The 55943-nt window shown below is 60.2% G+C and carries 54 protein-coding genes, 2 tRNA genes and 2 pseudogenes (1 of these 58 cut by a window edge); 29 read left to right on the top strand and 29 right to left on the bottom strand.

Annotated elements, in window-relative coordinates; genetic code table 11:
* The 7 genes from ACK59L_RS00620 to ACK59L_RS00590 all read right to left on the bottom strand — a co-directional run.
* A protein-coding gene (locus tag ACK59L_RS00620) for a glycosyl transferase family protein (protein WP_409271197.1) crosses the window boundary here: on the bottom strand, window positions 1-183 show its beginning. It extends 819 nt beyond the left edge of the window; the window shows 183 of its 1002 coding nt (coding positions 1-183); the start codon lies at window positions 181-183; its stop codon lies off the left edge, out of view.
* Window positions 180-515: a TusE/DsrC/DsvC family sulfur relay protein gene (locus ACK59L_RS00615; RefSeq protein WP_409271195.1), complete on the bottom strand. Its 336-nt coding sequence runs from the start codon at window positions 513-515 to the stop codon at window positions 180-182. Before ACK59L_RS00615 ends, ACK59L_RS00620 begins: the two co-directional genes overlap by 4 nt.
* Window positions 512-808 carry a sulfurtransferase complex subunit TusB gene (gene tusB / locus ACK59L_RS00610; protein WP_409271193.1) on the bottom strand — a complete coding sequence of 99 codons (297 nt, stop codon included), beginning with the start codon at window positions 806-808 and terminating at the stop codon, window positions 512-514. Before tusB ends, ACK59L_RS00615 begins: the two co-directional genes overlap by 4 nt.
* Window positions 808-1167, bottom strand: a complete 360-nt coding sequence (gene tusC / locus ACK59L_RS00605; protein WP_409271191.1) for a sulfurtransferase complex subunit TusC — start codon at window positions 1165-1167, stop codon at window positions 808-810. Before tusC ends, tusB begins: the two co-directional genes overlap by 1 nt.
* Window positions 1168-1560 carry a sulfurtransferase complex subunit TusD gene (gene tusD, locus ACK59L_RS00600; RefSeq protein ID WP_058637907.1) on the bottom strand — a complete coding sequence of 131 codons (393 nt, stop codon included), beginning with the start codon at window positions 1558-1560 and terminating at the stop codon, window positions 1168-1170. It abuts the gene before it with no gap.
* Between the two features lie 68 nt (window positions 1561-1628).
* Window positions 1629-3008, bottom strand: a complete 1380-nt coding sequence (locus ACK59L_RS00595; RefSeq protein WP_058603443.1) for a nucleobase:cation symporter-2 family protein — start codon at window positions 3006-3008, stop codon at window positions 1629-1631.
* A 227-nt stretch (window positions 3009-3235) separates the two neighbouring features.
* Entirely contained in the window at window positions 3236-3907 is a 672-nt protein-coding gene (locus ACK59L_RS00590) for a Bax inhibitor-1/YccA family protein (protein ID WP_023534840.1), read from the bottom strand.
* A 133-nt stretch (window positions 3908-4040) separates the two neighbouring features.
* On the opposite strand from ACK59L_RS00590, the gene ACK59L_RS00585 reads away from it, so the two are divergent.
* From ACK59L_RS00585 to ACK59L_RS00550, 8 genes are all read left to right on the top strand, one after another.
* Window positions 4041-4128: transfer RNA gene (locus ACK59L_RS00585), tRNA-Ser, on the top strand.
* Between the two features lie 161 nt (window positions 4129-4289).
* Window positions 4290-5198: a LysR substrate-binding domain-containing protein gene (locus ACK59L_RS00580; protein ID WP_409271188.1), complete on the top strand. Its 909-nt coding sequence runs from the start codon at window positions 4290-4292 to the stop codon at window positions 5196-5198.
* A gap of 107 nt (window positions 5199-5305) precedes the next feature.
* On the top strand, window positions 5306-6496 hold the full coding sequence (locus tag ACK59L_RS00575) for a CaiB/BaiF CoA transferase family protein (protein WP_409271186.1): 1191 nt from the start codon (window positions 5306-5308) through the stop codon (window positions 6494-6496).
* On the top strand, window positions 6493-7428 hold the full coding sequence (locus ACK59L_RS00570; protein WP_409271184.1) for a hydroxymethylglutaryl-CoA lyase: 936 nt from the start codon (window positions 6493-6495) through the stop codon (window positions 7426-7428). The genes ACK59L_RS00575 and ACK59L_RS00570 overlap by 4 nt, the downstream gene beginning before the upstream one ends.
* Before the next feature lie 86 nt (window positions 7429-7514).
* The gene (locus tag ACK59L_RS00565) at window positions 7515-8846 is read left to right on the top strand and encodes an MFS transporter (RefSeq protein ID WP_409271183.1); all 1332 of its coding nucleotides are present in this window, start codon (window positions 7515-7517) and stop codon (window positions 8844-8846) included.
* Window positions 8847-9037: 191 nt separating this feature from the next.
* Complete coding sequence (gene leuC, locus ACK59L_RS00560; RefSeq protein ID WP_409271181.1) at window positions 9038-10441, top strand: 3-isopropylmalate dehydratase large subunit; 1404 nt, start codon at window positions 9038-9040, stop codon at window positions 10439-10441.
* 6 nt (window positions 10442-10447) lie between these two features.
* Entirely contained in the window at window positions 10448-11092 is a 645-nt protein-coding gene (gene leuD / locus ACK59L_RS00555) for a 3-isopropylmalate dehydratase small subunit (RefSeq protein WP_409271179.1), read from the top strand.
* A 356-nt stretch (window positions 11093-11448) separates the two neighbouring features.
* The gene (locus ACK59L_RS00550) at window positions 11449-12087 is read left to right on the top strand and encodes a TetR/AcrR family transcriptional regulator (protein WP_409271177.1); all 639 of its coding nucleotides are present in this window, start codon (window positions 11449-11451) and stop codon (window positions 12085-12087) included.
* A 2-nt stretch (window positions 12088-12089) separates the two neighbouring features.
* Here ACK59L_RS00550 and ACK59L_RS00545 read toward each other — a convergent pair whose 3' ends face one another.
* The 4 genes from ACK59L_RS00545 to ACK59L_RS00530 form a co-directional block, all read right to left on the bottom strand.
* Entirely contained in the window at window positions 12090-15653 is a 3564-nt protein-coding gene (locus ACK59L_RS00545) for a molybdopterin cofactor-binding domain-containing protein (protein ID WP_409271175.1), read from the bottom strand.
* Entirely contained in the window at window positions 15650-16123 is a 474-nt protein-coding gene (locus tag ACK59L_RS00540) for a (2Fe-2S)-binding protein (protein WP_058637903.1), read from the bottom strand. The genes ACK59L_RS00545 and ACK59L_RS00540 overlap by 4 nt, the downstream gene beginning before the upstream one ends.
* 199 nt (window positions 16124-16322) lie before the next feature.
* Entirely contained in the window at window positions 16323-16799 is a 477-nt protein-coding gene (locus ACK59L_RS00535; RefSeq protein WP_058603435.1) for a MarR family winged helix-turn-helix transcriptional regulator, read from the bottom strand.
* A gap of 69 nt (window positions 16800-16868) precedes the next feature.
* Window positions 16869-17921 carry a 2,5-dihydroxypyridine 5,6-dioxygenase gene (locus ACK59L_RS00530; protein WP_058603434.1) on the bottom strand — a complete coding sequence of 351 codons (1053 nt, stop codon included), beginning with the start codon at window positions 17919-17921 and terminating at the stop codon, window positions 16869-16871.
* A gap of 326 nt (window positions 17922-18247) precedes the next feature.
* Here ACK59L_RS00530 and nicC point away from each other — a divergent pair, with 326 nt between their 5' ends.
* The 7 genes from nicC (at window position 18248) to ACK59L_RS00495 (ending at window position 26992) form a co-directional block, all read left to right on the top strand.
* Window positions 18248-19396, top strand: a complete 1149-nt coding sequence (gene nicC / locus ACK59L_RS00525) for a 6-hydroxynicotinate 3-monooxygenase (RefSeq protein ID WP_392474923.1) — start codon at window positions 18248-18250, stop codon at window positions 19394-19396.
* Window positions 19393-20199 carry an N-formylmaleamate deformylase gene (nicD, locus tag ACK59L_RS00520; RefSeq protein ID WP_409271172.1) on the top strand — a complete coding sequence of 269 codons (807 nt, stop codon included), beginning with the start codon at window positions 19393-19395 and terminating at the stop codon, window positions 20197-20199. The genes nicC and nicD overlap by 4 nt, the downstream gene beginning before the upstream one ends.
* A gap of 13 nt (window positions 20200-20212) precedes the next feature.
* Entirely contained in the window at window positions 20213-20965 is a 753-nt protein-coding gene (locus ACK59L_RS00515) for an Asp/Glu racemase (RefSeq protein ID WP_409271170.1), read from the top strand.
* A gap of 15 nt (window positions 20966-20980) precedes the next feature.
* A complete protein-coding gene (locus ACK59L_RS00510) occupies window positions 20981-21622 on the top strand; it encodes an N-carbamoylsarcosine amidohydrolase (RefSeq protein ID WP_409271168.1) in 642 nt (213 codons plus the stop codon).
* A 211-nt stretch (window positions 21623-21833) separates the two neighbouring features.
* A complete protein-coding gene (locus ACK59L_RS00505; protein WP_058637896.1) occupies window positions 21834-23147 on the top strand; it encodes an MFS transporter in 1314 nt (437 codons plus the stop codon).
* 137 nt (window positions 23148-23284) lie between these two features.
* Entirely contained in the window at window positions 23285-24577 is a 1293-nt protein-coding gene (locus ACK59L_RS00500; RefSeq protein ID WP_409271165.1) for an OprD family porin, read from the top strand.
* Between the two features lie 198 nt (window positions 24578-24775).
* Window positions 24776-26992, top strand: a complete 2217-nt coding sequence (locus ACK59L_RS00495; protein WP_409271163.1) for a TonB-dependent siderophore receptor — start codon at window positions 24776-24778, stop codon at window positions 26990-26992.
* Window positions 26993-27068: 76 nt separating this feature from the next.
* Here the strand turns inward: ACK59L_RS00495 and ACK59L_RS00490 are convergent, their stop codons facing one another.
* The 4 genes and pseudogenes from ACK59L_RS00490 to ACK59L_RS00475 all read right to left on the bottom strand — a co-directional run bounded on the left by ACK59L_RS00490 (window position 27069) and on the right by ACK59L_RS00475 (window position 30036).
* Window positions 27069-27596, bottom strand: a complete 528-nt coding sequence (locus ACK59L_RS00490) for a ProQ/FINO family protein (protein WP_078478373.1) — start codon at window positions 27594-27596, stop codon at window positions 27069-27071.
* Between the two features lie 220 nt (window positions 27597-27816).
* Window positions 27817-28824: pseudogene (locus tag ACK59L_RS00485) on the bottom strand (methyl-accepting chemotaxis protein); the annotation flags it as partial.
* A gap of 84 nt (window positions 28825-28908) precedes the next feature.
* A pseudogene (locus ACK59L_RS00480) lies at window positions 28909-29442 on the bottom strand (MCP four helix bundle domain-containing protein); the annotation flags it as partial.
* A 408-nt stretch (window positions 29443-29850) separates the two neighbouring features.
* Window positions 29851-30036: a hypothetical protein gene (locus ACK59L_RS00475; protein WP_409271161.1), complete on the bottom strand. Its 186-nt coding sequence runs from the start codon at window positions 30034-30036 to the stop codon at window positions 29851-29853.
* Between the two features lie 212 nt (window positions 30037-30248).
* On the opposite strand from ACK59L_RS00475, the gene ACK59L_RS00470 reads away from it, so the two are divergent.
* Window positions 30249-30602 carry an SH3 domain-containing protein gene (locus tag ACK59L_RS00470; protein ID WP_144964510.1) on the top strand — a complete coding sequence of 118 codons (354 nt, stop codon included), beginning with the start codon at window positions 30249-30251 and terminating at the stop codon, window positions 30600-30602.
* A 658-nt stretch (window positions 30603-31260) separates the two neighbouring features.
* Here the strand turns inward: ACK59L_RS00470 and ACK59L_RS00465 are convergent.
* The 3 genes from ACK59L_RS00465 to ACK59L_RS00455 form a co-directional block, all read right to left on the bottom strand.
* On the bottom strand, window positions 31261-32682 hold the full coding sequence (locus ACK59L_RS00465; RefSeq protein ID WP_409271158.1) for a diguanylate cyclase: 1422 nt from the start codon (window positions 32680-32682) through the stop codon (window positions 31261-31263).
* Between the two features lie 119 nt (window positions 32683-32801).
* Entirely contained in the window at window positions 32802-34631 is a 1830-nt protein-coding gene (locus ACK59L_RS00460) for an SLC13 family permease (RefSeq protein WP_409271156.1), read from the bottom strand.
* Between the two features lie 153 nt (window positions 34632-34784).
* On the bottom strand, window positions 34785-35075 hold the full coding sequence (locus tag ACK59L_RS00455; protein WP_058603420.1) for an RcnB family protein: 291 nt from the start codon (window positions 35073-35075) through the stop codon (window positions 34785-34787).
* Between the two features lie 116 nt (window positions 35076-35191).
* On the opposite strand from ACK59L_RS00455, the gene ACK59L_RS00450 reads away from it, so the two are divergent.
* Both ACK59L_RS00450 and ACK59L_RS00445 read left to right on the top strand, forming a co-directional pair.
* Window positions 35192-35542: a hypothetical protein gene (locus tag ACK59L_RS00450; RefSeq protein WP_058603419.1), complete on the top strand. Its 351-nt coding sequence runs from the start codon at window positions 35192-35194 to the stop codon at window positions 35540-35542.
* A gap of 104 nt (window positions 35543-35646) precedes the next feature.
* Window positions 35647-36468: a bifunctional 2-polyprenyl-6-hydroxyphenol methylase/3-demethylubiquinol 3-O-methyltransferase UbiG gene (locus ACK59L_RS00445; RefSeq protein WP_196135728.1), complete on the top strand. Its 822-nt coding sequence runs from the start codon at window positions 35647-35649 to the stop codon at window positions 36466-36468.
* Here ACK59L_RS00445 and ACK59L_RS00440 read toward each other — a convergent pair whose 3' ends face one another.
* The 4 genes from ACK59L_RS00440 to ACK59L_RS00425 all read right to left on the bottom strand — a co-directional run bounded on the left by ACK59L_RS00440 (window position 36469) and on the right by ACK59L_RS00425 (window position 39625).
* Entirely contained in the window at window positions 36469-37236 is a 768-nt protein-coding gene (locus ACK59L_RS00440; RefSeq protein ID WP_409271153.1) for an SDR family oxidoreductase, read from the bottom strand.
* Between the two features lie 37 nt (window positions 37237-37273).
* Window positions 37274-38341 carry a phosphotransferase family protein gene (locus tag ACK59L_RS00435; protein WP_167339632.1) on the bottom strand — a complete coding sequence of 356 codons (1068 nt, stop codon included), beginning with the start codon at window positions 38339-38341 and terminating at the stop codon, window positions 37274-37276.
* Between the two features lie 199 nt (window positions 38342-38540).
* Window positions 38541-38858 carry an SCP2 sterol-binding domain-containing protein gene (locus tag ACK59L_RS00430; RefSeq protein WP_058637884.1) on the bottom strand — a complete coding sequence of 106 codons (318 nt, stop codon included), beginning with the start codon at window positions 38856-38858 and terminating at the stop codon, window positions 38541-38543.
* A 56-nt stretch (window positions 38859-38914) separates the two neighbouring features.
* Entirely contained in the window at window positions 38915-39625 is a 711-nt protein-coding gene (locus tag ACK59L_RS00425) for a histidine phosphatase family protein (RefSeq protein ID WP_058603485.1), read from the bottom strand.
* Window positions 39626-39820: 195 nt separating this feature from the next.
* Between ACK59L_RS00425 and sohB the strand changes: the two genes are divergently transcribed.
* The 3 genes from sohB (at window position 39821) to ACK59L_RS00410 (ending at window position 41758) form a co-directional block, all read left to right on the top strand.
* On the top strand, window positions 39821-40840 hold the full coding sequence (sohB, locus tag ACK59L_RS00420; protein ID WP_078478378.1) for a protease SohB: 1020 nt from the start codon (window positions 39821-39823) through the stop codon (window positions 40838-40840).
* Window positions 40841-40991: 151 nt separating this feature from the next.
* Window positions 40992-41065: transfer RNA gene (locus ACK59L_RS00415), tRNA-Cys, on the top strand.
* Window positions 41066-41557: 492 nt separating this feature from the next.
* Window positions 41558-41758, top strand: coding sequence for a hypothetical protein (locus tag ACK59L_RS00410; protein ID WP_196135732.1), 201 nt, complete (start codon window positions 41558-41560; stop codon window positions 41756-41758).
* 75 nt (window positions 41759-41833) lie between these two features.
* Here the strand turns inward: ACK59L_RS00410 and ACK59L_RS00405 are convergent, their stop codons facing one another.
* Together ACK59L_RS00405 and ACK59L_RS00400 are read right to left on the bottom strand one after the other, a co-directional pair.
* A complete protein-coding gene (locus ACK59L_RS00405; protein WP_196135733.1) occupies window positions 41834-42721 on the bottom strand; it encodes a LysR family transcriptional regulator in 888 nt (295 codons plus the stop codon).
* Window positions 42722-42802: 81 nt separating this feature from the next.
* Entirely contained in the window at window positions 42803-44185 is a 1383-nt protein-coding gene (locus ACK59L_RS00400) for a VOC family protein (RefSeq protein ID WP_409271150.1), read from the bottom strand.
* A gap of 349 nt (window positions 44186-44534) precedes the next feature.
* On the opposite strand from ACK59L_RS00400, the gene ACK59L_RS00395 reads away from it, so the two are divergent.
* Window positions 44535-45794 carry an MFS transporter gene (locus ACK59L_RS00395; RefSeq protein ID WP_409271148.1) on the top strand — a complete coding sequence of 420 codons (1260 nt, stop codon included), beginning with the start codon at window positions 44535-44537 and terminating at the stop codon, window positions 45792-45794.
* A gap of 398 nt (window positions 45795-46192) precedes the next feature.
* Entirely contained in the window at window positions 46193-46363 is a 171-nt protein-coding gene (locus tag ACK59L_RS00390; protein ID WP_196135736.1) for a hypothetical protein, read from the top strand.
* 158 nt (window positions 46364-46521) lie between these two features.
* Here ACK59L_RS00390 and trbK read toward each other — a convergent pair whose 3' ends face one another.
* A complete protein-coding gene (gene trbK, locus ACK59L_RS00385; RefSeq protein WP_409271146.1) occupies window positions 46522-46728 on the bottom strand; it encodes an entry exclusion lipoprotein TrbK in 207 nt (68 codons plus the stop codon).
* Window positions 46729-46890: 162 nt separating this feature from the next.
* On the bottom strand, window positions 46891-47610 hold the full coding sequence (locus ACK59L_RS00380; RefSeq protein WP_409271144.1) for an SOS response-associated peptidase family protein: 720 nt from the start codon (window positions 47608-47610) through the stop codon (window positions 46891-46893).
* Between the two features lie 103 nt (window positions 47611-47713).
* Between ACK59L_RS00380 and ACK59L_RS00375 the strand changes: the two genes are divergently transcribed.
* The 6 genes from ACK59L_RS00375 to hcnC all read left to right on the top strand — a co-directional run bounded on the left by ACK59L_RS00375 (window position 47714) and on the right by hcnC (window position 53458).
* On the top strand, window positions 47714-48142 hold the full coding sequence (locus tag ACK59L_RS00375; protein WP_058603391.1) for a LexA family transcriptional regulator: 429 nt from the start codon (window positions 47714-47716) through the stop codon (window positions 48140-48142).
* The gene (gene umuC / locus ACK59L_RS00370; protein WP_409271142.1) at window positions 48132-49406 is read left to right on the top strand and encodes a translesion error-prone DNA polymerase V subunit UmuC; all 1275 of its coding nucleotides are present in this window, start codon (window positions 48132-48134) and stop codon (window positions 49404-49406) included. Before ACK59L_RS00375 ends, umuC begins: the two co-directional genes overlap by 11 nt.
* A 206-nt stretch (window positions 49407-49612) precedes the next feature.
* Window positions 49613-50308, top strand: a complete 696-nt coding sequence (locus tag ACK59L_RS00365; protein WP_196135738.1) for a lipopolysaccharide kinase InaA family protein — start codon at window positions 49613-49615, stop codon at window positions 50306-50308.
* A 213-nt stretch (window positions 50309-50521) separates the two neighbouring features.
* Window positions 50522-50827, top strand: coding sequence for a (2Fe-2S)-binding protein (locus ACK59L_RS00360; RefSeq protein WP_409271140.1), 306 nt, complete (start codon window positions 50522-50524; stop codon window positions 50825-50827).
* Window positions 50824-52218 (top strand): cyanide-forming glycine dehydrogenase subunit HcnB, encoded by a 1395-nt coding sequence (gene hcnB / locus ACK59L_RS00355; RefSeq protein WP_409271138.1) that lies wholly within the window; start codon window positions 50824-50826, stop codon window positions 52216-52218. The genes ACK59L_RS00360 and hcnB overlap by 4 nt, the downstream gene beginning before the upstream one ends.
* Before the next feature lies 1 nt (window position 52219).
* Window positions 52220-53458 (top strand): cyanide-forming glycine dehydrogenase subunit HcnC, encoded by a 1239-nt coding sequence (hcnC, locus tag ACK59L_RS00350; RefSeq protein ID WP_409271137.1) that lies wholly within the window; start codon window positions 52220-52222, stop codon window positions 53456-53458.
* A 56-nt stretch (window positions 53459-53514) separates the two neighbouring features.
* Here the strand turns inward: hcnC and ACK59L_RS00345 are convergent, their stop codons facing one another.
* From ACK59L_RS00345 to ACK59L_RS00335, 3 genes are all read right to left on the bottom strand, one after another.
* On the bottom strand, window positions 53515-53694 hold the full coding sequence (locus ACK59L_RS00345) for a hypothetical protein (RefSeq protein WP_409271135.1): 180 nt from the start codon (window positions 53692-53694) through the stop codon (window positions 53515-53517).
* A gap of 69 nt (window positions 53695-53763) precedes the next feature.
* The gene (locus ACK59L_RS00340) at window positions 53764-54804 is read right to left on the bottom strand and encodes a methionine synthase (protein ID WP_409271133.1); all 1041 of its coding nucleotides are present in this window, start codon (window positions 54802-54804) and stop codon (window positions 53764-53766) included.
* 28 nt (window positions 54805-54832) lie between these two features.
* Window positions 54833-55819, bottom strand: coding sequence for a DUF1852 domain-containing protein (locus tag ACK59L_RS00335; RefSeq protein WP_409271131.1), 987 nt, complete (start codon window positions 55817-55819; stop codon window positions 54833-54835).
* Between the last annotated feature and the right edge of the window lie 124 nt (window positions 55820-55943).

The raw sequence follows: 55943 nt of genomic DNA, 5'->3' as shown, positions 1-55943 counted from the left end.
CATGAGAAAGGCGCCCAGCTGCGCGTCTTCGACTTTACCCTCAAGCACCAAGGCCATGGCGGCGCGGGCTTCTTCGCGTGTCAGGCCGCGCGCGCCACGCTTGCCTTTGCCGAGGATGCGCACGTACTCGGCGAAGGGGTGTTCAGCGGGGGTTTCCAGGGTAAGCGGGCGTGGGCTGGTCATATGCAATTGGTCGGCTTGGGCAGGCCCGCCAGCTTGGCGGCAAGTTTGGCGGGAGTGCCATTGAACAGGCGATTGAGATGGGCGCTATTGCCCTTTTCCGGGCCCAGGTTGAGCGCTGCGTATTTGATCAGGGGGCGCGTGGCGGGCGAGAGCTGATACTCCTGGTAGAACGCGCGCAGCAATGACAGGATTTCCCAGTGGGCAGGCGTCAGGTCAATGCCTTCGCGGGTGGCCAAGCCTTGCGCGGTGGCCGGTGACCAATCCTCAAGGTTGACCAGAAAGCCGTCCTTGTCCAGGGCAATGGCCTTGCCTTCGATATCGAGCGTGTTCATAACCAGCTGTTGACCTTGTCATGGTGCAGGGACAGCGCGACGAAGCCTGGGTAGTCGACCGTAATTGCCAGCGAGGGCGCAATGGCCCTGGCCTGAATGTCTTCTTCCAGCGCATAAAGGCGACCGATTAACTGGGCCTGCTCCAGCAAACGCAACGGCTCGCTGCCTGGGAGCAGGGCGTAGACCGCATCGCCACACAGCAGCACGGCGTCTTCGCTGCCGAGCAAGCGCAGGCAGCTGTGAAGGCGTTCGTCACCAAACGGGGAGTGGGCTATTACATGCAAGGTTGTCATCAGAGCGTCACCACTTCGTCGAACTGTGCGATCAAAGCCGCAAGCTGCGCATCGTCAAGTACCTCTACCGGCAGGCCAAGGCTTGCGTGCGTCATGCCGCGCCGAGCCAGGCTATGGCCACAGACGTACAACGCGTCTACGCCGAACATGGGCAGTGCCTGCAGGTTGGCAGCCAGGTTTTTTTGCTCGAGGGCGGCAGGGTGCTGGTCGCAGGCCAGCTGGAACACGCCATCGTCCAGGAACAGCACGCCCAGCGGCAGATCGAAGGCGCCGCCGGCCAGGACGATATCCAGCGCTTCGCGGGCAGACAGCCCGCTCCAGGGCGCCTGGCGACTGATGATCAACATGGACCTGGCCATTCAGTCGCCTCCAAAGCAGATCAGCCGGTCGGCCGTTTGCGCCGCTTCATGCAACTGACCAAGCCCGGACAGTTCCCAGGGTTGCTGCAGATTCACGGCAGGCCGTTGATAGCGGCTGGCTTCGCGTTCGTCCAGTACGCCACGACGCAGGGCGGCGGCGATGCACACCACTGCATCGAGCTGATTGGCCTGAACGAACGTGCGCCATTGCTGCGCAATGTCCTGTTCGTCCTGGGGGGCTACCACGTTGGACGATGCACTGTGCACCCCGTCCTGGTAGAAGAACAAGCGGGTGATGCCGTGCCCGGCAGCCAGCGCTGCCTCGGCAAAGCGCAGCGCCCGGCGGGAAGCGGGTGCCTGTGCGGGGGAAAACACCGCGATAGCAAATTTCATGGCGAACTCGTGCTATGGAATCGCGCCATGATAAACAAAAAGGCCTGGCTGCTGCAGGCCTGTGGTAGTCAGGCCTTTTCCTTGCCCTCGGGCAGGAACCAGTTGAGTACCAAGGCACAGATGCCTCCGGTAGCAACTCCTGACTCCATCACGTTGCGAATCGCCGCTGGCATATGGGCAAGGAATTCGGGTACCTGCGCCACGCCCAGGCCCAAGGCCAGCGATACGGCGATGATCAACAAGGCGCGGCGATCGAGCCGGGTGCTGGCCAGGATATTGATACCCGAGGCTGCCACTGCGCCGAACATGACCATGGCCGCGCCGCCCAGCACAGGCTCTGGAACCGCCTGAATCACCCCGGCAACGCTTGGGAACAAGCCCAGCAGTATCAGCATTCCTGCAATCCATACGCCGATGTGACGGCTGGCGATACCGGTCAGCTGAATGACGCCGTTGTTCTGGGCGAAGATCGAGCTTGGGAACGTATTGAACACGCCAGCCAGCAGTGAGTTGGCGCCGTTGACCAGCACGCCACCCTTGATGCGCTGCATCCACACCGGGCCTTCCACGGGCTGGCGCGAGACCTTGCTGGTGGCGGTTACATCACCGATGGCCTCCAGAGAGGTCACCAGGTAGATCACCAGCATCGGGATGAACAGTGCCCAGGAAAAACCGAGGCCAAAGTGCAAGGGTGTCGGCACTTGGAACAGCGCGGCCTCGTGCATGCCGGTGAAGTCCAGGCGGCCCAGATAGCCGGCCAGGGCATAGCCCGCCGCCAGCGCGATGACGATGGCGCAACTGCGCAGCCAGACCACCGGTATGCGGTTGAGGATGACGATGATCGCCAGCACCACGCCTGACAGCAGCAGGTTTTCGCCGTTGGCAAAGGTCCCGTTGGCCATGGCGCCAAAACCACCGCCCATGCTGATCAGGCCCACCTTGATCAGGGTCAGGCCAATCATCAGCACCACGATGCCGGTCACCAGCGGGGTGATCAGTCGTTTGACGAAGGGCAGGATGCGAGACACGCCCATCTCGACGAAAGAGCCTGCGATGACCACGCCGAAAATGGCGGCCATGACGCCTTCCACAGGCGTGCCTTGCTTGACCATCAAGGCCCCGCCAGCAATCAGCGGGCCGACGAAGTTGAAGCTGGTGCCTTGCACGATCAGCAAGCCGGCACCGAAAGGGCCGAAGCGTTTGCACTGGATGAAGGTGGCGATGCCGGAGATGACCAAAGACATGGACACGATCAGGTTGGTATCCCGGGCAGAAACGCCCAGCGCCTGGCAGATCAGCAGGCCAGGGGTGACGATCGGCACAATGATCGCCAACAGGTGTTGCAGCGCTGCCAGCAAGCCGATGAGCAGCCGTGGCTTGTCTTCCAGACCCAGTACCAGTTCGTTGTCAGGCGCTGTTGCACCTGGGCTGTGTTCCTGTGAGCTCATTGCGCAGCGCTGCCCGTCTATAAAAAAGGAGCGCATTCTACGGGCAGAATAGGGAATGCGGTAGGGGAATACTGGTTAGCCGCCTGTTCGACGATCATCGCCTTTGTTACCTGACTTTTAGGTCAATAAGTATGGGCGCTGTACTGCTTTGAGACCGTGCATGTTCGGTAAAAACCATAGGCACAAAAAAGCCCGCGTAAGCGGGCTTCTTTGGACACAACGTTGGATCAGTCGTCACGACCCATGATGCCGAACAGCTGCAGCAGGCTGATGAACAGGTTGTAGATCGAAACGTACAAGCTGATGGTCGCCATGATGTAGTTGCGTTCACCACCGTGGATGATGGCGCTGGTCTGGAACAGGATGCATACCGACGAGAACAGCACGAAGCCGGCGCTGATGGCCAGTTGCAGGCCGCTGATCTGGAAGAAGAAGCTGGCCACGACCGCACCCAGCAGGACGAAGAAGCCTGCGGTGATGAAGCCGCTGAGGAAGCTCATGTCCTTGCGGGTGATCAGCACGTAGGCCGACAGGCCACCGAACACCAGCGCCGTCATGGCAAAGGCCGAACTGACCACTTCGGCGCCGCCGCTCATACCCAGGTAGCGATTGAGGATAGGGCCGAGAATGAAGCCCATGAAACCGGTGAGGGCGAAGGTGGAAACCAGGCCCCACACCGAGTCGCGCAGCTTGGCGGTGAGGAAGAACAAGCCATAGAAGCCGATCAGCACGACGAACACGTTCGGGTAGGCGAACCGCATCTGTTGTGAGATGAAGGCCATCAGGCCGCTGAATGCGAGGGTAAGTGCCAGCAGGCTGTACGTGTTGCGCAGGACCTTGCTGATCTCCTGCTGCTCGACCTGCTGGCCGTGATGTACGGCATAATCCTGTTCGCGCATGGCGACACTCCTTGGTGAACCTGTGATATGAAACGTCGAAGATGGTAGGAGTCTACCAGAGCTCCTGCAAGCCGCGACACAGAGAGTTTGACAGCGTGTTTCATTCCGGTATTATGGCGGCCGCAAAGCAGCTGGAAGCGTGGCCGAGTGGTTTAAGGCAACGGTCTTGAAAACCGTCGATGGGCAACTATCCTAGAGTTCGAATCTCTACGCTTCCGCCACTATTCTTCATCAAAGCCCTGATTTATCAGGGCTTTTTTGTGCCCGTCTATTTTGCATCCCCTTTCATCAGGTCGGCTTCGACGGATTTATCTCCGCTCGTAACTGGATGCGCTGAACGTCGGGCCTGATCTTGTCGCAGCCGATGAGCAGGGTGAACCTAATGCTTCACAAGCAACTGATCCGACGTTTGGACCTGATCACTCTGCAGCTCTTCGTCGCTGTTCATGAAGAAGGAACGCTGACGCGCGCAGCCGCAAGGGAGGCCATTGCGGTATCGGCCGCCAGCAAGCGCCTGATGGAGTTGGAGGAGGCGCTGGGTGTCCCGCTTTACTCCCGCACAGCCAAAGGCATGGATCTGACTGCCGCGGGTGAGACATTGTTGCACCACGCGCGACGCATCCTCACGGAAGTCGAGAAAGTCGGTATCGAGGTGGGTGAACACCTGCAGGGGCTCAGGGGCTATGTGCGGATGCTCGCGAACCTGTCTGCGATCATTCAGTTCCTGCCCGAAGATCTGCATGATTTTGTCCTGCGCCACTCGCAGGTAAAGGTGGATTTGGAGGAGCGCCCGAGCGATGGCGTTGTACAGGGGATCATCGACGGCGTCGCGGACCTGGGTATCTGTTCGATGGACAGCGACAGCCAGGGCCTGTACACGGTCCCCTATCGGCATGATCGACTGGTGGTGGTAACCCGCAGTGACCACCCGCTGGCAGAGCATGATCAGGTCGATTTCGTTGAAACGCTGATGTTTGACCACATAGGGCTGCATTCGGCCAGTTCCATCAATAATCGAATCCATGTGGCAGCAAAAGCTTTGGGGCAACCCCTTCGTCTACGCATTCATGTGCCTGGTTTTGACGCCATGTGCCGTATGGTGCAAGCCGACATGGGCATCGGCATCTTGCCACTGAAGGCCTTCGAGCTTTTTGGGCGAGGACTGGGCCTGACGGCTGTGCAACTGAGCGACGAGTGGGCCGACCGAACCTTGGTATTGCTGGTGCGTGAGCGAGAAGCCTTGTCACCCGTCAGCCAACTGCTGTTCGACCATCTGCAACAGCCACGCTAGGACCAGCCGTTCGCGAAACGCGAACGATACTTTCCCATATACCGTTGGCGTTCGCTCAGCGTGAACCCCTAGTCTTGGTACAAATTCCAAGAAACAGAGGTTGCACCATGACTGCTCTCAACGGACTTCGGGTGATCGAAATCGGTACGCTTATCGCTGCCCCGTTCGCTGCCCGGATGTTGGCCGAGTTCGGCGCCGAGGTAATCAAGATCGAGTCGCTGGGGCAGGGAGACCCTCTTCGTAAATGGCGAAAACTGCACGAGGGTACGTCGCTGTGGTGGTACCTGCAATCGAGGAACAAGAAGTCCATCGCCCTGAACCTGAAGTCAGACGCTGGCATCGACATCGTTAAGCAGTTGGTCGAAACCGCTGACGTACTGATCGAGAACCTGCGGCCTGGGGCGCTGGAAAAACTCGGCCTTGGGTGGGACGTGCTCCATGCGCTCAATCCAAAGCTGACCCTGGTGCGTATTTCGGGCTATGGACAGTCGGGGCCCTACAAAGATCGGCCCGGCTTTGGTGCCATCGGTGAGGCCATGGGTGGTATCCGCTACACCACGGGTACGCCTGGCGTTCCACCGGCACGTGTAGGGGTAAGCCTGGGGGACTCGCTGGCCTCGATGCACGCGGTCATCGGTGCGTTGATGTCCGTATTGCGCGTCAAGACCGGTCAAGGTGATGGACAGGTCGTGGATGTGTCTCTTGCAGAAAGCGTATTCAACGTCATGGAAAGCCTGATACCGGAGTACGACATGCTTGGGCATGTTCGCGAACGTAGCGGAGGCGCCTTGCCGGGCATTGCGCCTTCCAACACCTACCCGACGGCGGACCAGGGCTATGTTGTGATCGCCGGCAACAGCGATCCGATCTACAAGCGCCTGATGACTGCAATTGGCCGGCCAGATCTGGCAAGCGACCCAAGGTTCGAACACAACGATGGTCGAGCTGCCCACTGTGAGCTGCTGGATGAGGCGATCACCCAGTGGAGTTCCAAGCTGCCGATCGAGGCTGTCCTTCAAGCCTTGGAAAAAGCAGAAGTGCCTGCGGGGCGAATCTATAGCGCAGCAGACATCGTAGCCGACCCACACTATCAGGCACGCGACATGATTCTGAATGCGCAGCTGCCCGATGGAACGATGGTCAAAATGCCTGGGATCGTGCCAAAGCTGTCGGACACCCCAGGGGGTGTCAAGTGGCAGGGCCCTGGCCTTGGGCAACATACCCAGTCTGTTCTTGGGGGCTTGGGATTGCCTGATGAGGCCATTCAACGCCTGAAGGACGAGGGGGTGGTGCAATGATCACAGACTACTCCGAGCGACTTGTCGTCCAAGAAGTCTCGCCCCGTGATGGTCTGCAGATCGAACCAACCTGGGTCGAGACGGCAGACAAGATCAAGCTGATTGACGAGCTCTCCGTCTGTGGTTTCACTCGCATTGAAGCCGGCTCGTTCGTATCTCCCAAGGCCATTCCTGCGCTGCGTGATGGGGAAGCGGTATTCCAGGGGATAGCGCGTCGAGCGGGTGTGATTTATGTGGCGCTTGTTCCCAACCTGAAAGGGGCCCAGCGAGCCATCGCGTCCAATGCTGACGAGTTGAACTTGGTATTGTCAGCCAGCCAAAGCCACAACATGGCCAACATGCGCATGACGCCAGCGCAGTCACTGGTTGCTTTCAACGAGGTGGTTTCGCTCGTGCAAGGCAGCTCAATCAGCTTGAACGGCACAGTGGCGACAACATTCGGTTGTCCCTTCGAAGGCCGCATCGATGAAGATGTCGTGATGCGCCTGATTGATGCTTACCAAGCCCTCGGCATGCAAGGCATTACCCTGGCGGACACAACGGGCATGGCCAACCCCCGCCAGGTCCACCGGCTCGTGAGCAGGGTGCTGACTCAGGTGCCTGCATCACAGCTGACCCTGCACTTTCACAACACACGAGGCCTTGGCCTGAGCAATGTGTTGGCAGCCTATGAGGCCGGCGCGCGCCGCTTCGATGCTTCGTTGGGCGGGCTTGGCGGCTGTCCTTTCGCACCCGGTGCTTCAGGAAACATATGCACCGAAGATTTGGTCAACCTTTGTGATGAAGTCGGAATCGACACAGGTATTGACCTTGCGCACCTGCTCACGTTGTCCCGCTCGTTGCCTGCCCTGCTGGGCCACGAGATGCCGGGACAAGTGGCGAAGGCAGGCCGAAATTGTGACCTTCACCCCTTGCCTCCACGTTTCGGCTGATCCCTGACCAAGCGACTACCGTCGCTCGCCAGATAACAAAAACAATCAGAGCTTACTGTTCGCGAAGCTCGCCTGGAGAAATTCAAATGCCTATTTCCGTTTCTGTGCCGGATGACGGCACTACGAGCGCCGTCATCGACGAAAAGAAGTTGATATCGAAAGTTGCATGGCGCCTGATGCCGCTGATCATGATTTGTTATCTGTTTGCATTCTTTGATCGTATCAACATCAGTTTTGCGAAGTTTCAGCTCCAAGCGGATCTTAGCTTGAGCGACACTGCCTATGGGCTTGGGGCGGGCCTTTTTGTTGTAGGCTATGTCTTGTTCGAAGTTCCAAGCAACATGATGTTATACAAGGTCGGCGCGCGGCGCTGGATTGCCAGGATCATGATGTCCTGGGGATTGGCAACTGCGCTGATGATCTTCGTGACGGCAGAATGGCAATTTTACCTACTGCGTTTCTTGATCGGCGCCATGGAAGCAGGCTTCGCGCCTGGGGTCCTTTATTACCTTACGCTTTGGTTTCCGCAGCACTATCGAGGCCGTATTACCTCCATGCTGTTCTTGGCATCGGCTTTTGCAGGACTGATTGGCGCTCCTGTTTCCGGCTTGGTGCTTGGGCACATGGATGGGCTGTTCGATATGCGTGGTTGGCACTGGCTGTTCCTGTTGGGCGGCCTTCCCTGCATTGCCCTGGGGTTGGTGGTGTTGGTCACAATGAAAGACCGCATCAGTGACGCCAGTTGGTTGAGTGCGCAGGAGAAGTCTTATCTTGCCAGCCGAATCGCGAGCCATGCAGTGAACACCCATGAAGGGTCTCTGCTGACGGCGCTGCGCCTTCCAGGGTTCCTGATGCTGGCATTCATCTACTTCCTGATCCAGGTCGCTTCATACGGTCTGAACTTCTGGGCTCCGCAGCTCATCCGCAGCGCTGGTATCGAAAGTGCGACAACCATCGGCTTGCTGACGGCGGTGCCGTACGTGTGCGGCGCGATCAGCATGGTGTTGGTAGGGCGGTTGTCCGATGCCACCGGTGAGCGAAGAAAATTTGTGTGCGCCTTGGTCGTGATCGGCTCGGTTGGCTTCTTCAGCGCGGGTTTCTTCGAAGCACATGTCCTGTACCTCACCATCTCGCTGGCGTTGTTGGGTGCAGGCATCATTGCCGCCATTCCCACGTTCTGGTCGCTTCCACCCAAATTGCTGGCCGGGGCAGGGGCCGGCGCTGCCGCAGGGATTGCGCTGATCAACACAATGGGACAGGTGGGTGGCATCGTCAGCCCGGTGATGGTCGGTTTCATAAAAGACATGACCGGCAGCACCACCCCGGCGCTTTATCTGATCGGTACTACCTGCTTGATTGCTGCCGCGCTGCTTATCTGGGCACTGCCGCAGAGCCTGAGGACGTCGGATAAAAAGTGAAGGTTTTTAGCGCCAACCCGCAATGACTTGGTAGCTCAGTACCCGATGCTATTTCAGTACGAAAAGGTCGGTTTCTCCGTAGAGGCACCCTTACGTACTTCCCGCGTCTGCGTGTCCGGTTTCGTTTCACCTATCCCCCCGCAGGGCCGAGGACGGAACCGGGTTCGCTGACTCCATGTGAGAGATGTAGAATGACCCCGATTACACTTTTTGAGAAACTGTGGCGTCGTCACGCAGTGCTTGATACGGGTGATGGACGCACATTGCTCTATATTGATCTTCAATTGATCAATGAAGTTACCAGCCCGCAGGCATTCGACGCACTGCGAATGAATGGGCTTCGGCCGTGGCGTGAAAGTTCTGTCCTGGCCACGGCGGATCATAATGTTCCCACCGTCGATCGCCATAAAGGCATTACCGATGCTATTGCACGGCGCCAGGTCGATGCACTGGAGCGAAACTGTTCAGAATTCAACATCACGCTCTTTGGCATGGACGATCATCGCCAAGGCATCCTTCATGTCGTTGGCCCTGAACAAGGCTTAACCCTTCCTGGCATGTCGATCGTGTGCGGCGACTCCCATACGACGACCCATGGGGCCTTTGCCGCGCTGGCGTTTGGAATCGGCACCTCGGAGATCGAGCATGTGCTGGCAACGCAATGCCTTTCAATGAAAAAGCTCAAGACCCTGCGCGTCATTCTAGAAGGAGAACTTCGTCCCTTCACCACGTCGAAGGACATCGCGTTGGCGCTGATCGGGAAGATTGGCACCGCGGGGGCTACCGGCTACGCCATCGAATTCGCGGGTGCTACGGTCGAGCGCATGACGATGGAAGCACGGATGACGCTTTGCAACCTAGCCATCGAGGCGGGTGCGCGGTGTGCCATGGTGGCATTCGACGATACCACTGCAGCCTACATTCGAGCCAAGCCAATGGCGCCAACTGGCTCGCGATGGGATGACGCCGAGCGTTACTGGCGCACATTGCGCAGCGACACCGGCGCGGTGTTCGATGCTGAAATTTGCATGGATGCGACTGCGGTCAGGCCTCATGTGACCTGGGGGACTTCTCCAGAAATGGTCGTGGACATAGATGGGTGCGTCCCATCACCGCAAGAGGAGCCTGATCCGGTCAAACGGCAAGGCATCGACCGCGCGTTGAAGTACATGGATTTGCAACCGGGTACGGCAATACGGGATATCCACCTGGATAAAATCTTTATCGGCTCATGTACCAACGCTCGAATCGAAGATATTCGACTGGCTGCCTCTATCGTGGCTGGACAGAAGGTTGCCCCCTCCATCAAGCAAGCGCTGGTGGTGCCGGGTTCGGGGTTGATCAAATCGCAAGCGGAGTCCGAAGGGCTTGACCGGGTTTTCATTGAAGCCGGTTTTGAATGGCGCGATGCTGGCTGCTCGATGTGTCTGGGAATGAACGAGGACAGGTTGACGGCCGGTGAGCGCTGCGCCTCCACCTCGAATCGTAACTTTGAGGGTCGTCAGGGGCCCGGTGGACGTACCCACCTTGTCAGTCCGGCAATGGCCGCCGCCGCCGCCATTGCCGGTCATTTCGTCGATGTCGGAGGTCTCTAGGCCGTTATGCAAGCCTTCACTAATCTGAAAAGCAAAGTCGTGCCTTTGGATCGTGCCAATGTGGACACTGACGCCATCCTGCCCAAGCAGTTCCTGATGATCATCGAGCGCACGGGCTTTGGTCAGCACCTGTTTGATGAGTGGCGTTACCTTGACCATGGGCAGCCCTATCAGGACTGCAGCCAAAGGCCACTCAACTTGAGCTTCCCGTTGAATCAGCCTCGCTACGAAGGCGCAGGTATTCTGCTGACACGGGACAATTTTGGTTGTGGTTCCAGCCGTGAACATGCGCCATGGGCTTTGCTCGATTGGGGTATCAGGGCCATCATTGCTCCAAGTTTTGCCGAGATCTTTTACGGTAACTGTTTCAAAAACGGCATTCTGCCCATCATCCTTGACGCGACCACAATTGACAGTTTGTTCGCCGCAGTTGAAGACCGACCCCATCATCAACTGGAAATCGACCTGGAACAGCAGACGATCACCGATGAACGGAGGGAACGCATCGCGTTCGATCTGGATCCGTTTCGCAAGCACTGCTTGCTAAACGGGTTGGACGAGGTGGGTATGACGCTACTCCAGTCGGACCTTATACAGGCGTTCGAGAACGAACGGATGGCCTTGGAACCGTGGCTGTTCGGACGCATCTAGACGTGCGATCACTGTCTCCTTCCGTGCGCAGCACGGGGGGAGGTTTTTTGCAGACAGCAAGCCATGCTGATTGATCGGCTACATGATCAACTGCAATTATCCGACTTCGAGTCAGTCGCCACGGCCTCTGTCAACAGGGCTCTGAACTGTCAGGGCTCTATCGAGGCAACCACCGTCTATGGCGAGACCGTTCAGGGCTTCACTTGCACGCTCGGCCGCCTGCTGCACTGCAGTGTGCCCAACCCAGCTCCGCGCCTTTCGCTACTTCGCTCATCCTTTTGAGCCCGCCCGTAAACTCGCGCATTGAGTACCATCTATGGCAGTGTGAACCCTCTGCCCAGCCCACAGGGACTTCCATGCAAACGCGCAAAACCGGTATCCGTGCCCAACAGGCCGACCGCACCCGAGACAACATCCTCAAGGCGGCCGTACAGGTCTTCAGCCGGGAAGGCTTCGCCGGTGGGCGCGTCGAGCAGATTTCCACCCTCGCGAAATCCAACGACCGAATGATCTATTACTACTTCGGCAACAAGGAAAAGCTGTTCATCAGTGTGCTGGAGCACATCTATGCCAGCTTCAACCAGGCCGAAGCCGGGCTGCAACTGGACCTGGCCGACCCTGAGCAGGCGGTGCGCACGCTGGTGGCATTCATTTGGGATTACTACGTGCAACACCCCGAATTCGTCACCCTACTGGCGACCGAGAACCTTCACCAAGGCGAGCATGCGCGCAAGTCGCAGAACCTCAAGGCCTTGTCGGGCGAGGTGGTTGGCGTGCTGCGGCCGATCATCGACGCGGGCCAGGCGAAGGGCCTGTTTCGTGACGACATCGACATTACCCACGCCTACCTGATGATTGCTTCGCTCTGCTATTTCTACAACTCCAACCGCCATACGCTCAGTTCGTTCCTGGCCGTGGACCTGGCTGACCCCAAGGCCAAGGCCGACTGGTTGGCCTTCATCAGCGACCTTGTCCTGCGCGGCCTGCGCCTGTGACTTCAATGGCTGCCTGGGTTGGCGCGCACCTGCGCGACCTTGGCGGCGAGCCCTGGCCAGGCGGGCTTGTCACCTGCAAAACGCTGGCGCAGGTATGCCGCAAGATCGGCTATCTGGCGGTCCGACAAGCTGCCCTTGAAGCCCGGCATGTAGCCCAGGTCGCGGGTGGCTGGGGTAGGGATGCCGTGCAGTATCACCCGTAGCAGATTGTCTGGCAGCTCGCTGTGAATGTTGCTGTTCACCGCCATCGACGGGCTGACGCCGAACAGTTTCGGCCCCTGTCCATCGCTGTGGCAGGCCATGCAGGCGCCTTTGAACACGCGTTCGCCATTGCTCAATGACACGTGGGTTTCAGCTGGCTGCGGGGCCTTGGCCGCCTGCGACTGAGGCTCGCCATCGAGTGAGCTGAGGTAGTGGGCGATGGCACGCACGTCGCTTTTGGGCAGCGTCGCCAGCTCGCTGACCACCGGGCCCATGGGGCCTGCCGCCACCCCGTGCTTTTCAGAAAACCCAGTACTTAGGTAGTTGAACAACTCGTCTTCAGTCCACGGGGTGGTTGATTTGCCCAGCGCATTGAGGGCCGGTGCTTCCCAGCCATCGACCCTCCCTCCGGCCAGGTAGCTGCTGCCAGCTTTCTCGGCGCCCATCAGGTTGCGCGGTGAATGGCAGGCCGTGCAGTGGCCGAGGCCGTCGACAAGGTAGGCGCCGCGGTTCCACTGAGCGCTGCGTTGCGGGTCTGGCTGGTATTCCCCGCGCTGCAGAAACAGGGCGTTCCAGCCAGCCATCAGCGGTCGCTGGTTGAACGGGAAGCGCATCTGGTTGGCGGGCGCTTGCTGGCGTACCGGAGGCTGCGACATCAGGTAGGCATACAGTGCTTGCATGTCGGCATCGTTGATGGCGCGGAACGAGGTGTAGGGAAACGCGGGATACAGGTGACGGCCATCACGGCTGATGCCTTCACGCATGGCCCGTTCGAAGGCGGCGAATGACCAGCGGCCAATGCCAGTTTCCGGGTCGGGCGTGATGTTGGTGGTGTGGAGCGTGCCGAAGGGCGTCTGCATGGCCAGACCGCCGGCATTGACCTTGCCACCGCTGACCGTATGGCACACGGCGCAATCGCCGGCCGCTGCCACCTGGCGCCCGCGCTCGAGCATCGCGGCGCTCCAGCTGCCAGCGCCGGGCGGGGTAACTGGTGCGATTTCACTGCGCCAGGGCAGGGCGGTGGCAAGCATGCCCAGGGCTGCGCCCAACACCCCGGCCAAGCCGCCGAACCACCACTTTGAACGTTTACTTGCAGGCTGCGTCGGAGTCGATGGCCCAGGCCCCTGGCCATCGCCACCCAGGGCGGCGCGCACCCGTTCGGCGGTGATCGGCAGCTCGCGAAAGCGGATCCCGGTGGCGTCGAAGATGGCGTTGGCAATGGCAGCGGCACTGGGTACCGAAGCTGATTCGCCGCTGCCCATCGGTGCTTCGTGCTGACGCGGCAGCATCATCACGTCGATGGCAGGCAGCTCAGGGAAGGTCAGGATCGGGTAGCCGCCCCATTCCTTGCTGGCCACGGTCGACTCTTCGAAACTGACTTGCTCCTTGAGCACCCGGCTGGTGGACTGGATGACATTGCCGTGGATCTGGTGGCGCACGCCCTCGGGGTTGACCATCATCCCGGCGTCATGCCCGATCACCACGCGGGTGACGGCGACTTCACCGGTGCGCCGGTCAACGGCTACGTCAGCCACCCAGGCCGCCCACGCGGCGCCAAAGCCTGGGAATTTACTGTGGATGTAGCGCGCGTAGGCAAAGCCGCGCCCGCGCAGCACGTCACCTTCGCCCTGGCTTTGCATGGGCTGGGTATGCGGCTGCCAGTCGGCGCGCGCGGCGGTAGCCTTGACCAGGTCGATGGCACGTGGGTCGGACAAGTGCTTGAGGCGGTATTCCACCGGATCGACACCCGCTGCGAACGCCAGCTCATCGATATAGGACTCGTGGGCAAAGCTGTTGGGCATGGCCGATACGCCGCGCATCCACGAAGCGCGCACCAGCGGCGTCATGTCGTTGATGGTCACGCGCATGTGCTCGTAGTCATACGGTGGAATCGACGTGCGGTCGCCCATTTCGAACAGGGCCGGTACTGGTTCCACCGCCCCGGTGAGCAGCAGGGCCAAGGTAGGCGCGCCATTGGACGGGTAGCTGGTCTGGAAGTCATAGGCAGCCACGCTGCCATCGGCGTTCAGGCCGCCGTCGATCTCCATCAGTTGGGCTGTGCCCTTGGGTTCCCAGGCGTGTTCCTGCTCGCGGGTCAGCTGTACCCGCACAGGGCGTTGCACGGCGCGCGACAGCAGCACGGCGTCGGCGCAGACATCGTCGGCACAGTTGCGGCCATAGCAACCGGCAGCCTCCATGCGGATGATTTCGATGCGCTCCTCGCCGCAGGTCAGCAGCCAGGCCAGATCAGCGCGCAGCAGGTGTGGGTTCTGGGTGCCGGACCACACGCGGATCTGCCCAGGCGTGTAGTCGGCCAGCGCGCACGATGGGCCAATCGAAGCATGCAGCTGATACGGCCATAAATAGGTACGGCTCAGGCGCTGGCTGGCATTGGCAAGGCCGGCATCGACATCGCCTTGGTCCAGCACCGTGCGTTGAACCCTTGGGTTGTTGCGGATGGCCTGGGCTACATCGCTCAGGTCGGGCAGCTTGCCGGTAAAGGGCTTCCAGCTGATTTTCAGGTCCTGAGCAGCCCGGATGGCCTGCTCCTCGCGCTCGGCAACCACGCCGACGAAATCGCGGATCACGACCACCGCCACGACGCCCGGTACGTGGGCGATGGATGATTCATCGACGGCCAGCAGGCTGTTGCCCACGAAGTCGCCGCTGTCGTGGCCAGCATAGGGCGGACGGATCACTCGCCCGTGCAGCATGTCGGGCAGGCGCATGTCGTGAACGTAGGTCAGTTCACCGGTGGCCTTGCCGGGAATGTCCACGCGGGCGGTGCTGCGCCCGACCAACGTGTAGTCTTCGATGGGTTTGAGCGGCGCATCCTCGGCAATGTGCAACTGTTGGTTTTCACCCGCTACCAATTCGGCGTAGCTCAGCGTGGTGCCGTCGTTGGTGATTACCGTGCCTTCTTCGATACGCAGCGACGCGGGCTCGCACCCAAGGCGCAGTGCCGCCCGTTGCAGCAAATGACGGCGTGCAGTCGCTGCAGCCTTGCGCAAGGGCACGGCTGAAATCTGCAGGGTGGCGCTGGCGATGGTCGCGCCTTGATTGGGCGCCCGCTCGGTATCGCCCAGCACCATGTGCACCTGGTCCATGCGCAGGTTCAACTCTTCGGCAACGATCTGCGCCAGCGAGGTGCGGATACCGGTACCCAGGTCGACGTGGCCATTGAAGGCATAGACCCTGCCGTCGTCGCAGACGGCGATGAACAGCGCCAGTTCGCGCTCCCGGGTCACGGGCGTTACACCCTTGGCCACCGGGCCGGAAGGCGGGGTGATCTGATCGACGATCAGCAGCACGCCGGTCTTGGCCAGCAGTTGGTCACGGCTGGGCACCTGTTGCGAGTGGTTCATGCTTTCCTCCGGGTGTCGGCGGCGCGGCGCACGGCGCGCAGGATTTCGACGTGGGTGCCGCAGCGGCACAGGTTGCCGGACAGTTCGTTGCGAATCTGCTCATCGCTGGGCTGGGGGATTCGATCGAGCAGGGCCGTGGCGGTCATGATCATGCCGTTCATGCAGTAGCCGCATTGGGCTGCCTGCTCGTCGATGAACGCCTGCTGCACAGGGTGCGGCGCACGCTTGCAGCCCAGCCCTTCGAGGGTAGTGATCTCGCGGCCGACGGCCCCGGCCAGGGGGATGATGCAGGAGCGAGCGGCCACGCCGTCGATGATCACCGTACACGCGCCGCATTCACCCAGGCCGCAGCCGTACTTGGGGCCGTTCAGGCACAGGTCGTTGCGCAGGATCAGCAGCAAGGGCGTTTCAGGCGGGGCGTCGACGTCGAACGACTGGCCGTTGACCTGCACGCAGAGGGTTGTTTGCATGATGGGCTCATCTCTGGAGGTGACTTGCGCTACCGAAGCACCCACAGGTGGCGTGCATTTCGGTAAGTACTCACTACATGAAATGAATGAGCAAGAAGCAGGCCAGGGATACGGATGAGCAGGGCAGGGGCAATGAGCTCACCGAATCGGTGGCTCAGGCAGGGCGTAAGACGAGGGGGCTGTCCAGCCGCGATGCGGCTCAGGCCGCGCCGTCGTCGCTGTCGATCATTTTGCGCAGCAGGTACAAGATGGCCACGCGCTCAGCGGCGTTGAGGCTGCCCATGCTCAGTTCACTGATCTGCCGGGCGCAAGGGATCATCGCATCGAGCAATGCCGCACCGCTGTCGGTGAGTGTGACGATCACCTTGCGCCGGTCTCCCGGGTCTGGCGAGAGCTGTACCAGTTCACGGGCTTTGAGGCGCTCGACGATGCCGCGAATGGTCGCCTGGTCCACGGCCGTGGCCTTGATCAACTCGGCCTGAGAGCTGGGGCCATGGTCGCGCAGGGCGCACAGGGTGACGAATTGAATGGAGGTCAACTGTGGGTCGCACGCCTGCTGCTGGAAGATCGCCGTGTGCCGCTGGTAAGCCTTGCGCAGTAAGTGGCCCACCTGTTCGGTAACGTCGTAAGGGGCGGTGTCGTGGAGGGGGCTGCTGGGGGAAGTCTTGTTCGGCATGGGAGGGCTTGGGCTGGTGGAAAGGAGCTGGCCGGCCGCCAATAGCGGAGCGCCCGGCCAGTATAACCGTTATCGCGCCAGTGATTGCTGGGGCGCGACCACGTCCCCGGCCATGACCACGGCCTGATCGTCCAGGTAGATATCGCAATTACGCAGCGGGATGTCCAGGTGGCAAGGGGTCTTGCGCTTGCCGCCCACTTCGGTGTTCGGGCCCGTGGAGAACAGGAAGTTGCCGTAGAATGCGCGGGCATCCATGCACATCCCGTCGTTGCGGTCGTGCAGGCCCATGGCAGTCCACTGGGCGCGCGGTTGCAAGCCCCAGCCGATGTGCGAGATGCCGTAGACCTCAGGGTCGTTGAAGTATTTGAGGTAGTCGCGCAGGTACTCGGCCTCGAAGCCGCCATGAATGCCGGTGATAAAGCCCTTTTCAATCTCGAGCGTGATGCGCTCACGGCAATAGTTCTTGAACGGCAGGATGATGTCGCCTACATCCAGGACCAGCGTGCCCTCGGCGCTGTCCTCGTTCGGCCAGGTGAACAGGAACCCGCTGGGCCAGTGATCCCAGCGCCCTGGCTCGTCGGCGTAGCCGTACTCGGTGACTGCCGGGTACTGGCCGAGCGGTGCATGGAAGTCGCTGCCGGCCCTGGATCGCACATGCATGCTGCGCGCCTGCTTGAGCAGGGTTTCGGCAGCCAGTACCCGGCGCTTGTCGTCCTCGTTGGGCAGCATGCGCGCCAGCACTTCGGCGGGTTCCACTGCCAGCAGAATGCGGGTGCCAGTCTTGAGAATCTGCTCCTGCTCGGGGGAGTGCAGAAGCATCATCGTGTCGACGATCAGGTCGGCGGCCTCCAGCGCGCGCTGCGCCGCCAGGTTGCCGGTGAGTGCCGTGTCGCCGCAGTAGGCGGTCATGTCACGGCCCATGGCGGTGGGGTGATTGAATGCCGGCAATTCCACGGCGTAGACCTTCGCCCCGAGTCGCTGCGCCGCTTCCATCGCGGCATTGACCGTGCGCGGATCGGAGTAATGGCTCTTGAGGACGGCAACGCTCTGGGTGTCGTCCACTCGGGACAGCTTCAGTACGTGCTCGAACATCTGGGTCAATTGTGCATTGCTCACCGGCATCGTGGTTTCTCCTGGGCGGTCTCTGGCGGAATAAAGCGGTGCACCATCGCAGTGCTCGACGCTTTGTCATGGTGCAAAACAATAGTGTGTACACCATAACTGATTCGATGAAAACGCATTCATTGGATTGATGCAAGTGATCTTTAGAGCGTTACTATTCGACCCAATCCCCCGTTAATCGGTAACATTATGATCTTTTTGAGTTTCGATCGCTTGTTTGAAAATATTTTCATGGGCCTAGTACTAAGAGCCATTTAAAGTGTATACGCTGTAAATGACTCGCGGCCATGCCGCTTGCCACACATCAGAACAACAGGAGACTCTCCATGCGGGGAAGCCAAAAAATCGCAATCGTCGGCGCGGGTTTAGGTGGGGCGGCAGCGGCAACGTTGCTGCAGCAGGCCGGCTTCGATGTAGAGGTGTACGAACAGGCCCCGGCGTTCACCCGCCTGGGTGCCGGTATCCACATCGGCCCCAACGTCATGAAGATCTTTCGGCGGATGGGGCTGGAACAGAGGCTGGAGCTGATGGGCTCGCACCCGGACTTCTGGTTCAGCCGCGACGGTCAGAGCGGCGATTACCTGTCGCGTATCCCACTGGGTGAGCATGCTCGCCGCGAATACGGGGCGGCCTACATCACCATCCACCGGGGGGACTTGCATGCGCTGCAGATCGACGCCATCAAGCCCGGCACCGTGCACTTCGGCAAGCGCCTGGAAAAGATCATCGACGCGGGTGATCAGGTGCGTCTGGACTTCGCCGATGGCACCCACACGGTCGCGGACATCGTCATCGGAGCCGACGGCATCCACTCCAAGATCCGCGAAGAATTGCTCGGTGCCGAAGCGCCGAACTACAGCGGCTGGGTGGCGCACCGTGCGCTGATCCGTGGGGTCAACCTGGCGCAGCATGCCGACGCATTCGAGCCCTGCGTCAAGTGGTGGTCCGAAGACCGGCACATGATGGTCTACTACACCACGGCCAAGCGCGACGAATACTACTTCGTGACCGGTGTGCCCCACGAAGCGTGGGACTTCCAGGGCGCCTACGTGGACAGCAGCCAGGAAGAAATGCGCGCTGCCTTCGAGGGCTATCACCCCACCGTCCAGAAGCTGATCGATGCCACCGAATCGATCACCAAGTGGCCGCTGCGCAACCGCAACCCGCTGCCGCTCTGGAGCCGTGGGCGTCTGGTGATGCTCGGCGACGCCTGTCACCCGATGAAACCGCACATGGCCCAGGGCGCCTGCATGGCCATCGAGGATGCGGCCATGTTGACCCGCTGCTTGCAGGAGACCGGTTTGTCGGACCACCGCACCGCCTTTGCCCTGTACGAGGCCAACCGTAAAGAGCGAGCCTCGCAGGTGCAGTCGGTGTCCAACGCCAACACTTGGCTCTATACGCAGGAGGATCCGGCCTGGGTATACGGCTATGACCTCTATGGCCAGCCGCTCAAGAGCGGGGAGGCCGCATGACTACCTTTCTCAGCGGCGGTCATGTAAGCGCCAATGGCATCCGTCAGCATTACCTGCGCTATGGCGGCAAGGGGCATGCGCTGATCGTGGTGCCGGGGATCACCAGCCCGGCGATTACCTGGGGGTTCGTCGCCGAGCGCCTCGGCCAGCACTTCGATACCTACGTGCTGGATGTACGCGGGCGCGGTTTGTCATCAAGTGGCCCTGATCTGGACTATGGCACCGATGCCTGTGCCAGCGACATTCCCGCCTTTGCCGCCGCGCTGGGCCTGGACAGTTATCACCTGATCGGCCACTCGATGGGCGCACGGTTTGCGATTCGTGCCGCTGCCAACGGCGCGCCAGGCCTGCAGAAGCTGGTGCTGGTCGACCCACCGGTATCCGGGCCAGGGCGCCGCGCTTACCCAAGCAAGCTGCCCTGGTATGTCGACTCCATTCGCCAGGCCAGCCTGGGTATGAGTGGCGAGGACATGCGCACCTATTGCGCCACCTGGAGCGACGAGCAGCTGGCGCTCAGGGCCGAGTGGCTGCACACCTGCTACGAGCCTGCGATCGTGCGGGCCTTCGACGACTTCCACGAGGTGGACATCCATCAGTATCTGCCCGCCGTACGCCAGCCGGCGTTGTTGATGGTGGCTGGACGCGGCGGGGTGATCGAGCCGTGCGACATCGCCGAAATCCGTGAGCTCAAGCCAGACATTCAGGTCGTACAGGTTGCCAACGCTGGCCACATGATCCCCTGGGACGATCTCGATGGTTTCTTTGCCGCATTCGGCCTTTTCCTCGACCGATCCGTTGCCTGAAGGAGCACCAGACATGACCACGCTATACCGCATCGGCCAGATCGTGCCGAGTTCCAACACCACCATGGAAACCGAGATACCGGCGATGCTCAACGCGCGCCAAGCCATCCGCCCGGAGCGCTTTACCTTTCATTCCAGCCGCATGCGCATGAAGCAGGTGAGAAAGGAAGAGCTGGCGGCCATGGATGCCGAGTCCGACCGCTGTGCGGTGGAGCTGTCCGATGCCAAGGTCGATGTACTGGGCTACGCCTGCCTGGTGGCAATCATGGCCATGGGCCTTGGCTATCACCGGCAATCCGAACAGCGCCTCAGGCAGGCGACTGCCGACAACGACGCACTGGCGCCGGTCATCACCAGTGCCGGAGCGCTGGTCGAAGCCTTGCATGTGATGAAGGCCAAGCGCATCGCCATCGTCGCTCCGTACATGAGGCCGCTGACCGAGCTCGTGGTGAACTACATCCGCGAAGAAGGCTTTGAGGTGCAGGACTGGCGTGCCCTGGAGATTCCCGACAACCTGGCCGTAGCCCGTCACGACCCCGCCAACCTGCCACGCATCGTAGCCGGCATGAACCTTGAAGGGGTGGATGTGGTGGTCTTGTCGGCCTGCGTGCAGATGCAGTCGTTGCCGGCCGTGGCCAAGGTCGAGGCACAGACCGGCAAGCCTGTGGTCACCGCTGCCATCGCCACCACCTACGCCATGCTCAAGGCGCTGGACCTGGAAGCGGTGGTGCCAGGTGCCGGTGCCTTGCTGTCGGGCGCTTATTGAAATCGGGAGGTGGACATGAGCGAGGCACAAAGTGCTCGGGACAACTATCAGGGTGTATGGGGGCAGCGTATCGGCTTTGGTCGCGCACCGGCGCTGCTGATGATCGACTTCATGCAGGGCTACACCACGCCGGGGGCTGCGCTGTACGCCCCAGGCGTCGTCGCGGCAGTGGAACAGGCCGCAGACCTGCTGGCGCTAGCCCGCGATTGCGGCATTCTGGTGGTGCATACCAACATCCGCTACCAGCCTCCGCATTTTGTCGATGGCGGTGTCTGGGTGCGCAAGGCGCCGGTGATGAAGGACATGGTCGAGGGCAACCCCTTGGCTGCGTTCTGCGACGCCGTTGCCCCACAGCCGGAGGAGTTGGTGCTGAGCAAGCAGTACGCCAGCGCTTTCTTCGGCACCAGCCTGGCGCCGCTGCTGCACGCCCAAGGGGTGGATACCGTGGTCTTGGCCGGCTGCTCCACCAGCGGTTGCATCCGCGCCAGCGCGGTCGATGCGATGCAGCATGGCTTTCGAACCATCGTGGTGCGCGAATGTGTGGGTGATCGCCATGAGGACCCGCACCACGCCAACCTGTTCGACATCGACAGTAAGTACGGCGATGTGGTTTCCCGCCAGGAAGCGATGGCGCAATTCAGGCAACTGACCGGCTGACACCGGCAGGGGGCCTACCCAATAACAATCGAGGAACGGTGCCGGAAGCACGTTCATGATCGCCTGCTGTCCGGGTGGTCGCCCCGCAGGAGCACTCGGGGTTTTTTCAGGCGTGGCCTGGGCACGTCGCGTGTAGCGCGCGACGGTACTGGTGCGTCGAAAACTGCTGGCCTTAAAAACAACCACAAAGTCGCCCGCCAGGAGACAGGAAATGCCAATTGCGAATGCAACCACGGTCCACAGCGACATCGATCAGGGCACCAAAGCGCTGTACAGCAAGATCACCTGGAGGCTCATTCCCTTCCTGTGCTTTTGCTACCTTGCCGCCTACCTGGACCGTATCAACGTCGGCTTCGCCAAACTGCAGATGCTCGAGGATCTGCAGTTCAGCACTGCCGCCTATGGCCTGGGTGCCGGGCTGTTCTTCGTCGGCTACATCATTTTCGAGGTCCCCAGCAACCTGATCCTGCAGCGCGTCGGCGCCAAGCTGTGGATCGCCCGCATCATGATCACCTGGGGGCTGTTGTCGGCGTGCACCATGTTCGTCAGCACCACCACCCAGTTCTATATCCTGCGGTTCCTGCTCGGGGCTGCCGAAGCAGGCTTCTTGCCAGGGGTGCTGTTCTACCTGACCATGTGGTACCCCACGTACCGGCGTGGGCGCATCATTGCCCTGTTCATGATCGGGCTGCCGCTGTCGAGCGTGATTGGTGGACCGATCTCGGGCTGGATCATGGGGCATTTCGACCAGGTGCATGGCCTGCATGGCTGGCAGTGGCTGTTTTTGCTGGAGGCCATCCCCAGCGTGCTGCTCGGCATTCTGACCTTCTGGGCCTTGCCCAATCACTTCCAGCAGGCCAAGTGGTTGTCCAGCGAAGACAAGGCTCAGCTGGCAGCAGACCTTGCCGCGGACGATGCAGAGGGCAAGGACAGCAAGCACAGTTTCCGTGACGGGTTCTTCAACCTCAAGGTGTGGATGCTTGGCGGTATCGATTTCTCGATCCTGCTCAGCGCTTACGCAATGGGCTTCTGGATGCCGACCTTCATCCGCGATGCAGGGGTGAGCGACACGTTTCACATCGGCCTGCTCACTGCCATCCCGAGCCTGGCCGCACTGGCCGGCATGCTGATGATCGGCGCGAGCTCCGACCGTCACCGTGAGCGTCGTTGGCACATCATCGTGCCCTTCATCGTCGGCGCCATCGCCATGGCCAGCAGTACATTGTTCAGCCAGAACCTGGTCATGACCGTATTCCTGTTCGCAGTCGCCTCGGCCGCGATCATTGGTGCGGTGCCGGTGTTCTTCAGCCTGCCGGCGACCTTCCTCAAAGGGACCGCGGCCGCTACCGGGTTTGCCCTGGCCTGTTCGGTGGCCAACATCGCCGGGCTGGTCAGCAACTCGCTGATGGGCCTGGTCACCGACTGGACCGGCACTTCCCACGCGGCGCTGTGGGTGTTCGCGGGCTGCCTGCTCCTGAGTTGCTTCCTGGTCATCGCCCTGCCAGCGAAGCTGGTCAACCGCTAGCGGTCCAGCGCTTCACGCCCGATAGGGCAGGCGGGCTGGTGCCGGCCTGCCCACACCCATTCTCGATGCAATCTGCAGGTCGGCGGGCGTTCGTCTGGCCGGTGGATTGCTGTTGCCCGACATTCAGGAATCGCTCCATGCACGTTTGCACTGCACCGCGTTTTTTCCCGAAAGCACGCCTGGCCGGCGGCTGCATCGCAGCCGCGCTGTGTACCGAGGCACCGGCTGAAGAGGTCGGTTTTATCGAAGGCGCCCGTGCGACCCTCCAGGCTCGCAATTATTTCTTCAGCCGAGACTACGCCGATATCAAGGGGGCGAGCACCCAATCGCGCACTCAGGAGTGGGCGCAGGGCTTCATCCTCAACGCCAGTTCAGGATATAGCCAGGGCGTCATAGGTGCCGGTGTCGATGTGATCGGCCTGTTGGGTTTCAAACTCGACAGCAGCCCTGAGCACGCACGCTCAGGCCTACTGCCAAGCCTTGACAGCGGCACGTCCGCCGACCAGTACAGCCGCGTGGGCGCGGCGCTCAAGTTCAAGGTTTCCCAGACTGAGTTGAAGGTGGGCGAATTGATGCCCAATCTGCCTGTGTTGCAGTTCAGCGACCTGCGCCTGCTGCCGCCGACCTATCAGGGCGCAATGCTGGAGTCGCACGAATTTGCGGGGCTGACGCTCAGTGCCGGCCAATTTCGCTCCACCAGCCTGCGCGATTCGTCAAACAGTCAGAAAATGTATGCGCTGGTCAACGACCCCATCAACCCCGCGCGGTTGGCCCGCTTTACCAGTGACCGCTTCAATTACCTGGGCGCCGACTATGCCTTCAACGACAACCGCACCAGCGTGGGGGTCTGGCAGGCACAACTGCAGGATATCTACCAGCAACGGTTCTACAGCCTCAAGCATGCCGAGCCCCTGGGTAACTGGACCTTGGGTGTGAATGCCGGCTATTTCCAGGCGCGCGAGGATGGGCGCAAGCTTGCCGGCAACTATGACAACCATGCGCTGTTCAGCCTGTTCTCGGCAAGAACGGGCGGGCATACGTTTTACGTGGGCTACCAGCAAATTGGCGGTGAGGACGGTTTCATCCAGGTGGGCGCCAACACCAACCCAATGGGTAATACCCTGCCGACCTACGAGTTCTCGGCGCCTGGGGAGCGTTCCTGGCAGGTGCGGCATGACTACAACTTCGCGGCATGGGGGATCCCCGGGCTGACCTCGACATTGCGCTACGTACAAGGCCGGGATGTCAAAACCGGGCTGGGCTTTGAAGGGCGCGACCGCGAGCGAGACCTGGACCTGGCCTATGTGGTGCAAAGTGGGCCGCTGGAGGGGCTCGGCGTGCGCGTGCGCAATGTGATGGCTCGCTCCAATTACCGAACCGATATCGACGAGAACCGCGTGGTGCTCAGCTATACGGTCAAGCTGTTCTAGAGGCTGTAGCGCACGACCAAGCGAGGGCGCAGAACGATGAGCTCAGGCGTGCACCTGGCCGGCTATGAGCGACCAGGCGTACAGCTGCGCTCAGGTGCGCCGTAAGGTGGGGGGTATTATGAGATTAATTATCATATGAGGATGATTATGATGTAGATTTGCGCGCACGGATTTTTACGCGCAAGGAGTCAGCCCGCAATGCCCCCGTCCATGTCCCACCCCACCACAGTCACCCTCGGCCTGTACGCTTGCTTGATCTGCCCGCCATCCTTCGCCGATACCCAGGCAAGACGAGACGACGCCGTGCTCGAGCTGGGCGCAACCGATGTGATTGCCACTGGCCTTGGCAGTGTCACCGAACACAGTGGCTCCTACACCACCGGTAGCATGAGCGCAGCCACCCGGCTGAACCTCTCGATCAAGGAAACACCCCAGTCGGTCTCGGTCATATCCCGCCAGCAACTGGACGACTTCCAGCTCAACAGCCTGTCCGAGGCCATGGCTCACGTCACGGGGGTCACGGTACAACGCAATGATTCGGAGCGACCGAGCTATTACTCGCGTGGTTACGCAATCAACAATTTCCAGATCGATGGCATGCTCAACACCTTCTCGGGGCTCAAGTCCGACTCGGACACCATCATCTACGATCGAATCGAGGTCGTGCGTGGGGCCACCGGTCTGACCACAGGCGCCGGCGATCCCTCGGGGACCATCGCAATGGTTCGCAAGCGCCCGACGCACGCGTTGGCAGTAAAGAGTGGCGTGAGCGGGGGCAGTTTCGACAATTATTACAGCTACCTGGACGTCGGTGGCCCGCTGGGCTGGGACGGCCGTCTGCGCGGACGCACCGTGCTGGCGTACCGTGACAACAAGTCATTCATGGACAAGTACGCCACCCAGCGAGAAGTGGCCTACGGCGTGCTCGAAGCTGATCTGACCCCAAGCACCGTGCTGGCGGTGGGGTATGACTATCAGAACAAGCATGTGCAAGGGTCATCATGGGGCACGGTGCCGTTCTGGAACGCCGACGGCAGTAAAGCCAACTTGCCCCGTTCCACCAACCTCAGTGCCCCCTGGTCTTCCTGGCCACTCAAAGACCAGACGGTGTTCGCTACCCTCGATCAGTACCTGGGCAACGACTGGATCGTGAAAGTGGCGTACACCCACCGGCAAAGCGACAGCGACGGCAAAGTCTACTATGGGGGCAATGGTTTCCCTGAGGCCGACCGTAGTGGCATGAAAGCCTGGTACTCGCACTTCGGGGGCTCCGAGCAGATGGACGCGCTGGACTTCAACCTCGCGGGCCCTTTCCAATTATTGGGCCGCAGCCATGATTTCATGATCGGTTACGGCGAGTCGCGACGACGCGACAGTGAACCCTATCGCCTTGGTCTACCGGTACCCGACGGTTACGAAAATATTGCGGATTGGAAGTACATGGGGACCACCCCTACGTTCTACGACCTCGAAACCGGGCTCGACAGCTCGCGCTCCAGCATTCGTCAGAAGGCCGGCTACATTGCAACACGCCTGAACCCTACGGACCGCCTGCATATCGTGATTGGCAGCCGCTACGGCAGTTGGCAGACACAACAGCGGGAGTGGGATTACGGTGATGCCCTGGAAGTCGCCGATCAGTCCACTACCAAGCAGGTCCAGAATGATCAATGGACGCCCTATGCCGGCGTACTCTTCGATCTGACCGATCAGTTCACCGCCTATGTCAGCTATACCGATATCTTCAACCCGCAGACCGTGAGAGACGTCAACAAGCAGTACCTTGAGCCTATCGTAGGCAAGGTTTATGAAGTGGGCCTCAAAGGCAGCCTGTTCGCTGAACGCCTGAACCTGAGCACGGCAGTGTTTCGCAGCAAGCAGGACAACGTGGCGGAACAGGACGACTCTGTGCCGCCCAATGGCAACGAGGAGTTCTACAAAAGCGGTGGCAAGGGCGTAGTCGTCGAAGGCTTCGAAGCTGAAGTTGCAGGCGAGGTGATGACCGGGTGGCAGATGAGCCTGGGCTACAGCTATACGCATGCAGCCACGGCCGAGAAAAAGCGAAAGAACACCGAGCAACCCTTGAACCTGGTGCGCTTGTCCAGCACCTATGCCCTAACCCCAGCATTGACCGTGGGGGCAAGCCTAGACTGGCAGAGCGACAATTTCAGGCTGGCCAACCGACCAGTGGGGCGCGACGGTGATCGAATCATCACGGCCAAGGATGAGATCGGCCAGAAGGCGTTTTCGGTGGTTGGGCTGATGGCGCGCTATCAGATCGATGAGCACCTGAGCGCTTCGGTCAACGTCAAGAACCTGTTCGACGAGCACTACTACAACAACGTCGGCTTCTACAACGGCGTGTACCACGGTGAGCCACGCACGATGATGGTCAGCCTGGATTGGAGACTCTGAGACCATGTGCTAGCCCGCAGCGCCCACCACCCGCGCGCTCGGCGAACGGGCGGTGGGCGCTGCTCAGACCAGGCCTTTACTCAGCGGCCTGTTCCACTGCCGGCTCGACTGCAGCCTCGCCCTGTTCTGCAGGCGCTGCGGTCTGTGCTTTGGCCTGGGCCCGCTTGCGGCGTTCCTGGTTACGCTGTTGGGCTGCCTGACGCTTGGCATGGATCGCCTGGGCGGCAGTCACCACGCCTGCCGGCTGGCCGTTAAGGTCCAGGCGCGGGGCGTTTTCCACCATGCTGGTCCAGTAGCGGTTGCCCCGGCACCAGGTGGAAATGCCCAGCTTCAGTTGCTCACGGGTGATGCCCAGCAGCTCCAGGTGTTGCTCGGCATCCTTGAAGATGCCCTCCTTGAGCGGCACCTTCGGCGCAGGGTTGACGGGGAAGGCCAACGGGAAGTGCTTCTGCAGGGGCCAGATGGCGGCCACTGCCGGGTCCAGTTCGCGCGGCTTGGTCTTCTGGGGCGGCTTGCGCTTGGCCGGCGCTGGGGCGCTTGCCTGTTGCTGCTCTTTTTCAGCCCGCAGGCGATCCCGTAGCGCTGCCAGTTGTTCAAAGCTCATCGTTCAATTCACTGCTTCAAGGTTGATTGCGTGGTGCAAGGATATGCGATGCAGCCCCGGTGAGCAGCCCAAAAGGCACAAATCGTCGCTTTTTTTACAGAAACTCACGACGGCCTTGCTCCGGGGCAGCGGTATTTGCGTCACACAATGGCGCGAATCCCTGCCCCAGGGGCACGGTGCAAGCTTTCCTGACAGGCCGCATCCCCTCTGTCATCAAGCCCTAGACCTTGAACTTGGCGACCATCGCGTTCAGGTCTACAGCCAGGCGTGACAATTCCTGGGCGGCGGCGCTGGTCTGGTTCGCGCCGGCCGAGGTCTGCATCGCCAGGTCCCGGATGTTCACCAGGTTTCGATCCACTTCACGGGCCACCTGGGCCTGCTCTTCGGAGGCGCTGGCGATCACCAGGTTGCGTTGGTTGATGGACGAAATGGCTTCGGCAATCGTGTTCAGTGCCTGGCCTGCGGATTGGGCGATTTCCAGAGTACCTGAGGCGCGCCCCTTGCTGGCGTGCATGGCCCCGACTGCAGACTCGGTGCCCGACTGGATGCCTGTGATCATGCCTTCGATCTCGGCGGTCGATTGTTGAGTTCGGTGCGCCAGCGCCCTGACTTCATCGGCGACCACGGCAAACCCACGGCCTGCTTCACCGGCGCGCGCAGCCTCGATGGCAGCGTTGAGCGCAAGCAGGTTGGTCTGGCCTGCGATCGAGCCGATGACATCCAGTACCCGGCTGATTTCGTTGGCGCTGGTGGCCAGCTGTTCGATTTCCTGCGAAGTGGTCGTGACATCGCCAACGAGCTGACCAATGGACTGCAGCGCATCATTGACCCGTTGCTGACCCTCACGGGTGGTCTGGTCTGCACCTTTGGAGGCATCGGCGGTGTTGACGGCATTGCTGGCCACTTCCTCCACCGCTGCGGTCATCTGGTTCACCGCCGTGGCCGCCTGGTCGATTTCGGCGCTTTGCTGATGCAGGCCGCGGCTGGTGTCTTCGGTCACCGTGAACAGCTCTTCGGACGCCGAGGCGAGCTGGTCGGAGGCGGCAGCGATGCCGGCAATCGTCTCGCGCAGGCTGTCTTTCATTCTGGACAAGGCGTGCAACAACAGCGCGGGCTCGTCACTACCCGTCACCTCGATGACCTGGTTGAGCTCACCCGAGGCCACCCGCTCGGCGACGGCCACCGCTTCGCTCAAAGGCCGCACGATGCTGCGGGTCAGCATGATGGCCAGCGCGATCATCAGTACGATGATGCCGACGATCGTCGCCGTGATAATCGAGAAGGACTGATCATAGGCGTCAGTACTGACCTGGGAGGCGTTGGTTGCGCCGTTGGAGTTGTACTGGGTCAGCTCGATCAGCGACTTCATCATCGCGTCGGCGTCGTTGGCCAGTTCACCATTGACCAGGCGAGTCGCTTCTGCAATGTCGTTTCTGCGTACGGCGTCAAGAATTGCGTCCTGCAACGTATGGTAGGTCGCGCTTCTGGCCAGAAAGGCGTCGTACAGGGCTCGGTCTCGTTCCTCTGTCGCTGTTGCCTTGTAGGTTTCGATTTGTTCCTGGTAGTGCTTGGAGATCTCCGAGATCTTGTTCAGTGTCGCGGCCCTGGCGCTGGGGCTTTCTTCCAAAACGCTGCGCAAGGTCAGTGCTCGCGCGCGGCCCAGGTTCATGCTGACCTCGTCCAGCAGCATGATTGAGGGTAACCATTCGGTGCGCACTTCGTCAGTGGCCTTGTCCATCGTGTGCATGCGGTACAACGATGCTAGCCCCAGGATCAGTACGAGGAGGGCGACCAGCGTGAAGATGACCGCCGCGCGTGTGCCAATTTTCAAGTTCCGAAAATACATGTGTAGCTCCTTGGTGTAGCAATGCTTGCTAGGCTAAGCAAGTCCAGCAGGGTGACCGTGGTAATAAGGCTGCAGCCCTCTCGTTGAAACAGCTATCGGCACCTTGGGCAATAAACTTTAAGAATAAACATAAGCAGTCTACGAACGGCGCAGTCCGCCATCCGATCGCTCAGTTGAGTGACGTTCAGCAAGCAGCGAGCCTATTTATTTCGTTACCGCGCAGTGCTGTTTAGGTAACAATTTATTTCGCATTGATCTGGATCAATCAAATGTTGATCAGATCGACCGCAGGTCTTCGAAGTATTCTTTAACCCAGGTTCGGTTGAAGGCAGGCGAGTGCCGGCCTCTTGCTGTGAGCTTCAGGAACCACGGGCAGCCCCGACCCTGGTGGAGGCCGGGGCCAGGGGGCTATTGCAGCGTCTCAGGCTTAAACGCACCCGGTAGTTGTGCCAGTGTGGTTTCGATTCGCGCTATCGATACTGCCAGTGCGCTCGCTTCTTCGTGCTTGCCTTCACCGCTGAGCTTGTCCCGCTCGCGGCGCAGGTTCAACAGGGTTTTTTGAAGTCGCAACGCCGGCTCATTGTAGTCGTCCATATAGTTCTCTTAACGAATAGCGTCCTTGCTGTTGTAGGAAAGTCTGACCGTAACAGCTCAGATCCATCCCATAAACTGATCTTTCATACAGCGGAAATGAAGTCCGAGGAAATCTCCTACATTGCGCGACAAATATTCCTACAAAGAGGCCGCAAAGCAGCAACTTCCACAGCTTCTGCTAGGCTCGGAGGTTTCCGGCCAAGGAGAGGCCTGTGCATTTCATCGTGATCGAGCGACATCGCAGTGCTTACCGACGCCCCCTTCGTTTCGCTCAAGGCACGCTGCTGGAAGTGGGCCCGCGTTACGAGAGTGAGCCGGGCATGCAGGACTGGTACTTGTGCAGTTGCACGGGCCAAGAGCCGGGTTGGGTACCGGAGCAGCTTATCGAACGCCTGGATTTCAATCAGGGTAGGGCGTTGGATCACTATTGCGCCCATGAGCTGGATGTGGACCCGGGTCAATTGGTGCAGCAGTTGCATCTGCTCAACGGCTGGCTGTGGTGTCGTCGTCACGGGGATGGGGAGCTGGGGTGGTTGCCTGCCGGCAAGCTCCAGCAACTGATATGAACGTAAGCGAACCAGCGGCGGGATGGACGGGTACGATGGGTGTCTACCCTTCATCTGATCTGCTTTTTTTCTACAAACCTGAATCTGTAACCGTATCAGTGAAAAACGGAAAATGACGTCATTCCGTATCACACTGTCGAGGTTTCAATGAGCAAGCTGGCGCTGTTCCTGGGTGGTTTCCTGCTGTTGACCATCATGATCGGGCTGCTGGGAACCATTCCTCCCAGTTGATCGCATGAGCGTTTCCCTCCTTCCAGCCCGCCGGGTTCCATTGCCCAGGCGGGCTTTTGGTTTGTGCCGCAGCCCAGCGCTGCTCACCTGTCATTCTTCAAGCCTGGTATCTTCACAGCCCCCGCTGTGCACAGCTCATTCGTTCAAGGGTACAAGTGGGATAAGTCGTTCTCCAGGCTGGGAAATCTGTCCACAGAAAAAGTGGGTAGGTCTGTGGATAACGTGCTGCAACCCAAGCGCCCGGCGGGCTCCGTTAAATTGAGCAGAAATTGAGCAACATTTTGTCTGGCTTTTGGACTGCCTGATCGAGCGGGGACGTCGCACAGGGTCCTTGCTCAAATCGCCTGAGCGGCCAGCTTGATGTGCCGGCGATAATCTTGATTTGCCGGGTGAAGCTACTGATTTCAATGAGCGCACAGCGCTAGGCTTAAATGGCCCGACGCTGCGGCTCAGCTGGCTCCACGCGATTGCGGCCCTTCGCTTTGGCCAGGTACAGCGCCTTGTCGGCGCTGGCCAGTAATGCGGTCAGGTCTGGCGTCGGCATGCCCTCGTCGCAGCCTGCCAGACCGATACTGACCGTGATCTGCAAACGCTGACCGGCTTGCTCCACCTGAAGGTCCTGAACGGCATGGCGCAGGCGCTCGGCCGTAAATTGCGCCCTGTCCGGTGCGAGCCCTGGCACGATGATCACGAACTCCTCACCACCCATGCGCGCGAATACTTCGCCGCTGTGCAACTGCTCCTGCAACGCATCGGCGAACTGGCGCAGCACCTGGTCGCCAACGGCGTGCCCGTGGGCATCGTTGATGGACTTGAAGTGATCGATATCCAGCATCATCAGCGTCAGTGGCAGGAACTGCTGATGCTGACGACTTTCCAGCAGCGCGTTTGCACGCTGGGTAAAGGCGCTGCGGCTCAAGGTACCCGTGAGGTGGTCGGTGGTGGCCTGATGCGCCAAACGCGCAAGCAGGCTGCGATTGGCCTGGGTCACGCAGGCCACCACCAGCGGCCCCAGCACCAACATCGCGATGCCCAGGCGCGCTGACATCAACGCCGTCACACCCGACTCGCTCTGCGGCACGCTGAAGTGCATAAGGCTCTGGGCAACGGCGACGATCAACGTGCTACCGGCGGTCAGCGTCAACAGCGAAACCAGAAAGGGCGAGTACGTCCAGGCACACCACAAAAGGGCGGCGATCGGAAACGCAATGGCGCCGGGGCCGCCGAACGCGATGCTGAACGCCAGCGACACCAGCATGACCAACAGCGGGGCGAGGCGAATCTTCTGGCTCCCGCCCCGCAACAAGGTACGCGCTGCCGGTGCGGTGAGCATCACCGGCAATACCAGCACCGCGGTGGAAAACTGCTCGCTGAACCAGGCCAGCCAGGTGCTGCGCAGGGACTGCTCGAACCAGGGCGCGGCCATCACCGAGGCCAGGCTCGCAGCCACTGAGGCCCCAGCCGCGCAGGCGCCGAATACGCATAGCACCCCATGGGGCGTGCGCATGCGCCGATGCAGGCGCGGCAAGCGCGAAAGCAATTGCCACAGGGTGACCACAACGCCCATGTTGCACAGGTTGAACCACAGCGCCGGCGCCAAGGCACTGGCACAGAGCAGGTCGGCGCCAACCATGGCCAACCACATCAGCACGAACCCGGACACAGTTGCCTGGCGGGGATAGCGCAGCAACACACCTGCCAGTACGGCATTGACTGGCCAGAACAAGGACAGGGATTCGATCGGGCGAGCCAGGATGCCGCCAATGGTAAGCGCGAAGGTCAGGCTGAACAGTGCGGCGTAGGGCAACAAGCGCGATTGGGCTGGAAAAACCATGGGCTCGACCGGCAAGCGGAAACGATATCCAGGACGACCGCTGAACGCACCTGGGGCAATTGCGCATCAGTGTGTTGTTCCGGCTAGTTGATGTCAATCTGCCCAGCTGGAAGGTTTTGCGCGTGCCGCCAACCTCACAGCCCGAAGAACCACGGCACCATGACCACCGTGACCCCCATCACCAACAGCGTGAACGGCACCCCTATCTTCACGAAGTCCGCAAACCGATATTGCCCTGGGCCCAGCACCAGCGTGTTCACCGGCGAAGACACCGGCGTCATGAAGGCCGCCGAGGCCGCCAGCGCCACCGTCATCGCAAAGGGGTAGGGCGACATACCCAGCTGCGTCGCGGTCGAGATGGCAACCGGCGCCATCAGCACCGCGGTCGCCGTGTTGGAGATAAACAGCCCGATCACAGCCGTGACCGCGAACAGGCAGGCCAGCATGGCGCTGGGCCCGGCGTCGCCCAGCACATTCACCAGCGCCCCGACTGCCAGGTCTATGCCACCGGTTTTCTGCAAGGCCTGGGCAAAGGGCAACATGCCCACGATCAGGATCAGGCTTTGCCAATGGATCGAACGGTAGGCGCTGTTCATGTCGATGCAGCGGCCTGCGCCCATCAACAGGCAACCAATGAGCGCTGCCATGACATTGGGGACCGCGCCACTGACCATCAAGCCAACCATCACCGCCAGGCTCAGCAGCGCCTGGGGCGCGCGCCGGCGAGCAGGTGCCACCAGATCGACCTCGGCCGGCAAGCTCAACACCAGAAAATCGCGCGGTTTGCCTTGTAGCTGGCGTACGGCCTTCCACGGCCCGACCACCAGCAGGGTATCGCCCAGACGCAGCTTTTCTTCGACCAACTGGTCTTGCACGGCCGCCTGGTCGCGCCGCAAGCCCACCACGTTAAGGTCGTAGCGCGAGCGAAAGCCAAGCTCCAGGATGCTCTTGCCGATCAGTTGCGAGCCCGGCGGCAGGGACACCTCGGCCATGCCTACCTCCTGCGACTGGTCGATGAAGTAGGCGGCCTTGAAGTGCAAGGGTTCCAGTTGCATGGTCTGGCACAGGCTGCGCAGATCGTCGCGGTTGGCAAACAGGTCCAGCAGCAGCACATCCCCTTGGTGCAGCACGGTGTTGGAGTCTGGCGCAATAACGCGCGTGGTGAACTTGTGCTGACGTTCAATACCGATGACGTTGGCTCCGTGGCGGGTACGCAGCTCCAGCTCGCCCAGGGTATGGCCGATCAGCGGTGAATGGGGGCGAATGCGCAAGCGACGCTCGCGACCATTGAGCTTGTAGTCCAGAACCAGGTCCAGCAGAGTGCGCCGGGTCTCGACACGTCCGTCCTTGCGCACCTCACCATTGAGCCAGTGTCGCGTCAGAAGCATGTAGCCCACACCCAGTACCAGGACCACCAACCCGAAGGGCGTGAAGCTGAAGAACGAGAAGCCTTGTTCACCATGGCGTACCAGTTCGCTGTGCACCACCACGTTGGGCGGGGTCGCCACCAGGCTGAGCATGCCACTGATCAGGCCGGCAAAACTCAGCGGCATCATCAGGCGGCTGGGCGAGAGCTTCAGGCGCGCAGCGATGCTCAGCACGACCGGTATGAAGATGGCCACTACCCCCGTGGAGCTCATGACCGAACCCAGGCCGGCCACCGCGACCATCAGCAGTACCAGTAGCCGCGCCTCGCTGTTGCCTGCCCGTTCGCTCATCCATTCACCGATGCGATAAGCGATACCGGTGCGCACCAAGCCTTCACCGATGACGAACAGGGCAGCGATGAGCACGACGTTCGGGTCACTGAAACCTGCCAGCGCTTGTTCGATCGTCAGCACGCCCGACAGTGGCAACGCTACGATCACCAGCAGCGCTACGACATCCATGCGTGGACGGTTGATGATGAACAGCACGACGACAATGGCAAGCAGGGCCAGCACCCATGTCAGCTCTAAATTCATCGGGAGAGGTGTTCCTTCACACAGGGCACATGAACAATAGCCGGTAGTGTGCCACCTGAGCGTGTATGAGGTGTTGATGTATTGCAGTGTTTATCGAGGAGGGGCGACGCGGGGGCTTGCCCGGCGGGTGCCTGACACCCGCCGGGCAATGGGTCATTTGACGTGCTGGATGGCCAGAACCACGCCATTGGTCGTTTGTACGAGGACGTAGCGATCGCCCATGCGTACCCAATGGCTTTCTTTTTCCGGTGCCGGCAGGCCCTTGGCTTTCCAGTCCTTGATGGCCGCTTCGTCGCGCTTGTATTGATCCGGGGCTTTGTCGCCTTCTTTCAGTTCACGGTTGTGGGTGGCCGAATTCTGCACGCTATCGTCAGTGGACGTTGCTGCAGTGGCGACCATCGGCAGGCAGGGCAGGGCAGCGAGGAGCAGGTAGTGCAGTTTCATGGCGATTTCCTTGTTGCGTGGTGTTTGTGCTAGGACAGCGGAAGTCGCACCACAATTCACTCTCGTCCATGCCAGTGCTAGAGTCGCCTCCTTCTTAATGATTTCGAGGATGGACCATGCGTGTGATTTTGCCCGTGGCCGCAGCCGTGCTGCTGGTCGGTTGTGCTTCTGCGACCATGGATGCGGCCCGCAGCGGCCAACCCACTACGCACATGAACTCGCGCAAGGCGCCTGAACGCGTTGCCCAGTGCATCCAGTACGGGTGGCAGGAAGAGCGCGTGTTCGGCCAGGACGCCAGCGGCTACCTGGAGCCGCGCAAGCAAGGCGGCTTTACGGTTTATACCCGCGAGGCCGAGACGTTCGTCGATGTCTACCCGCAGGACGGCGGTACGCGTATCGATTACTACACACAGAACGACAACGGCGTCTCGTTGCAGCGCCGGGCGGCGGCCGCAACCTGTCTTTGATGGGTAAAGGGCAAGCCAGGGCTTTACACTTTTTTGCATCCGTACGCTGTCATGTCCGTGGCATCGGCCGCTAGCATGTGCCATCGCCCATCAAGGATGTCGCCGTGAACCCTTCATTACAGCTGAACCAGGCCAATTGGGACGAGCGCGCACCGCTGCACGCAGCCTCGCAGGAGTACCAGTTCGAACAGTACGTCCAACGCCCCGCGCACCTTTCGCAGACTGTTCAGTTCGACCTGCCGATGCTGGGCCATATCGAGGGGCAAAGGGCGGTGCACCTGCAATGTCACATCGGCACCGACACGCTTTCGCTTGCCCGGCTGGGCGCCGATGTGTGCGGCCTGGATTTCTCCTCAGCCTCCCTGGCCCAGGCCCGGCGCCTGGCAACCCTGTGTGCTACGCCCATCGACTACCATCAGGCCGATGTGTACGCCGCAGCCCAGGTGTTACCGGCAGGCACGTTCGATCTGGTCTATACCGGCATCGGCGCCCTGTGTTGGCTGCCGCGCATCGCGCCGTGGGCACACACCGTGGCAGCCCTGCTAAAGCCCGGTGGCCGGCTATTCTTGCGCGAGGGGCACCCCATGCTTTGGGCAGTCAATGAAGGCCATCAGGACCGCCTGCAGCTCGACTATCCGTATTTCGAATGCGAGCAGCCAACCGTATGGCAGAGCGACGAGACCTATGTGGCCACCTCGCAGCGATTGACCAACACCCAGACCCATGAGTGGAACCACGGGCTGGGCGAGCTGATCACCGCGTTGATGGCCAACGGGTTGCAACTGACAGCGCTGGTAGAACACCGAAGCGTGCCGTGGGAGGCGCTGCCGGGCCAGATGGACAAGGGCCCGGACGGGGAGTGGCGGCTGCGCGAGCAACCCGCCCGCCTGCCACTGAGCTACACCCTGACAGCCGTCAAAACCTGATCAGGACAGGTAGCCACCGTCGACGTTGAGCGCCGCCCCGGTGGTATAGCTGGAGGCGTCGCTTGCCAGGTACAGCACAGCCCCGGCCATTTCCTTCGGGTCTGCCACGCGCTTGAGGGGGATTTGCTGTAGCGCGGTATTGAGGATGGCTTCGTTTTTGACCAGTGCCGATGCAAACTTGGTGTCGGTCAGGCCTGGCAACAAGGCATTGCAGCGAATCCCGAGCTGCGCACACTCCTTGGCAAACACCTTGGTCATGTTGATAACCGCCGCCTTGGTCACCGAATAGATGCCCTGGAACAGGCCAGGTGAAACGCCATTGATCGAGGCCACGTTGATGATGCTGCCGGCGCCGTGCTCGCGCATCAGCTTGCCTGCCTCCACCGACATGAAGAAATAGCCGCGAATGTTCACATCCACGGTTTTCTGGAATGCCGCCGGATCCGTGTCCAGCACATTGCAGAACTGCGGGTTGGTCGCGGCATTGTTCACGAGGATGTCCAGGCGTCCGAACTGCTCGCGTATACCGGCGAATACCTGCTGGATTTGCTCCAGTTCGCCGATGTGGCACGCCACTGCCGTGGCCTTGCCGCCGCCGGCGATGATGGCATCGGCAACGTGTTGGCAGCCCTCGAGCTTGCGGCTGGAGACGATTACATGTGCACCTTGCTGCGCCAGCAAGTGTGCAATCGCTTCGCCAATGCCTCGGCTGGCCCCGGAAACAAAAGCGATCTTGCCCTGAAGGTCGAACAGGTCGGTCTGCGGCATGCTGCTGGTCCCTTGTTGTCGTAAGGTGTGCTGGTGATCAGAGGCTGGACTTGGCAATGACCTGCAAGGTCATCTGCTCCAGCAGCCGGTTCATGTGAATGAATTGGGCGAAACGCTTGTCCTGGGTCTGGCCATGGAAATAACGGAAGTAGATCTGCTGGACGATGCCGGCCAGACGGAACAGACCGTAACAATAGTAGAAATCGAAGTTGTCCAGGTCGATGCCTGCACGCTCGGCGTAATAGTCCACGAACTGGCGCCGGGTAAGCATGCCCGGCGCGTTGCTCGGCTGACGACGCATCAGTTGTACCGGCGCCGGGTCGTCTGCCTGGATCCAGTACGCCAGGCTGTTGCCCAGGTCCATCAAGGGGTCGCCCAAGGTGGCCATTTCCCAGTCCAGCACGCCAATGATGCGCATCGGGTTGTCGGCATCCAGGATGACATTGTCGAACCGGTAGTCGTTATGCACGATTGCAGGTGTGACGTGGTCGGCAGGCATTTTCTCGCGCAACCAGGTTTTGACCTGCTCCCAGCGCGGGGCGTCGGGGGTCATGGCCTTGTCGTAGCGGCTGGCCCACCCTTCTATCTGGCGTTGCACGTAACCGTCTGGCTTACCCAGGTCGCTCAAGCCGCAGGCGCTGTAGTCCACGCGATGCAAGTCAACCAAGCGGTCAATGAAGCTTTTGCACAACGCTGTGGTGCGTGCAGCATCGAGGTTAAGTGCAGTGGGGATGTCCGAGCGCAGAATGACCCCTTTGACGCGCTCCATGACGTAGAACTCACTGCCGATCAGGTGGGTATCGGTGCAGTACGCATAGGCCTTGGGGCAGTAGGGAAACCCATTGTTGAGCTGGTTGAGAATACGAAACTCACGCCCCATGTCGTGCGCCGACTTGGCTTTTTGCCCGAACGGCGGACGGCGCAAGACCAATTCTCGGTCAGCGTATTTGACCAGGTAGGTGAGGTTGGACGCACCACCCGGGAACTGGCTGACGGCGGGCGCACCAGTCAAGCCGTCAATGTGCGCCTTGAGGTAGCGGTCGATGGCTGCCAGGTCAAGCTCTTCGCCGGAACGTACTTGCGTGGACTCGTCGGTGAGCGTCATGGGTTTTCCTTATTCTCGATCACTCGGACTATTTTGCAATCTAATGCTTGCGCTCGGTTGGGACAAGCGTCCCAGGTCGCTATTGGCCAGGGTGTTGCTGGTCGATCAACGCCTTTGATGCTTGCCGTGCCGGTAAGCGCCGGACCAAAAAAAACCGAAGCCTTATGGGCTTCGGTTCAGGGTCATCCAGAGATGCTGCTCAGGATGGGAACAGTTCGCTAAGCTTCATCGACAGCATCATGTCGCCTTCCACACGCAGCTTGCCGCCCATGAAAGCCTGCATGCCGTCGGTTTCGCCGCTGACGATGCCCTTGAGTGTTTCGCTGTCCATTACCAACGTGCAGTTGGCGTCTGGGTTCTCGCCTTCCTGCAGTTCGCAGGTGCCGTCCTTGACGATCAGGGCGTAGTGCTTGTCTTCATCGGTGATGTTGAAGCCGAATACCAGGTCCAGGCCTTGGGCAGCGGATGGGTTGAATTTTTCTTGCATCTTTTTGACGGCATCAGCTACGGAGGTCATGGCGCATTCCTTATAGAGTGATTTTCACGTCCCCGCAGGGACACAACAGGCCGGGCTCACCGGTAGGTGATGAGCTCCGGCGTCCTCAACAGTTGCACATGGGCTTGACTGTTGAAAGAAGCCAATGCCACGTCGCGGCCTCTGAACTTCAATTGGCTCAGCGACGTGTTGATTATCTGCCAGTTCAAGGCAAATGCCTGATCCGGGGTAATGCCTGAAACCAGGTGCAGCAAGGCGGCAATGGTGCCACCGGAGGTGAAAATGGCAATGTTGTCGCCACTGCCTGCGCTGTCCAGCACGCGGTTCAGCCCTTCGCGCACGCGGGCAGTGAACGCTTCCCAGGTTTCCAGCTCGTCGCTGCCATGGGTTCCTGCGTGCCAGCGTTGCACCATCAGCGCGAACAGGCGCTGAAATTCGCTGCGGTGCTGCGCGACGTTGCTCAGGATTGCTGGGGCGTTGGGTTCGTCTATCGACAAACCGGGCAACAGCGCACGGATCACCCCATCGGCGTCGAACTCGTTGAAAGCCGCGTCGGTCTCAACAGCCGGCACGGCGTTGCCACCGGCCTGCATTGCTTGAAGGGCGAGGCGGGCAGTGTCCTGCTGGCGACGCAGATCGCCCGCCACACATCGCTCCAACCGTACCCCTAGCTGAGCAAGGTGCTCACCCAGCGCCTGACTCTGGCGCACGCCAACGGGCGACAGCACATCGTAGTCCTGTGCGCCGAAGGAGGCCTGGCCGTGTCGAATCAGGTAGAGGTTGCCCACGAACGCTTCCGCCATTGAAGGTTGCTGCCGAGGTTAGGGTGCGGTGTACGGCGCTGTCAACGAAAAACATACAAGCGTTTGAAAAGGTCGTTTGAAAGGTATTGCCAGCGTTTACATCCCCTGGCAGCGCTTTAGGTGCACCGGTATGCTTGTACCATTCACGCGCCCTCTGGCGCAGCTATCGAAGGAGTCACCGTGGAGTTTCTTGCCGAATACGCAAGCTTTCTCGCCAAAACCGCCACCCTGGTGATCGCTGTTCTCATCGTGCTGTCGGCCATTGCCGGCTTGCGCGGTAAAGGGCGGCGCAAACCGGGTGGGCAATTGCAGGTTACCCGCTTGAACGCGTTCTACAAGGACCTGCGCGAGCGGTTGGAATCAGGCCTGTTGGACAAGGCTCAGCTCAAGGCGTTACGCAAGCAGCAGGCCAAGACCGAAAAGAAAACCCGCAAGGACAAGGCAGAAGAAAAAGCCAGGGTCTTCGTGCTCGATTTCGACGGCGACATCAAAGCATCTGCAACTGAAAGCCTGCGCAACGAAATCACTGCACTGCTCACCCTCGCCACCCCTCAAGACGAGGTGGTACTACGCCTGGAAAGCGGGGGCGGGCTGGTGCATAGCTATGGCCTGGCTGCCTCCCAGCTGGTCCGCATTCGCCAAGCCGGCATCCCCTTGACGGTGTGCATCGACAAGGTGGCTGCAAGCGGCGGGTACATGATGGCCTGCATTGGCGAGAAGATCATCAGCGCACCTTTTGCGGTGCTCGGCTCCATCGGGGTAGTGGCACAGTTGCCCAACATCAATCGCCTGTTGAAGAAGCACGATATCGATGTCGAGATGCTGACGGCCGGTGAATACAAGCGCACCCTCACCGTGCTGGGTGAAAACACCGAAAAGGGCAGGGAGAAGTTTCAGGAAGACCTGGATGTGACCCATCAATTGTTCAAGGACTTCGTCGCCCGCTACCGCCCCCAGCTGCATATTGATGAAGTAGCCACCGGTGAAGTGTGGCTGGGCATTGCAGCTCTGAACCGCAAGCTGGTGGATACGTTGCAGACCAGCGATGAATACCTCAGCGAGCGTGCGCGCAGTGCCAACCTGTTCCACCTGCACTTCGCAGAGCGCAAGAGCCTGCAGGAGCGTATTGGCATGGCGGCCAGCGGCACCGTGGAGAATACGCTGGTGGGGTTGTGGAGCAAACTTGGGCGCCTGCGCTAACACCTTGAACCTGCTGAAATTTTTTTTCGTTCAGGGGGTTGCACGGTTAAGTGAATGTAGACATAATGGCGCCCATCGAAACGCAGCAAGCTTTAAAGGTGCGGTGTTTCGGGGAGATAGCGAAGCGTAAGCTGCTAGATCCTGACTTTGAGGCCGAGTAGCAAAGTGGTTATGCTCCGGATTGCAAATCCGTCTACGCCGGTTCGATTCCGACCTCGGCCTCCACCATTCGAAAGCCCCGCAGCCATTTAGGTTGCGGGGCTTTTTTAATGCCTATGGGTTTTGCCCTTCGGTTGCCATGGGTCGGATGTTGTTATTCATACCCAAGCGCGTGCAATTAAAAGAGTAACGTTGACACCCAGAATGATGATGGGCTTCTGCGATTCAAGCGGCAGAATTTCCCCGAGGCGTGCCCTTTGTTTCGAGTCATGAAAAGAAAAATCTCAAGGGCGCTGCGAAAGTGGGTCGTTTACCTTGTACTTGCAGGGCTGGCAGGCAACTCCAGTCGAGTGTTCGACCACTTGTCCGCCTTGAAGCCTTGGCGCGTAGCCAAGGGCTTTGCGGCGTATCTAATGACGACCCTGTAATACTGCTCTGCTGGCGCAGTGTGTCTACCCTTCAACCAGTCACTGGCCGGCAGCGTTTACGTCTGGTCGTTGGCCAAGGGCCCATGATGTAGCTAAGGTTCAGTACTCAACCCGCCCAAGGAAAACGCGCATGTGGTGGATCGGCCCCGAAAAATCCAGGTTCAAGATTCAGCGACGCATATCGGCCGTGGTTCTGGTATTGGCCGTGTTGTTTCTTGCCTCTCAAATCGAAGCGTATATTCATGGCCAAGCCCCCCTGACAGACGTGCTGGGAGGGCTGTTCCTGACTGCGCTGGGTGGCGGTATGTTTTACATGGCGGACAAGTGGTAACCCCGGTCATGTAAGGTGGCTGACTGTCCTGTACCTGCAACAGTGGCGGCGCATGGGGGCCTGTCGCTGGTCCGCTCAAGGCGTCTGTTCGCACACCCAGTCCACGAAATTGCGAATCTTCGGTGAATCGTGACTCTGGGTCGCATAGGCCACGTAATGAGCATCCGGGCTGGGTGCATAGTAGTGCAGGGGGATCAACAAGGCCCCGCGCTGCAGTTCTTCTGTCACCATGAACCTGGGTACCAGGGCCACACCCAAGCCTGCGATCGCTGCGCGAATGCACAGGTCGAAGGTGTCGAACTGCGGGCCCCTGTAGCTGTTTCTGGAGGTCATTGCCTGGGCGCCCAGCCAGTCATGCCACGCCTCGGGTCGCGAAACGCACTGCAAGAGCGTATGGCTGTGAATGTCATCGATAGCCTTCAGCGGCCGGTGCAGCAGCAGAGCAGGGGCGCACACGGGCACGACGTCTTCGCGAAACAGCTCGACGCATTGGGCGCCGGGCCAGGTGCCGCGTCCATAGAAGAATGCAACGTCCGCCTTGGCCTGCAACAGGTCGAATGGCTCCAGCTCATTGCGCACGCTTAGCCGTACGTGCGCAAACGCTGCGCTGAATGCCGGCAACCGAGGAATCAACCAGCGCGAGCCGAATGTCGGCTGGGTCGCGATTCTCAAGGTTTCTGCCTGCCCATCGAACGTCAGGATGAAGCGCGTCGAGATGTCCGTCTGGCTCAAGATCTTGCCAACTTCGCTCAGGTACAGCTCGCCCACGGCGGTCAGTTGCAAGCCGCCACGCAACCGATTGAACAGCCGGCGCTGCAACATCTGCTCAAGCTGAGCGACCTGCTTGCTGACGGCGCTCTGCGTCAGGTTCAGTTCACGGGCAGCGAGGGTGAAGCTGGCATGACGGGCAGTGGATTCAAAGCACTGCAGCGACATCATCGACGGAAGCAATTTCTTGTGCATGGCGTGCAGGCATCACCTAAAACTATGGCCAGGCAGGCCGGACGAGCCGCCTGGGCCAGGGCGGCTGGGCGGTCGGCCAATCTATGCGCTGGTCGCCGGGATTTCAAGCGCGTGCAGGCAGGACGCGATGGATTGCGCCTGGGCCTGGGCGTACAGAGTCGTTTCGTCGATCACACAAGCGCCCAGCGCTGCCTCCAGCTGCTGCTGGTTACCTTGCGTCATGGCGTCGGCCTTGGCGCTTTCGCCGAGGTTGGACTGAAAGATCCCGGCGGCGCTCACAGGCAGGAAGTCCTCATATACCAATGGCTCGAAGCCGACTGCACCTTGTTCGATCAGTGCTTCCAGATTCGTCCCATGCGCTTTGCTCGCATCCCTCACGTAGTAATTGAAGTAAGCGAGCTTGTGCGTGCGCAGCGAGGCGTAGTCGTCAGGAAACGCGCTGAATACTGTGTTGAGTATGTGCGCGTACTGCTCGGCGTTATCTGCGCAGGGTGCTGCGCCCAGGGCTTGCCGGGCTTGGCTCAACAGCCGGTCATACAGCGCCTTGCCCGCAGGTGTCAGCGCCGCGCCTCGTTGCTCGATTTCTCCGAAGCGAGCCGTGTGATGCCCCGGGGCCCCATCACCGCCAGCGAAGGTCACCGCTTCCTGCAAGGCCTTGAAGCTTGTCTGACGCAACAGGATCGGGCATTGGCGCGGCGGCGGCCCTTCGATGACTGCCTTGGGGGTCATGCCGCGCGAACGCATCTGGGCCTGCGCGCGGTCGATGTCGAGCGTGCGGGGCGTGAGGTGGTTGATGTGCGGCCCACGAAACGCCACCACGTCAGCGATCAGGCGATGCTGATCGTGCAGGGCGCGGTATTGCTGGGCGCTGACCGTCGCGCTCTGGTGCCAGCGAAAGGTTTCCAGCGCCTCTTGGACGAACGCTTGAGCGTCCGTATCGGTAAGCCCGCCGTCACGTTCGTGGCGATCGATGAGCGCCAGTACACCAGGGGTGAAAATGGTCCGCGCGTTCAGCAACTGGCAGGCCTGTTCACGCAGTTGTGGGTCTTCGATCAATTCGAGCCGCAACAGCGAGGTGAACACCCTGAACGGATTGGCGCGCAGCGATGCGGCCTCGATCGGTCGGAACGCAGTGGCATGCACCGGCACGGCGGCGATGCTCAGGTCGTAGTAGCCGACTGGCGACATGCCCATGACCGCGAACAGTCGGCGCAAGCCTTGCAGCTCCTCGGCCGTTCCAACACGTATAGCGCCATGGCGTTCCACGCTCAGGCGTTGCTCGTCACCGCTGCTACGCAGTCGTTCTGCCAGCGCGGGCTGGGCGGCCAGGGTCTGGGTATTGACCTCGGCGACCAGGTCCAGCAAATCGCCATACAGCGGTACCTCCTGCTTGTACATCGCTGACAGGGCGGCACTGAAAAGCGCACGGATTGCGTCGGGGTGCATGAAACGGACCGGGTCCATGGTGGGCCTCCTGGGAAATTCGAGGCCTGCATTGATCACGGTGACGCGCCGTCCTGGCAAACGAATTAACCGAATCGCTGCCTGACTTTTTCGCATGCCTGGCCTCCGGTACATGCACCTGCTGTATCACGGCATGCCGAGTCGTCAGCGACAGCGGCTTGCGCCTTGTAAACCCGGCCATTCCTATCGGGAATGCAGGCCCGATATTTTTTCGTTTGCGTGAATACAGGTTTTACCGCAGGTTGTGACGGCCTTTGGCGGTGGGCTGTGCCCGCCGCTCGCGCTGTTGCCGCAGCGCCGTGTAGTGCCGGAACAGGCACGCCGTAACCCGCCATAATAAGGATAAAACATGCACAACCCTAACCCCGCCGGGGTCACCGCCGCGTCCACCGAGCGGACCTGGATCACAGCCTTCGTGTTTTGCTTCCTGACGATGGTCATCGATGGCGCCGATGTCATGATCCTGGCCTATAGCCTGGCCACGCTTAAAACGGAATTCGGCCTGACTGGCCTGCAGGCTGGCATGCTCGGCAGTTGCACCCTGGCCGGCATGGCTGTTGGGGGCATTTACGGTGGTTGGGCGACCGACCGTCTCGGGCGGGTACGTACCGTGGTGCTCAGTGTGCTGCTGTTCAGCCTTGGTACGGGGCTGTTGGGCTTTACCGAGAACTATGTGCAGTTTGCGATTATTCGCTTTGTCTCGGCCCTGGGCCTCGGTTCGGTGTACGTTGCATGTAATACACTCATGGCCGAGTACGTACCTACCCGGTTTCGAAATACCGTTCTTGGCAGCCTGCAAGCGGGCTGGTCGGTCGGCTATATCGTTGCAACGCTGCTCGCTGCCTGGATATTGCCAAGCTACGGCTGGCGCACGTTGTTCTTCGTGGGCGTCACGCCGGTGATTCTAGCCCTGCTGATGCACAAGATGGTGCCGGAACCTTCTACCTGGACCCGTCTGCAGAGTGCTGATCGCGCAGAGCGCAAGGCGCGTGAGCGCGTAGAGGGCGGCAAGTACAAACAGATCTTCGCCAACCCCAATGCCGCGAAAATGTTCGTGCTCTGGTCACTGACCGCCGGCTTCCTGCAGTTCGGTAACTATGGCGTCAACAACTGGATGCCCAGCTACCTGGAAACCGAGCTGGGCATGGCGTTCAAGCAGATGACCACGTTCCTGGTCGGCACCTACACCGCTTCGATCCTCGGCAAGGTCATCGCCGGCATGGCGGCGGACAAGTTTGGGCGGCGCAAGGTATTTGCCGCTGGTTGCCTGGGCACGGCGCTGTTCCTGCCGATCATCGTGCTGTTCAACCAGCCGGAAAACATTCTCTGGCTGTTGATTGTCTTCGGCTTCCTCTATGGCGTGCCTTACAGCGTCAACGCCACGTACATGACGGAAAGCTTCGAGGCCAAGTTCCGTGGCTCTGCGGTTGGGGGTGCCTACAATATCGGGCGTATTGGTGCAGCGGTCTCGCCGGCTGCCATTGGCTTCTTCGCCACCCAGGGCTCGATCGGTGTCGGTTTTCTGATCGTTGGTGCTGCGTATTTCCTTTGCGGCATGATTCCGCTGCTGTGCATCCGCGAGAAACAATTCGACCCGGCTCGGGAATGATCGGTCACAACCGAGCCTTCTGCACTTTGCGCCCGCTCTCAAGCTCTGGTATATCGTCCTCGACTTTTCAGAGGACGGAACCTGATGAAACACCTTTTAATGAGCGCTGTACTTCTCGCTGCCACGACCCTTTTTCTCAGCGGATGCTTCGAGCCCGAACCGGACCATAAAGCAAAAGCCCAGCAGGAAAATAGTGAGAAACTGTGGAATATCCCTCCACCGGACCGCAGTAAAGACAAGGGCTTCACACCGTGACAGCTCTGCGCAGCGTGACGCTTCAATGCGGACGTCAGGCTGTTCACTCAACGCAGACCAACGGAACAATGGCTGATCTTGAGCATCCATGATGCACCCAATTTCAGATTGGGTAGAAAGCATAAAATTCACAGGAGGGAACCATGACACGCACGACTACCGGAATCGCTTGTATTGCTGTAACAGCGCTCTTGCTTGGGGGCTGTTTCGACTCCGAGGCTGATCAGAAGGCCAAGGAACAGCAAGAGGCCAGTGACAATTTCTGGAATATCACACCACCTGACGAAAGCCAGGACAAAGGCTTCAAACCTTGACTCACTTTCGAAGCAATGACCATGCGCAGTCACCGCTTCTGCTAACGGCGTACTCGTGCGCAAAGGCCTGAGGGCCGGAGTTCGCCAGAAACGCCGCCTGTAAAGGCGGCGTTTCTGCTGGTTAGATCACCGGATTTGCAATCACCTGGGCCAGCTGATCAGTACTTGCCCTTGGGACTTTTCTCGAACTTCCATTCCGTCATTTTCTTCGCTGCCAGGAAGCTCTCGCAGTTGGCAATGAATTCCTTGCGGTTGGCTTCCTTTGACAAACTGGCAAGGTTTTTTTCGTACAGCTGCGGGCCACAGTTGTCTGCCGTTGGCTCGGGCACTTTTTCTTCGGTGCAGCCTGCCAGCAGGGTAATCAACCCAACAAGCGGGAGGAGGTGGGAACGTTTGCGGTCCGTGACGTAATCCTTCGTCGGTCTTTTTCAAAGTGCGTGCAAGCTGTTTGCTACCCAGCCTGCGGGTGCGCAGGCTATCACGCTAGCTGTGTTATTTGGCTCGCACACCCCCGCACGACGTTCTATTCAGAACTCGAGATCACCCTGCCTGCTCTCTTCGGCAGTCGGCCTTATCAATTGCGCACCCTGGTTACGAACATTGCCAACGGCCTTGTCGACCGGATGCCAGCGAAAGTCAGTGGCCGGACGGCAGCCTGCTGCCACGATCGCCTCGGCGCGCTGCGCTGAAGTGGCAGGGTCTAACCACTCCCTTGCAAGGTGCGGTGCCAACACCAGGGGCTTTCGGTCATGAATATCGATCAAGCCTTGGTCAGCGGCTGCCGTGATGATCACGAAACCATCGCGCTCGTCCGGTTCAAGGGTCTGGTGAACTTCGGCAAGCGCGGCAAAGTAGAGCGGTGCACCATCAGCGCTGGTGATGTAGTAGGGTTGCTTGCGCTTGGGGTTTTGCGCATCTGGCAGCCATTCAAACCAGCCATTGGCGGGGGCGAGCGCTCGTGCATGTGGCCAGAGACTCTTGAAGAACTTGCCAGTGGTTACAGTTTCGGCCCGGGCATTGATGGGGTCGAGTCGCTTGCCTTTGGCCCAGTGAGGCGACCATCCCCACTTCACGTTGTCTACATGCAGGCCATCTTCAGCCTGGCGTATAACTTCGACACGGGTAGAAGGCGCCACGTTATAGCGATCAATCGGTTCATGGTCATAGCCGTTGATCACGACCAGATCCAGCGCCAGTTGTCGCAAGTAGTGATCCATCGACTCGTAGATCGAGTAGCGTCCGCACATGTATCCACCTCTCGTCCGTCAGAAATTCACACGTTCAGGATTGACCCATTCGCCGATGCCAGTTTAACTGTATATGCATACAGTTTGCATTGGACTTTCTCTCATGACCATCACCTTCCTGGGCGCGCCCTGTGGCAGCTCTGAACCACTCCCGATTTATTCGTACTACGTTCCGGCCGGTTTTCCATCGCCTGCCGCGGATCATCTTGAAGGCCACATATCCCTTGATGAGCTATTCGACATCCGCGCACCGCATGTGTATCTGGTGAAAGTGGAGGGTGACAGCATGCAAGGCGCTGGCATCTATTCGGGCGATATCGTGGTAGTGGACCGGGGGCGCGAGGCCGAGCACGGGGATATCGTGATTGCGGCCATCAACTGTGAGCCAGTGTGCAAACGCCTGCACCGACGTGACGGTGTGGTGATCTTGAAATCCGAGAACCGAGCCTACCCGCCGCGCTATGTCATGGAGGGTGATGATCTGCTCATTTGGGGCGTGGTGCGCTATAGCGTCCGCGATCATGCACAGTGAGCCGATATTCGCGCTGATCGACTGCAACGCGTTCTACGCCAGTTGTGAGCGCGTATTTCGGCCCGATCTGGCGAAGACGCCGATCGTGGTGCTGAGCAACAACGACGGCTGCGTCATTGCCCGGTCCTATGACGCCAAGCCATTCGTGAAAATGGGCGAGCCTTATTTTCAGGCGCGGGAAAAACTCCGCCGGCACGGTGTCGTGGCATTCAGTAGCAATTACGCGTTGTATGGCGACATGAGCGAGCGGGTGATGACGCTGATCGAATCGATGGTGCCGGCTACCGAGGTCTACAGCATCGACGAATGTTTTGCTGACCTCACTGGCGTGGCCCAGGACCTGACGCTGTTCGGGCACCGGCTGCGCTTGCGCATCGCCCAGTGCACCGGCATTCCTGTCGGTGTGGGTATCGCACGCACCAAGACCCTGGCCAAGCTGGCCAATCACACTGCCAAGCGGCTGCAGAGCCACACTGGCGGCGTGGTGGACATCACCGACCCGGTCAAACGGGACTGGGTGCTGCGCAATACCGCGGTCAAGGAGGTGTGGGGCATCGGGCGCAAGATGACCGCGCACCTGGAGGCCATGGGCATTCGTACGGCAATGGATTTGGCCCGCGCCGATGCCTGGACGTTGCGACAACGCTTCAACGTGGTGGTGGAAAAAACGGCCAGGGAGCTGGCGGGCACTCCTTGCCTGGAACTGGACGATGTCGAACCGCCCAAGCAGGAAATCTGCAGCAGCCGAATGTTCGGCATGCGCCTGAGCGAGCTGGCGCCGATCAAGCAGGCGGTGGCCACCTATGTCGGCCGTGCTGCCGAGAAGCTCAGGGCCCAGGGGTCGGTGTGCAAGCGCATGCGGGTGAGCATCCGCACGGGCATGTTCAACCCGAACGAAGTGCACCATGCCCAAGGCGCCTGGGTGGAGCTTCCCTATCCGACCTGTGACACGCTGCTGCTGACCCGATTGGCTACCGATGCCGTGGAGCGGATCTTCCGGCCGGGGCTTCGTTACAGCAAGGCGGAGGTGCTACTGATGGACCTGCGTCAGCCGGGTGATTTTTCGGATGACTTGTTCGCCCCCAGGCAATCGGCAGCCTGCGATCGTCTCATGGAAGTAATGGACAGTATCAATGAGCGTTGGGGCAGGGGGACGGTCCGTGTGGCTAGCGTGCCAGCCGCACCGGACTGGGGCATGAAACGGGAGATGATGAGCCAGTCCTACACCACCCGAATCGATCAGCTATGGACTATCAGGGGTTGAGCGGGAGGTGGCTCGACTTCGGCGAACTGGCGCAACTGAAGCTTACGGCTGCCGGATTGTCTGACAATGGCGATTGCGCCCGCAGTTTTGTCCGTTCATGCCTGTAAAAAACGATCAACGCCGTGTCGCAATAATCGCTTTCTTTCAGATTTGACTGATATATTTCGCCCCTTGCCGCAGTGTGGCTCAATATTCAGCAGGTTTTAATGAAACACGTTAGCGCGTCTGGCCTTGAGGCTTCTCATCCACCAGTGCAGGCCATTCTGAGTGCTCCTGGGGTGTGGGTAGAGCCGCCAAATATCCGCAGGGGCGGCGAGAGCGGTGTATTGAAGGTCGAGCTCGACGGCTTCACGTTCTACAAGAAGCAGCAGGTCGGCCATATCTACCGCAGCCTGGTCCACCCGTTCGGCTATCCGACGGTGGCCCGCGAGGCCAAGGCGCTGCGCGCCGCTGCAGCGCTGGGCGTCGCTACGCCGTTACTGCTGCACAGTGACGTCCACAAGCAGGACGGTGAGTGGCGAGCGGTAATGGTCACGGCAGGGCTGGATGGTTATGTATCGCTTGAAGACTTTTACCTCCAAGGCCTGGACAAGACCATCGAGCCCAAGCTACACCACGACATTCTCGAGGCGTATGGGCGCGCGCTGGCCACGCTGAATCTGGGGCGTTGGCAGCATGGTTGCCTGTATTTGAAGCATGTGTTCGTCGCCTTCGACGAGTCTGGCATCAAGATCGCGTTGCTGGATTTCGAAAAGGCCAGGCAGCGGCTGACTGCAATGAAAGCTAGCCGTCACGACTTACGACAGGTCAAGCGCAGGTCTGACTGGGCAACGGCCGAATGGGAGGCGTTTTGCAGGGGGTATCGGCAAGTGTTCGGCATGGATGTGGAGCGATTTCTCTGACGGCATGTTAGAAGTGTCAGGGGCTCCGAAGCATTGATTCCACTGGCAGAAGGTGACTTCGCTTACAGACGTTCTTCAGCGCCGGGCGGGGTTGCTTACAGCGCTCGAGAAGGGCCTGAAAAAAGCTGTAAAACCTAGTCCCAAGTCAATTTTTCGGCCTGACGCCTCCCGTAGTCTGTCTGCCTTTCAATCACGGAAGGCAGACGACATTCCATGGAACGAACCCTCGATATACAGCCACTCCCGGCTGAACAAATCCCCCTCTCCATCAACGGCAAGGCCGTGACTGCCGCCCCTGGCGAAACAGTTCTGAGTGTGCTCAATGCCGTGGGCGTGCGTCAGCTCGCCCTCAACGACCATGGCCAGGTCAGTGGCGCCTTCTGCGGCATGGGGGTGTGCCATTGCTGTCTTGTCGCTATCGATGGACGCCCCAAGCGGCGCGCCTGTCAGACGCTGGTGCGGGCTGGCATGCGCATCGAGACCCGGGTCAATGCGGTTGTCGGGGAGGCGCGGGTATGAGTGGGCATCCAGTGATTGTCGGAGGGGGTTCGGCGGGAATGGCTGCCGCCATCGAGCTGGCAGACGCCGGCATGCGCTGCACGCTGATCGACGAGGCATCGCGCCCCGGCGGGGTGGTCTATCGTGGCCCGCTGCGCGCAGGTGTCGACCTGGGCTACCTGGGCGCTCGCTACAGCAAGGCACTGGATAAACTGCACACCGACTTCGCCGCCCGTGCGCAGTCTATCGACCTGCGGCTCAATAGCCGTGTCGTGGGCGGTGATGACCGTAGCCTGGTCGTGCTCGACGAGCAGGAGCAGTTGCAGCCGCTGGCCTTCGAGCAGCTGATCCTGGCAGCCGGTTGCCATGAACGCAATGTGCCGTTTCCAGGCTGGACCCTGCCGGGCGTCATTCTGCTCGGCGGGTTGCAATTGCAGATCAAAAGTAACGTGGTCAAGCCACTGGGCACGACCCTGATCGCTGGCACAGGCCCGCTACTGCCGTTGGTTGCCTGCCAGTTGCACGCCGCCGGAGCCAAGGTGGCGGGGGTGTACGAGGCCTGTGCGTTCAACCGTATCGCGCGCCAGAGCCTGGCGCTAATGAACAAGCCCCAGCTGTTCCTCGACGGCCTGAGCATGCTGGCCTACCTGAAGTTGCACGGCATTCCCATGCACTACGGCTGGGGCGTGGTCCAGGCGCGGGGCGAAGGTGAGTTGGCCGAAGTCAGCGTGGCGCCCTACGACGATGCCTGGAGGGCGGACATGACCCAGGTGCGCCGCGAGTCGGTGCAGACGCTGGCGGTAGGCTACGGCTTCATTCCGCGTACGCAGCTCAGCCAGCAATTGGGCCTTGCCCATGGCTACAGCACCGATGGCTATCTGCGCGCCGAGTGCAACGTATGGCAGCAAAGCAGCCTGGAACATATTCACCTGGCAGGCGACATGGCCGGCATCCGCGGCGGGGAGGCGGCCATGCTGACCGGGCGCATCGCGGCTGTGTCAATTCTGCAGCAGCGTGGCGTGCTGAACGCCGCGCAGGCCATTGAACGGCGCGAGCGTTACCTGGGCCAGTTGGCAGGCATCAAGCGTTTCCGCTCCGGCGTCGAGCGCTATACCGCGCGGGGGCCAGCGCAGGTCGAGTTGCCACAGGCTGACACAGTGATTTGCCGCTGTGAGCAGGTGACGCGCGACGCCATCGATCTGGCATTGGAGCAGGGGGTTCAAGACATGGCCGGGCTGAAGATGCGCACGCGGGTGAGCATGGGGGATTGCCAGGGGCGCATGTGCGTGGGCTATTGCAGCGATCGACTGCGCACCGCCACTGGCCGCGCTGACGTAGGTTGGTTGCGTCCTCGATTCCCAGTAGACCCGGTACCGTTTTCGGCATTCAAGCACGTGGGCACGGAGGCCTGACATGAACAAGACCTATGACATCGTGATTGCCGGTGCCGGTGTAATTGGCGCGTCCTGCGCGTACCAGCTGTCCAAGCGCGGCAACCTGCGCATCGCCCTGATCGACGACAAGCGCCCCGGCAATGCCACGCGTGCCTCGGCAGGTGGGCTGTGGGCCATCGGCGAATCGGTGGGCCTGGGCTGTGGGGTGATTTTCTTTCGCATGCTGTCTTCCCAGGCCAAGCGCCAGGCCCATGGCGTGGCGGTGGCCGTGGACTCGAGCACACCGCATATCCTGCCGCAATGCTTCTTCGATCTGGCGCTTGAGTCCAACGCGCTTTACCCGCAACTGCACCAGGAGTTGATCGAGCGCCATGGGATGGACTTCAAGTTCGAGCGCACTGGGCTCAAGTACGTGATCCAGGACGATGAAGATCAGCTTTACGCCGAGCACATCGTCAAGCATATCCCTCACCTGCAGTCGCAGATCCGTTGGCTTGACCGTCAGGCACTTCGCAAGGCGGAGCCATCGATCACCGAAAGCGCGCACGGTGCGCTGGAGTTTCTCTGCGACCACCAGCTCAGCCCGTTTCGCCTGGGCGACGCGTACATGGAAGGCGCGCGGCAGAACGGCGTCGATCTGTATCTCAACACACGTGTCACCAACGTGATGCACCAGGGCGGACGTATCAAAGGAGTTCGTACCGAACAGGCCGGTGACTTCCACTGCGACACACTGATCAATGCGGCTGGCGCCTGGGCCGCCGAATTGAGTGAGTGGGCCACGGGCACGTCCATCCCCGTCAAACCCGTCAAGGGGCAGATCGTATTGACCGAGCGCCTACCCAAGCTGCTTGATGGCTGCATCACCACCAGTGACTGCTACATGGCGCAGAAGGACAATGGGGAGATTCTCATCGGGAGCACCACCGAGGAGAAAGGCTTCGATGTCACCACGACCTTCCCGGAGATAAGCAGCCTGGTCCAGGGCGCCATACGCTGCGTGCCGGCACTCGAACAGGTCAACCTCAAGCGTACCTGGGCCGGCCTGCGGCCAGGCTCGCCCGATGAGCTACCCATCCTCGGGCCCGTGGATGACATGCAGGGTTACTTCAACGCCTGCGGGCATTTCCGCACCGGGGTGCTGACCTCGGCGATCACGGGGGTAATGCTGGACAAGGTGATCCACGAGGAGGCGTTGCCATTGGACATCACGCCGTTTCTGGCGGAGCGGTTCAGCAAGGTGGCAATGCCGGCATGAGAGGGCTTGGCGGGCCGTGTGAAAGCGGCTCGCCAGGCTGTGCCTCAGGCAATGCATCAAGATGTGCTGATCGATTTAGCCATGACAAAGGGTGAGGCGGGCAGGTAGACGGTCCGCATCGCTTCGAGCTGGCCCTCCCAGAAGGCGCGAGGCACGAAGTGGTGAGCTTGGACTGACGCATCGAGCCAGATCTGCAGCACCGCATCGGTATCCGGCAAAACATAGGGGCGTAGCATGTCATGACCTCCTGTTTGACGCCGCAGGACCCTAAGCGACCCAAACGTCCAATGCAAGCTGCCGTGCGCTTATCGCTGCTCTGCACCTGACAATTCCTGCCGCACGATTGCAGCACCCGCACTCAGAGCCCGCAACTTGCCTTGGGCAACCGAGCGGGGCAGGGGCGCCATGCCGCAATTGGTGCAGGGGTAGAGCTTGTCGGCGTCAACGAATGCCAGCGCCTTGCGCAATGTATCGGCAACGGCCTCGGGTGTTTCGACAGCGTGCGTGGCCACATCGATTGCGCCGACCATGACTTTCTTGCCGCGGATCAACTCGATAAGGTCCATGGGCACGCGCGAGTTCTGGCATTCCAACGACACGATGTCGATGCTGGATTTCTGGAGTTTGGGAAATGCTTTTTCATACTGGCGCCACTCGGCACCCAACGTTTTCTTCCAGTCAGTGTTGGCCTTGATCCCGTAGCCGTAGCAGATATGCACGGCTGTCTCGCACTTGAGGCCTTCCAATGCCCGCTCGAGCGTGGCAATGCCCCAGTCGTTCACTTCATCGAAGAACACGTTGAAGGCGGGCTCGTCGAACTGAATGATGTCGACACCCGCAGCTTCCAACTCTCTGGCTTCCTGGTTGAGCAATACGGCAAACTCCCACGCGAGCTTCTCGCGACTCTTGTAGTGGCTGTCGTACAGCGTGTCGATCATGGTCATGGGCCCGGGGAGCGCCCACTTGATGGGCTGTCGAGTCTGCCCACGCAGGAACCTGGCATCGTCGACGAACACTGACTTGCGCCTGGCGACCGTACCCACCACTGTCGGAACGCTGGCGTCGTAGCGATCACGGATGCGTACAGTCTGCCGATTCTCGAAGTCCACGCCGCTCAAGTGTTCGATGAAGGTGGTCACGAAATGTTGGCGTGTCTGTTCGCCGTCACTGACGATGTCTATCCCAGCGCTCGACTGCGCCTGCAGCGCCAGGCACAGTGCGTCCTGCTTGCCTTCTAGCAGGGCATCGCCGTGCAGTTTCCAAGGCGACCAGAGGGTTTCGGGCTGAGCGAGCCAGGTCGGCTTGGGCAGGCTGCCAGCGGTAGAGGTGGGAAGCAATTTGTTCATGAAAATTCGACCTTGTGCGAAGAGGCGATCAGTCTGCGAAGTGTGCAGACCATTGTTCGAGCAGCGTGTGATAAGGCTTGATGAAGTGGGCTTCAGCAAACTTTCCTTGTTCAATGGCCAAACGGCTGCGCTCTTCACGGTCGTAAACAATGCGCGTCAAGGAGTAGTCTTCGTGTTGCAAGCTGGGCTGATAGGTGGCGCCAGCCGTTGCATTGGCGTTATAAATCTCGGGGCGATAGATTTTCTGAAAAGTCTCCATCGTGCTCAGGCTGCTGATCAGCTCCAAGGGGGTGTAGTCATTGAGCACGTCGCCGGAAAAGTACAAGGCCAGCGGCGCCCTGTTGCCGGCAGGCATGAAATAACGAACACGCAAGCCCATTTTCTGGAAATACGCATCGGTCAAAGAATATTCGTCTTGCCGGTATTCGTACCCCAACACGGGGTGATAATGCCCCGTGCGCTCATAGGTTCTGCTACTTGACACGCTCAGGCAAATGACCGGCGGCTTGATGAAGGTTTGCTGGTAAACGGTTGAGCCCACAAACCCTTTGAAAAGTTTGCCGTGGAGCGCTCCAAAATCGGCAGGGGCACTGAAGTTCGGGCGACGAGCGTTATGGGCGGGCAGCACGATACTGAAATCGTAATCGCGCACGTAGGACGAAAAGTTGTTGCCGACTACACCCGGTAAACGCTTGCCTGCATGATGATCGATCACCGTAGTGGACAGTATTTCGATCAAGGGCAGCGGCGTATTCGTGACCCCGGCTGTAAAATGCATGTGCACCGATACGATATCCAGTTCCACGGTGTAGCGGTCACCGGCAGGGTTATCCCAGTGCGCCAGCGCGTTGAAGCGATTATTGATCATGTCCAGTGTTTGGCGAAGGTTCTGTTCGCGGCGTGAACCCCTGGCCAGGTTGGCGAAGTTTGTGGTCAGCCGCGTGTTATGGCACGGGCAATAATGTTCGTCAAAGCGCGTGCGTTTGAGCGAGTAGGTAATGTCCTGAGGCGTCATGAGTATTGAGGTCCACTCGTCGAGTCTGTCCCTGTAAAGTTGGGACCATCTTAGAGTGAGCGCACCCGTGTCCCTACTGAATTGATTTCAGCACAGGATCAAGACTGCTCATGAAGCCAGGCGC

Origin of the sequence: Pseudomonas sp. KCJK9111 (assembly GCF_046231935.1) — a bacterium.
GTDB classification, from domain to species: Bacteria; Pseudomonadota; Gammaproteobacteria; order Pseudomonadales; family Pseudomonadaceae; genus Aquipseudomonas; species Aquipseudomonas parafulva_B.
Note: the sequence above shows the minus strand (reverse complement) of the source record. Positions and strands in the feature narration are given on the sequence as shown.

What these genes read in the sequence shown, in the direction of transcription:
- ACK59L_RS00495 (WP_409271163.1), top strand. Translation starts at nt 24,776, where the DNA reads ATGCCCCCGTCCATGTCCCACCCCACCACAGTCACCCTCGGCCTGTAC.
- ACK59L_RS00530 (WP_058603434.1), bottom strand. Translation starts at nt 17,921, where the DNA reads ATGCCGGTGAGCAATGCACAATTGACCCAGATGTTCGAGCACGTACTG.
- leuD (WP_409271179.1), top strand. Translation starts at nt 10,448, where the DNA reads ATGCAAGCCTTCACTAATCTGAAAAGCAAAGTCGTGCCTTTGGATCGT.
- nicD (WP_409271172.1), top strand. Translation starts at nt 19,393, where the DNA reads ATGACTACCTTTCTCAGCGGCGGTCATGTAAGCGCCAATGGCATCCGT.
- hcnC (WP_409271137.1), top strand. Translation starts at nt 52,220, where the DNA reads ATGAACAAGACCTATGACATCGTGATTGCCGGTGCCGGTGTAATTGGC.
- ACK59L_RS00380 (WP_409271144.1), bottom strand. Translation starts at nt 47,610, where the DNA reads ATGTGCGGACGCTACTCGATCTACGAGTCGATGGATCACTACTTGCGA.
- ACK59L_RS00340 (WP_409271133.1), bottom strand. Translation starts at nt 54,804, where the DNA reads ATGAACAAATTGCTTCCCACCTCTACCGCTGGCAGCCTGCCCAAGCCG.
- ACK59L_RS00575 (WP_409271186.1), top strand. Translation starts at nt 5,306, where the DNA reads ATGACTGCTCTCAACGGACTTCGGGTGATCGAAATCGGTACGCTTATC.
- ACK59L_RS00430 (WP_058637884.1), bottom strand. Translation starts at nt 38,858, where the DNA reads ATGACCTCCGTAGCTGATGCCGTCAAAAAGATGCAAGAAAAATTCAAC.
- ACK59L_RS00440 (WP_409271153.1), bottom strand. Translation starts at nt 37,236, where the DNA reads ATGCCGCAGACCGACCTGTTCGACCTTCAGGGCAAGATCGCTTTTGTT.
- ACK59L_RS00335 (WP_409271131.1), bottom strand. Translation starts at nt 55,819, where the DNA reads ATGACGCCTCAGGACATTACCTACTCGCTCAAACGCACGCGCTTTGAC.
- ACK59L_RS00615 (WP_409271195.1), bottom strand. Translation starts at nt 515, where the DNA reads ATGAACACGCTCGATATCGAAGGCAAGGCCATTGCCCTGGACAAGGAC.
- ACK59L_RS00545 (WP_409271175.1), bottom strand. Translation starts at nt 15,653, where the DNA reads ATGAACCACTCGCAACAGGTGCCCAGCCGTGACCAACTGCTGGCCAAG.
- nicC (WP_392474923.1), top strand. Translation starts at nt 18,248, where the DNA reads ATGCGGGGAAGCCAAAAAATCGCAATCGTCGGCGCGGGTTTAGGTGGG.
- tusD (WP_058637907.1), bottom strand. Translation starts at nt 1,560, where the DNA reads ATGAAATTTGCTATCGCGGTGTTTTCCCCCGCACAGGCACCCGCTTCC.
- ACK59L_RS00505 (WP_058637896.1), top strand. Translation starts at nt 21,834, where the DNA reads ATGCCAATTGCGAATGCAACCACGGTCCACAGCGACATCGATCAGGGC.
- ACK59L_RS00570 (WP_409271184.1), top strand. Translation starts at nt 6,493, where the DNA reads ATGATCACAGACTACTCCGAGCGACTTGTCGTCCAAGAAGTCTCGCCC.
- ACK59L_RS00400 (WP_409271150.1), bottom strand. Translation starts at nt 44,185, where the DNA reads ATGGACCCGGTCCGTTTCATGCACCCCGACGCAATCCGTGCGCTTTTC.
- ACK59L_RS00410 (WP_196135732.1), top strand. Translation starts at nt 41,558, where the DNA reads ATGTGGTGGATCGGCCCCGAAAAATCCAGGTTCAAGATTCAGCGACGC.
- ACK59L_RS00595 (WP_058603443.1), bottom strand. Translation starts at nt 3,008, where the DNA reads ATGAGCTCACAGGAACACAGCCCAGGTGCAACAGCGCCTGACAACGAA.
- ACK59L_RS00360 (WP_409271140.1), top strand. Translation starts at nt 50,522, where the DNA reads ATGGAACGAACCCTCGATATACAGCCACTCCCGGCTGAACAAATCCCC.
- ACK59L_RS00375 (WP_058603391.1), top strand. Translation starts at nt 47,714, where the DNA reads ATGACCATCACCTTCCTGGGCGCGCCCTGTGGCAGCTCTGAACCACTC.
- ACK59L_RS00450 (WP_058603419.1), top strand. Translation starts at nt 35,192, where the DNA reads ATGCGTGTGATTTTGCCCGTGGCCGCAGCCGTGCTGCTGGTCGGTTGT.
- tusC (WP_409271191.1), bottom strand. Translation starts at nt 1,167, where the DNA reads ATGGCCAGGTCCATGTTGATCATCAGTCGCCAGGCGCCCTGGAGCGGG.
- ACK59L_RS00510 (WP_409271168.1), top strand. Translation starts at nt 20,981, where the DNA reads ATGAGCGAGGCACAAAGTGCTCGGGACAACTATCAGGGTGTATGGGGG.
- ACK59L_RS00455 (WP_058603420.1), bottom strand. Translation starts at nt 35,075, where the DNA reads ATGAAACTGCACTACCTGCTCCTCGCTGCCCTGCCCTGCCTGCCGATG.
- ACK59L_RS00535 (WP_058603435.1), bottom strand. Translation starts at nt 16,799, where the DNA reads ATGCCGAACAAGACTTCCCCCAGCAGCCCCCTCCACGACACCGCCCCT.
- ACK59L_RS00390 (WP_196135736.1), top strand. Translation starts at nt 46,193, where the DNA reads ATGACACGCACGACTACCGGAATCGCTTGTATTGCTGTAACAGCGCTC.
- ACK59L_RS00395 (WP_409271148.1), top strand. Translation starts at nt 44,535, where the DNA reads ATGCACAACCCTAACCCCGCCGGGGTCACCGCCGCGTCCACCGAGCGG.
- ACK59L_RS00365 (WP_196135738.1), top strand. Translation starts at nt 49,613, where the DNA reads ATGAAACACGTTAGCGCGTCTGGCCTTGAGGCTTCTCATCCACCAGTG.
- hcnB (WP_409271138.1), top strand. Translation starts at nt 50,824, where the DNA reads ATGAGTGGGCATCCAGTGATTGTCGGAGGGGGTTCGGCGGGAATGGCT.
- leuC (WP_409271181.1), top strand. Translation starts at nt 9,038, where the DNA reads ATGACCCCGATTACACTTTTTGAGAAACTGTGGCGTCGTCACGCAGTG.
- ACK59L_RS00540 (WP_058637903.1), bottom strand. Translation starts at nt 16,123, where the DNA reads ATGCAAACAACCCTCTGCGTGCAGGTCAACGGCCAGTCGTTCGACGTC.
- ACK59L_RS00475 (WP_409271161.1), bottom strand. Translation starts at nt 30,036, where the DNA reads ATGGACGACTACAATGAGCCGGCGTTGCGACTTCAAAAAACCCTGTTG.
- ACK59L_RS00490 (WP_078478373.1), bottom strand. Translation starts at nt 27,596, where the DNA reads ATGAGCTTTGAACAACTGGCAGCGCTACGGGATCGCCTGCGGGCTGAA.
- tusB (WP_409271193.1), bottom strand. Translation starts at nt 808, where the DNA reads ATGACAACCTTGCATGTAATAGCCCACTCCCCGTTTGGTGACGAACGC.
- umuC (WP_409271142.1), top strand. Translation starts at nt 48,132, where the DNA reads ATGCACAGTGAGCCGATATTCGCGCTGATCGACTGCAACGCGTTCTAC.
- ACK59L_RS00515 (WP_409271170.1), top strand. Translation starts at nt 20,213, where the DNA reads ATGACCACGCTATACCGCATCGGCCAGATCGTGCCGAGTTCCAACACC.
- ACK59L_RS00550 (WP_409271177.1), top strand. Translation starts at nt 11,449, where the DNA reads ATGCAAACGCGCAAAACCGGTATCCGTGCCCAACAGGCCGACCGCACC.
- ACK59L_RS00500 (WP_409271165.1), top strand. Translation starts at nt 23,285, where the DNA reads ATGCACGTTTGCACTGCACCGCGTTTTTTCCCGAAAGCACGCCTGGCC.
- ACK59L_RS00580 (WP_409271188.1), top strand. Translation starts at nt 4,290, where the DNA reads ATGCTTCACAAGCAACTGATCCGACGTTTGGACCTGATCACTCTGCAG.
- ACK59L_RS00565 (WP_409271183.1), top strand. Translation starts at nt 7,515, where the DNA reads ATGCCTATTTCCGTTTCTGTGCCGGATGACGGCACTACGAGCGCCGTC.
- ACK59L_RS00590 (WP_023534840.1), bottom strand. Translation starts at nt 3,907, where the DNA reads ATGCGCGAACAGGATTATGCCGTACATCACGGCCAGCAGGTCGAGCAG.
- ACK59L_RS00345 (WP_409271135.1), bottom strand. Translation starts at nt 53,694, where the DNA reads ATGCTACGCCCCTATGTTTTGCCGGATACCGATGCGGTGCTGCAGATC.
- ACK59L_RS00405 (WP_196135733.1), bottom strand. Translation starts at nt 42,721, where the DNA reads ATGCACAAGAAATTGCTTCCGTCGATGATGTCGCTGCAGTGCTTTGAA.
- ACK59L_RS00460 (WP_409271156.1), bottom strand. Translation starts at nt 34,631, where the DNA reads ATGAATTTAGAGCTGACATGGGTGCTGGCCCTGCTTGCCATTGTCGTC.
- ACK59L_RS00435 (WP_167339632.1), bottom strand. Translation starts at nt 38,341, where the DNA reads ATGACGCTCACCGACGAGTCCACGCAAGTACGTTCCGGCGAAGAGCTT.